Below are 57240 nucleotides of genomic sequence, written 5' to 3' on the forward strand. Positions count from 1 at the left end.
AGCGATGCCTGCTCGAAGTCGACGAAGTGGACGCCGGCGGCGGTGCGCAGGTCGTTGCCGGGGCAGGGGTCTCCGTGCAGCAGCGCATGGTGGGGCGCTGGGTCGAGCCGGTCGATCAGGGCGGCGAGTTCGTTCGGCACTCCAGGTGGGACGGGGACCTCAAGGGCCTTGGCGAGTGCGAGGAAGGACTCGGCGTCGGCGGCCGTCGGTCCGGACCAGGCGGGGAGCGTTCCCGTGTCGGCCGGCCCGGTGAGCGCGTGCAGCCGGGCGAGGGACTCGGCGTAGCCGGGCATCCAGTCGTCGGCCGCGCCGAGGTCGTCCAGGTGTTCCAGGACCATCACGCGTGATGCCGCGTCCGTTCCGAGCAGTGCGGGCGCGACGGTCGGCCGGGTCGCCCGCGCGGCGAGCCGCAACGCGGCCACCTCCCGCGCATAGCGCGCATCCCCGTCGGGCCCGGTTCCACCTCCGTCGGCGATCTGTTTGACGATCACCCGGCCACCACCACGCAGCTCGACCCGCCACACCCGGGAGCGCGGGCTGCTGTCCAGGAGCGTGGCCTCCGTGGGGGAGCCCAACGCGGAACGCAGTTCGTCGCTGATCGGCACCCGGTTCGACATGATGGTCAGCGTAGGGCCTTCCGCAGCGATCTACCGCCTGTCGGCCGTGCCCGGCGCCACAGCCGCCGTGTCTTGCTTCGCGCGCGGCGCAAGGCGACCGTGACCACGCGAAAGCGAGAAGGACCGTGAAGGCAGTGCGTTTCCACCAGTACGCCGACCCCGACGTCCTGCGTTACGAGGACGTGGAGCAGCCGAATCCAGGCGCCGGGCAGGTGCGGGTCCGTGTTGCGGCGACGTTGTTCAACCCGGTTGACGCCAATATCCGCGCCGGTTTCATGCAGGGACCGATCCCTGTGGCGCTGCCGCACACGCCCGGTATCGACGTCGCCGGTACGGTCGACGCGCTCGGCGAGGGCGTGACGGGTATCCAGGCCGGGGACCAGTCATCGGCTTCCTGCCGATGGCGGGCCCCGGCGCCGCCGCGGCGTATGTGCTGGCACCGGCCGAGGTCCTGACGCCGGCGCCCAAAAGCGTTGCGCTGTCCGACGCGGCAGCGCTGCCGCTGGTGGGCCTGGCCGCGTGGCAGGCGCTGTTCGAGCACGCCGAGCTGACCGCCGGGCAGCGCGTGCTGATCAACGGCGTGGGCGGAGCGGTCGGCGGCTACGTCGTGCAGGCCGGAGCTTCGCTCCACGGCAGCGGCTTCTGCGCGGGCGGCTGACCGAGCGGCGGCCCGCCGGCCGGTGTGCGCTCCCGGCCCGGCTCCGTGCCGGTTCACGGTGGCCCCACCGGCCGGGCGCCGTGCGCCGCGGGACGAGCGGAGGCACGGCCCCGTCGCGCGTACCGGTCACCGCCGTACCGCACACCGGTGCCGGATCCCTGCTCGGGCCGGCCGGTGCGGAGCGCGTCGCGTTTCCTTGGGGGCAGTGCCCGGTGCACAGAGGGAACAACGAACCGTTTCCCCCTGCCTATCGTGGCGGAGCAGCAACCGGGGCCCTCACCCGAAGGGCCCGCCCCGCTCGCAGAACGCGGCCGATGCCGGGGCGACGCGCGCGGCGCGAACGATGTGAAGACGCCGTCTCCCAGAGGAGATCCCTCGCTCATGCCCACGATGCCCGTAGGCGGGCTGGTTCCGCACGCCAGGGATGACGCGACCGCGGACCTCGGCGTCCGCAACGCCAGGATTCACACCGGGGACCCGTCCCGTCCACAGGCGGAGGCACTCGCCGTCCGGGACGGCGTCGTCACGGTCGTCGGCACGGACAAGGACGTCGCCTCCCCACGTCGGCCGGGGCACGAAGGTGGTCGACGCGCTCGGGCGGCGGGCGGTCCCCGGCCTCACCGACAACGACCCGCACATGATCCGCGGTGGTCTGGACTACGTGCTGAAGCTGCGCTGGGACGGTGTGCGCGGCCTGCGCCAAGGGCTGGCGATGCCGCGGGAGCAGGCCGCCCGCACGTCGAAGGGACAGTGGGTGCGGGTGGTCGGGTGGCTGGTCGGCCGTGCGCGACCGGACTCTTGAGCAGTTCCCTCTCGAGTACGGCGAACAGCTCGCCGCTCAGCAGCGGCAGCGACGTCGGGCCCTTGGAAACCGGAGCTCTCGGCCCGCCCTGTGACCAGGCTTCGCGTCAGCGCTGCACCGACCGGACGCTGACCCTCAGGTCGTGCGCGATGTCCGCGTTCTCGTCGCCGTGCCGGAACCGCTCGGCCGCCTCCATCCGCACCTTCCCACGAGGACTCGGCGTTCGCCGGCCAGGTCACCGCCCTGTGCCTACCTCATGTAGCCGGGATACCGCAGGGATCATGGACCGCCAGCCCTACCGACACCACGTTTTGAAGGTCAGTAACCCGCACTCTGACCGAGCGGGTACGCGGCCGGGCCCGTAGTCACTCCGGGAGCGATTACGGGTCCGGTGCGGGCGGTCGGGCAGGTGCCTACGTTCGGTAGCTGTCCGGAGCTGCGTGCAAGCGCCTGATGCTGGTGGCACCGGTCGGCGCGGTGAGAGGCATGAGGCGTGTGACCGTTATGGTCAGCAGAGGCGGAACTGCTGTTGAGCCGCGTCACCGCTTGGCCACTGGACCAGAGCGGTGCCGTTGTCGCTGTTCTCGCCATGCACGGACAGATACAGGCCGCTGTTGCGGTTCTGCACAGCGAAATAGCCGTTGTCCTTCTGCACCAGACGCCACTCCTGATGACCCATGCCTGAGGCGTAGTCCCACTGAACGACAGCCCTCCAGTTGGCGGGCCGCCCCCAGGCTCGCGCCTGTCACAGTGCCGCAGAGGTCATTCGCTGCGAAACCGCCCCCAGAGGCGAAGGGGGTGGCCGCCCATTCCGTGCTGCGCGGGCGCATGCCCGCGCGGCCAGGGAGACAGGTGGTCGGCACGCTGTACCAGATCACCGGCTATCGGGCTCACGCCGAGCGCTGTGGCGGGGAAGTCTTGGCCAGATGTCTTGAAGCTCGAAGGGGAGCACGGCCACCCGTCCGGGGTACGCCGGGCGCCATTCGACCAACAAGATCGTTAGCGGAGGTATCCAGTGATGGTCGGCCGCTCGGCTGTGGTCTTGGCTGGTCTGCCTCCGGGTCGGCGGTTGGGTTACGGTCGCGGCGTGGTGCGTGACGTGGATGTGCGGTGGCTGCTGGTGTCGGTGACGACGGCGGGGGCGTTGCCGTCGTTGCGGATGCAGGTGTGGCGGAAGCTGAAGGGGCTGGGGGCGCTGTATCTGCAGCAGTCGGTGTGTCTGCTGCCGGACCGGCCTGCGGTGGCGGCCGTGGTGGCGGAGCTCGGCGAGCGGGTGCGCGGTGACGGCGGGCGGATGCGGGTGGTGCACATCGAGGTCGCCGACGCCGATGAACGGCGGCGGCTGGCCGGGGAGATGACCGCCGCGGTCGACGGCGAGTACGCCGAAGTGCTGGAGCGGCTGCCGTCCTTCTTCGACGAACTGGAGTTGGAGAGGGAGCGGGGGCGGGCGATCTTCGCGGAGGTGGAGGAGTCGGAGGCGGACCTGGAGCGGTTCCGGTCCTGGGTGGCGAAGATCGCGGGTCGGGACTATTTCGGTGCACCGCTGGGTGAGCGGGTGCGTGCCGAGCTCGATCGGGCCGCCGAGGCGCTGGCCGCCTTTGCGGCGGCCGCGCTGGCGGGCGAGGACGGCACGGACACGTCCGGCTAGCGGGCGGCACGGCCAGAACCCGGCCAGGAACAGCAGCCCGGAGGGGACAGTCCGGTTTCGATGAGGCGGACGAAGACCCGTTCGCCGATCCGTTTGACGGTCTTCTTTCCGGCCCAGGTGGCGGGGGTCAGCGCGGCGCCGAGCATCAGCACCCGCGTGGAGAGCAGGTCGCCGCGCCGTAGGCGGTGGTCTTGGCCAGGTGCAGTGTCAGGGCCCTGGCGGCTTCGGTGCCGATGTAGGCGCCGTGGGTGAGGCCCTTGGCGAGGAAGAAGGGGGCCGTCATCGGGCCGACCGAGCCGAGGAGGGCGGAGCCCGGGCCGGAGGCGGCACCAACCGCGGTGAAGGCGGCGTCGGACGGCGGCTGAGGGTGCGGGCTGCGGCGCCGCCGGATCACGACAGCGGTCAGGAAGGTGCCCAGGAGTCGCTTGAACGGGGCCAGCGGGACGTGGGCGAGCAACACGCCCCGGCCGCTGCCAGGGGAACGGCGCCGAGGGCGAAGCGGCCGATCAGCGGCCAGTGCAGGCCGCGGTGATGGAGGGCGATGCGGCTGGCGTCGCTGGCGATCCACGCGAGGGCGAGCGCCGGGATCGCTACGCGCAGACCGAACAGGACGGTGCATGCGTGCGGGCAGGAGCAGGACGCCGCCATCGAACCCGGCCACGGCCGATACCAGGGCCAAGACGAACGCGGTGGCTGAGACGGCCGGCAGCGTGAGCGTCACAGGCGGCTACTCCTGCGGGGCGGCTGGGAGTCCGGCGAGGCGGCGTACGGCATCCAGTCCGTCGGTGGTGCCGGGCCAGTGCCGGGTGAGGGCGTCGGCTCCGGCCTGGCGGATGACGGTGCGCAGGACGAGGCCGACGGCGATGGCGTCGTCGGCGTAGCCGAGCACGGGGATGAAGTCGGGGACCAGGTCGATGGGCAGGGCCAGGTAGCCGGCCAGTGCCCAAAGCAGGGCGCGGGTGCGGCGGGGCAGGGTGCGGTCGCGGGCGAGGCGGGAGATCAGGCGGAACAGGTCGGGCAGGAGGCGCACGGCCTCGGTGAGCAGGTTGCCCTTGGGCCGGGCGAGGGCGAGGGCTGCCAGCAGGATCAGCCAGCACACCAGCAGGCCGACGGCGACGCCGGTCAGGATCTGCCATGTCTCGTTCACTGCCCACTCCACCGGTCGCCGATTGTTTCGGGCACCAGGCCCGCCCAGCGCCATGTTACGGGTGTAACATCCGGGTGGCCGCGGGGCTGCTCCCCCGTCGGTCCCGCGGCCACTTCCGTCCCGGGACGGAACAGCGCGATGACCGCACTGCGGGCGCATCGTGGAGCGGCCGGCCGAGGTGCCCGACCCACGAGACCCACGCGGCGTACGGCGCGCTCTGGTTGCCGTGCTCGCGCTGACCGCGTGCGCGGTTCTGGCGGGGGCGACCTCTCTGCTGGCGGTCAGCGAGTGGATCGCCGACGCCCCGCCGCACATCCTGGGGCATGAGGCGCGGGGCTGAACGGCAGAGGAGCTCGAGCACCACTCACCGCTGCACATCTCTCCTGCCGGTACCGTCACCGGCCAGGTGACAACACGCACCGACCGTTCACAGGAGCGGTGGGCGCCGCGGTAGCGGACGGTACGGGCACCCATCGCTGCCAGGACCTCCCGCAGCCACACCGCGGGATCGCAGCCGGCCCGCGGCAGGGGAGCGCCCAGCGCGATCGACCAGGCCTCGACGTACTGGTGGCCCTGCTTCTGGCGGCGGACCTTCCGCGCGGCCCGGTCGGTAGCGCGCGAGTGCCAGGAATCTGGGCGGCCCTTGGCCGCGAACCTGCGCACAAGTCGCGGCTTCGCTGTCCTGTCGGGACGGATTCCGGATCCTACGGATGCGCTTCGCGGCCGGCCTGGGCGTGGTCCGGCTGACGGCTCCTGCGGCCAACGGCCGGAGGAGTGCGCAGCCGTGGGCGCTCGCCCTGGGGTCCGAACATAATCAGGTACTCGACCGGTCCGCCGGAGCCGGCGTTCGCCACCCCGTGCGGGGTGCGGGTGCCGAACTCGGCGACGTCCCCGGCGGTCAGGACGAGATCCTGGTTGCCGAGCGCGAGCCACAGCCGCCCGTACAGAACGCACAGCCACGCGTAGCCCTCGTGGGAGACCTGCCGGGGTCGCGCGGGCGAATGCTCGACGGCGGGCAGTACGTGCTTGTGGGCGTGCAAGCCGTCGACGTACCGGGTGAGCGGCAGCACCGCCTTGTCGTCCCCGAAGCTGTGCAGCGCCGTGCTGCGGCGCGCGACCGCGGGGGCGGTGCCGGCCGGCTCGTCCAGGGAGACGCCGTACTCCTTCGCCAGTTGCAGCACGACCTCCAGGGTGGGCTTGCGCCGGCCGGTCTCGATCCGCGACAGCGTGCTCGGCGAGATGCCGGTCGCGCGGCTGATACCGACGAGCGTGGCGCCGTGCTGCTCGCGCGCGGCTCGCAGTCGGGGTCCCATCGCCGCCGGCGTGCTGTCCAGGTCGTCGCCCGCCACCGTTCCCGCTCCTCCCAGCCGCACCGCTCAACCCCCCTGTGCTGCGATCTTGCCAGGATGGCAACGCCGATGGCGGCGGGAGACCGCCGCGCCGCATGATCGACAGGTATCCGCGTCCGCCCGCGAACCGAGGAGAAGTCCATGCGGCCCGAGCCGACCGCCGAGTTCCGCCACCGCACCATCGAGGCCCCGGCCGGGCGCCTGCACCTCGTCGAACAGGGCACCGGCCCGCTGGTCCTGCTCGTGCACGGCTTCCCCGAGTCCTGGTACTCCTGGCGCCGCCAGCTCCCGGCCCTCGCCGCCGCCGGCTACCGGGCGGTGGCGATCGACGTGCGCGGCTACGGCCGCTCCTCCAAGCCCGCCGCGACCGACGCCTACCGGATGCTCGACCTGGTGCGGGACAACGTCGCCGTGGTGCGCGCCCTCGGCGAGGAGAACGCGGTGGTCATCGGGCACGACTGGGGATCCAGCATCGCTGTCTCCTCCGCCCTGCTCCACCCCGAAGTCTTCCGCGCTGTCGGCTTGCTGAGCGTCCCCTACGCGCCGCCGGGCGGTCCCCGACCCACCGACATCTTCGGCCGGATCGGCGGCCCTGAGCAGGAGTTCTACGTCTCCTACTTCCAAGAGCCCGGCCGCGCCGAGGCGGAGATCGAGCCCGACGTCCGGGGCTGGCTCGCCGGCTTCTACGCGGCACTGTCCGCCGACACCATGCCCGCCCGGGGCGAGCCCGACCCGCACTTCGTCACCCACGGCGGCCGGCTGCGCGACCGCTTCTCCGCAGGCAAGTTGCCCGCCTGGTTGAGCGAGGACGACCTCGACATCTACGCCGCCGAGTTCGAGCGCACCGGCCTGACCGGCGCTCTCAACCGCTACCGCACCATGGACCGCGACTGGGAAGACCTCGCCCCCCACCGCGGAGCCCCGATCAAGCAGCCGTCCCTGTTCATCGGCGGCACCCTGGACGCCTCCACCACCTGGATGGCCGACGCCATCGACGCCTACCCCACCACCCTCCCCGCCCTGTCCGCCTCCCACCTGCTGGAAGGCTGCGGCCACTGGATCCAGCAGGAACGCCCCACCGAGGTCAACCGCCTGCTGACCGACTGGCTCACCACCCTCCAGGGCTGAACCAGACACGCCCAGCACCCGCCCCCGGGCACCCCCTCACGAAGGCGACGGACTGCGCACCCTGCTCGTACGTACCACCACCGACACAGGCGGCGGACGGCTCGCACTGCTCGGCCCCTCGACGCAACACACCCTGACCACCGCCCTTACCGGCCCATCGCGCTTCGACGAGGAACTGCTCGCCGAACTGCACCGCGCCGTCAGCGAGGTGAACGGGCAGATCGGAACCCTGCCGTTCGTGCGAGTGCAGCTGTTGCTCGCCCCGAACGTCGAGTCGTGCCATCGGCTCCTCGCCAGCGCCGTACCCGAGCCGCTCCTGCCCGGCCTGCACACTTGCCCGGGTCGACAGGACTCGGACCCGTCAGGTCCTCCTTTCGTGGCCCGCGTGTTCACCGAGTCGATCGCGCACCTCGACCAGTCAAGATCACCGCGGACACCGAGTTCGTCGAGGACCAGGCGGTGGAGCTCGGCCCACACCCGGGCTTTCGTCCGCTCGGCGAACCGGCGGTGCGCCGTCGCACCGGACGGTCCGAACGACGCCGCGGGCAACTGCTGCCCCGTGCAGCCCGAGGCCGCCACGAACACGATCTTCGGTTCGATGCAGTGCGGCCCTGAGCGACCGGCCGTCCCCTCACATGAGGTCTCCGGGAGTTGCCGGCGGCCGGGGAGAGCTCGGGCGGCGCGGGTACGCCGGGCGGTGCGATACGCCCCGGTGGGCCGACGGTGCCGAGGATCCTCCATGGCCGTTGAGTGCCGGAGTCGTACGACGAGACGGCGGGGAGCCGGCTGCCGCGCGACTGCCGCGCGATCGGGCGTGTTCGCAACAGGAGCACAGGGAGCCCCGGCGGGACAGGGTGACCGAAGGGGTCCCCTGCCCCGACGGGGCTCGGTCGGCCGGGCGGCGGGTTACCGGCGCCCGGCCGAGGCTGGTGCTGTGTGCGGCGCTCTCCGGATCAGCCGAAGTTCACGTCGCTGCACCACATGTAGGCCTGGTCGAGGTGCGAGGCCTGCCAGATCACGAACAGGATGTGGTGTCCGGTGTAGCCGGAGGTGTTGACGTTGAACCTGATGTCCTGCGCCGGGGCGTAGCGGCCGGTCTGCGTGATGAAGTCGAGGTTGCCCCAACCCAGGGTCTGGGTCTTGGGGTTGAAGCCCTGCTTGCTCACGTAGACCCGGAAGTAGTCGGCACCGTGGGACGCCTGGTCGTGCAGCTGGACCGTGAAGTTGCTGCTGACGTTGGTCGTCTTCCACGGCCCGGGCTTGTCCAGGCTGGCGTTCCGCGAGAGGTTGTTGCTGCAGAGCGTCCCGTCAGGCGTCCGCGCCTGGAACTGGCCACCGAGGCCGTCGCGGAGCGCGCTCATCCAGTTCCACATGGTGTCGGAGTTGGCCTGGAACGCCTGGTAGCACATGGGGTCTTCGGTCTGCATGGCCGGGCTCGTGTGGTTGCTGCCCCACGTCTTCCAGCACTGGTAGGCGCGGGAGGCGGGGTTGACGATGGTGCCATGGGCCTGGGCGGGGGTCGACCAGGCCAGCGCGCCGACAACCACGGCGAACACCATGACGAGCGCCTGGAGGGGGCGGCGGAGGGACGACCGCGAACGCTCGGTTAACGGACTCTGTTTGCGCATGTGGGGGGGAACTCCTTCCAGTTGCAGGACTGTCATGGGAGCGCTCCCAACGGTACGACTTCCGAGTGAAATGTCAATGAAACAAACAAAGTCGATTACAGAGGCGGGTGGCGAGCAGGGGATCTGCCGTGATCCGGGAGTCAGGACCGTTCCCGGCGCGCTCCACCTCACCCGGGCCGCCGCCGCGGCCCCAAGACACTCGCGGACCAGGTGCCGGAACACTTCCCGGTGGACCGTCCGCCAGGTCATGGAGAAGAGACCTGGCTGATCACGCCCAGGTCCGTTCCCCGTTTGCCGACACGGCTGTTCCGGGCAGGGCTGCCCCGCGGCGAGCGGGCGGCATGGGCTGCGGCTCGGCCATCGGCTCTACGATCCGTCGGTGGTCCGACCGCGAACACCTCCACGGTCGCCGCCTCGTGCCGGTGCGACACGACAGACCCCGCGCCGAGGGCCCCTTCGACCACCGCCGACACCGCCCCGCGCACCCGCAGCGGGCACTCTCGTCATGCCCGGAGCGGTCAGGGCCTCGACGAGTTCCTCCCGGTCGATCACCCGACGCTCCGACACCGCTTCCGTCCCGGCGAATCCGACCACGCTTCGTTCCGCCTGAGGGCGAAGCTCCTCCGCCCGCACCCGGGCAGCCGCCTTCCGCTCCTCCGGCAATCCCAGCCATCGACCGCGTCGGCCAACTCACCTTCGCGGAGCCAGAATCGAGCTGGCGAACCCTGCCACGGCGACACCGGGAACATGCCTGACCGAAGAAGCACGACCATCCCGTCCGGAGGGACATGGGCTTACCATGACGCCGCGTCAATTCGCGGTCTTGCAGATCCGGACCGACGGGGGAGACTCCCTTTACGACCGGGTCCGCCCGGTCCCGGCAGCACCACGCCAAGCAGGTCGGTCCACATCACTCCACCGAGATGAGGTCTCATGAACCGAAACCGAGCCACCGCCGGCGCGGTCGCCGTGATCCTGTTCACCGCCGGCCTCGCCGTCGGCCCGGCAGCCGCCGCCACCGCCGCCGAGGCGAAGGCCCGCGTCGGAGCCGACTGGGCAACTCAGTCGATCGTCTTCACCGCCGCTGCAGGACAAGCCAACAACCTCAACATATTCTCCATGTACACCAGCGACGGGATCCGGCGGATCGGCTTCAGCGACGTGGTCCCGCTCGAACCGGGCGACCACTGTGCGTACTCCAGACCCGAGGACACCACCTCCGTCGTCTGCGAACTGCCCGCCGACAGCCCCCGGCCCGACAGGATCGACGCCTTACTCGGCGACGGCGACGACACGATCGCCGCCTTCACCCCCGGGATCGGCACCGTCAGCGGCGGCCCCGGCGACGACGAACTGCACGCCCACACCGCACGCACGGTGCTGGGCGACGCGGGGAACGACATGGTCATGGGACCCGCGGCCCTGCACGGCGGCGACGGCACGGACCACCTGATGGGTGACGGCGGCAACCAGCAGGTGTGGGGTGGCCGGGGCGACGACATGATCGAGGGCTACGGCGGTGACGACACCGTGCACGCCGGCCCCGGCGACGACCACGCCATGGGCGGGGACGGCCGCGACATCGTCCTCGGCGGCCCCGGCAACGACACACTGGACGGCGAAGGCGGCGACGACCTCGTCTGCGGTGGCACCGGAGAGGACGCCCTCGAAGGCGGCCCCGGCCGCAACATCGTCCTCCCGTAAGCGCGCCTCCATGCCCTGAAGGCCCCGGCCCGCGGCGCGAACAGCGTCGCGGGCGCCGAGCCGCCGCCGGCGACCCGCCACCCGGGCCGCGTCAACCGTGAACCGTGCACCAGGGTTCGTCTTCAAATGGGTCCTGCCTAGAGCAGGAACGATGTGAGGGTGACTGTTGCTTCGTCGGAAGGGGCGGTCTTCTCATGTCCGGTGGCGATCCTGCGGAAGCCCTTGGGTCGGTTGGAGCAGCGCTCAATCATGTTGCGCCGCGGGTAGGTCTCACGATCTGACCCTGGCGGTCGACCACCGTGGCAACCGGGCCTCAGTCGGTGCCGTCGATGGTCGGTCCTCTCGGGGACGGTGTGCGCGATGCCGCGTTTTCGCGGGTGGGCACGGAAGTCGCGAGGGCTGTGTGCCGTGTCGGTGATGACCTGGCCGGGCCTGCGCCGAGGTCGGCCCGGGCCGGTGCGGGGTATCAGCAGAGCGAGCAACTCCCGCTCCTGATGAGTGAGTTCATGACGACGTACCACGACGTCATGATCTACCCCGGATGATCTTTGAAGTCCGGTTGCGCGCCGCCCAGGCCACCTGTCACCCGCTACCTCGGCCGACCATCCGGGAGCGCCCCAGCCGGCCGAACCGTTCACCGCGTCGGTCCCCAGGTGGTGGTCGGCGGAGCGCTCCTCGACCGCGGCCGCCGCCCGTACAGGCGGTGAGGCCCTGACGTGGCGGGCGGACGTGGCGGGCGCTCGTCGATGCGCCAGCTGCGAGGACCTCCGCCCGGCCTGCCTGGGCTGGTCGCAGTGTCGCGCCTGCCCCGGCCCCACCTCCCGTCGTGCTCACCCCGAGAGTGACGGCCGCTGCACCACCTGCGCCACCGCATCGCCCCACCCCGTGCGGGCGAGCACCTGATGAACGGTGTGCTCCGCCCACCGCGCCGGCCGTTCCCGGGTGGTTCAAAAAGGGGTCCTGCGACCGAGGCAAGGGCCGTGCACGGCCGATGCTCGGGGACTCGAGAAGGGCCGGGGGTGCCCTCGTGTTCGGTCGTTGCGGGGCGGGAGCCGGTCGGGGGTCACGGGACCCGGCGGTCCGCGGCGGTGCCGTGCGGGCGCGCGTGACCGCCAAGAGCGGCATGCGGGCAGCGGGGGTCCGAGGACCCCGGCTGCGTGCCCGCCGGGGTGGTGCGTCAGATCATGGCGAGCCGGTCCACCAGCAGTTCCACCCTGTGCTCGGTGTGCTCCGGCGGGAGCCGTCGTGCCCGGGTCAGGGTGGCCAGTCCGTGCAGGGCCGCCCAGAACACCTCGGTGAACAGTCCCGGGTGGACGCCGTCCCCGGCGGCCTCCCCGAGGCTTTCCAGCAGGGCGGCGAAGGCGTCCTTGAGCGGTTCGGGGGTGTCCTCCCTCGCGAACGCCAGACCGCCGTCGAGCTGGAACATGGCGTCGTAGACCGCCGGGTTGCGTTCGGCGAAGTCGAGGTAGGCGCGGGCCAGGGCGACGACCCGGGCGCGCGGGCCGTCCGCGGCACGGGCCGCGGCCCGCAGCGCCGCGGCCATCTCGGTGGCGCCTTCGAGGGCCACGGCGCCGATGATCTCGCGCTTGCCGCGGAAGTGGCTGTAGAGGACGGGCTGGCTGTATTCGATGCGTTCGGCGAGCCGACGGGTGGTGACCGCGTCCCAGCCCTGCTGCTCGGCGAGTTCGCGGGCTGTCGCCACGATGAGGCGTTCGCGCTCCGCCCGTTCGCGCTGCTTGCGTTCCTGTACCGACATGACTCGATCCTAGCACCGCTAGACAAAAGAGCGACGGCAGGTCTAGCGTTGCCTTATCTGCTAGCAGCACTAGATTCCAGGAGGGGTCGTCATGCTCGACGTACTCGAGGCGTTCACCATCGTGGTCGTCGGCGTGATGGTGGGGGTGGAGTTCTCCGTCGCCTTCGTCATCAACCGGATCCTCGACGCACTCCCCGAGGACAGCGGCCAACTCGGCCGCGCCCACGGAGGCCGGATGCTCGGCGCCGTGATGCCGGTCTGGTACATCACCTCGCTCGTCCTCGTCGCCGCCTGGGCCGTCGCAGGATGGCACCACCACGGCACCGGCCTCGTCGTCACCGCCGGCGCGCTGCTGATCCTCAGCGTGATCATGTCGCTTCTGCTGCTCGTCCCGATCAACAACAGGGGCAAGACGTGGACTCCCGAGAACCGGCCCGAGGACTGGAAGGAGCAGATGAACCGCTGGGACCGCTTCCACTACGTCCGCGTCGCCGTCATCATCGCCGCCTTCGCCCTGCTGGCCGCCGCCCTCGCCTGAGCCCGCGGGCCCACGCCGCGCTGATGGCGCACGATTCCCACGGCCCGGGCGGCGGCGGACCGTCGACATCCCGACAGTCGACGGCGCGGCTGCCCCTGAGAGCCCGCACCCGGCGATCCCGGCGAGCTGCGCCCCTCGACGACCTGCGCGGCTCCCCCCTCTGATTCGCTTGCGCGGCGCCCGGCGAAGGGCGGTCGGCGGGCACGCGTCGGCCCGGACATCCCCGGGGTCGCCGGCCGGGCCGACCGGGCCGACCGGGCCGGCCGCCGCCGGCCGGGACGCGCCCGAGGCTGACTTCCGGCCGGACAAGTCCTAGCCGGTCGAGCCGGGCGAGCGCGCTGTTCGACCGCGCTCGTCCGCCGCGCCCCCCCGACGGCCGCTGCCCGGCCGCCTGCTCGCATCGGCGAAGAGAGAGGGGCCAGCGGCCGACATGCGGGAAGGCGGCGTCAGCCGGAGCGTGGGCGGCGGAGCGGTGCCATCCGGTGGGTCCGCGGCTGCTCCCACCAGGCGGGCGGCTGCCCGCCTGACCGGCGGCCGAGCCACCGGCCCCCGCCCCGGCGGGCCGCGCCGCTGCGGGGGCGGCGACCCGGGCGACCGAAGCGGCGGGGGACCGGGGGAGTGCTCCGGTCCTCCGCCGCCGCCCGAGGCGGGACGCGCGGCCGTGAAGATCCGGCTCCGGTTAGCCTGGGCGCATGCGTGTCACCAGGGATCTGCCGACGCTCGCCGCCGGTGAGGTGGACGTGCCCTTCGTGATCCAGGGGTACGAGGAGGTCGTCGACGCCGACACCGCGTGGAACGAGCACTCGCACCCGTGGCACGAACTCCTCTGGAACGAGCGCGGCACGTCCACCGCCGTGGTCGGCTCCCAGGTGTGGTGCATCACACCGACGCTGGGACTGTGGATGCCGGCCGGGCAGCTGCACTCCGCCTCCGCGGTCGCGGGCACCTCCTACCGCGCCCACTTCTTCCGGCACGGCACGGAGTCGGCGCTGCCCGACGAGCCGGTGGCCGTGGAGATCACCCCGCTGCTCCGGCTGCTCCTGGAGCGGCTCGAAGAGGCGGGACTGCCGCCGCGCTCCCGGGCCGTGACCGAGGCGATGGTGCTCGACGTCCTGCGGCCGTCGCCCCGGGCGCTGCTGGTGCAGCTGCCCACCTCCGCGTTGCTGCGGCCGATCGTGGACGGGGTGCGGGCCGACCCGGCCGACCAGCGGACACTGGCCGGCTGGGCCGCCGCCCTCGGCTGCAGCGCGCGCACACTGACCCGCGCCTTCCGTGCCGAGACGGGCACGAGTTTCGCCCGCTGGGTCGCCTCGGTCCGGGCCCAGCACGCCGTGCAGCTCCTCTCCCTCGGACACGAGGTCGACGTGGTGGCCGACGCGGTCGGCTACCGCTCGGCGAGCGCCTTCGGCGCGGCCTTCCGGCGGACGACCGGCATGACGCCCGGCAGGTTCCGGGCGCGCTGAGAACGCCTGGGCGGACGCCTCCCTGCGGCGGAGCCGCCCGCCCGCGTGTCCCGATCGCTACAAGGGCTGTCGAAAAAGCTCGATTGATCAGCGCGCCTTCGCTCCATACTCTGTGCAGGCAAGCCTTACCTAACTTGCCGTAGCAAGTCCGGTGCCCTGCTCCACGACCCACAGTCCGCGGTCCGGACGTGCGAGTCCCGGCACCCCCGACCGAAAGTGAAACCGGGTCGATGAGAACCCCACGCCTCCGTGCGCTCGCCCTCGCGGCGGCCCTCCTGTTCGGACTCACCGCCTGCGGCGGCGGATCCGGAGACCAGGACGACAGCAGTCCCGCCGGTGCCGACGGCGCCGGCCAGTTCCCCGTGACGATCAAGCACGCGCTCGGGACCACCGAGATCCCCTCCAAGCCCCAGCGCGTCGCCACCGTGAACTGGGCCAACGACGAGGTGCCGCTCGCCCTCGGCGTCGTCCCCGTCGGCATGGCCAAGGCCAACTTCGGCGACGACGACGGCGACGGCGTGCTGCCCTGGGTCGAGAAGCGGCTCAAGGAACTGAACGCCAAGACCCCGGTGCTGTTCGACGAGACCGACGGCATCGACTTCGAGGCCGTCGCCGACACCAAGCCCGACGTCATCCTCGCCTCGTACTCCGGACTGACGGAGCAGGACTACGAGACCCTCAGCCAGATCGCCCCCGTCGTGGCCTACCCGGAGGCCGCCTGGGCGACCCCGTGGCGCGACATCATCCGCCTCAACAGCAAGGCCATCGGACTGGCCGACGAGGGCGACGAACTGATCGCCGACCTCGAGGGGCAGATCGAGAAGACCGCCGCGAAGTACCCCCAGCTCAAGGGGAAGACGGCGATGTTCATGACGCACGTGTCGTCCAAGAACGTCAGCCAGGTCGGCTTCTACACCACCCACGACACCCGCACGCAGTTCTTCACCGACCTCGGCCTGAAGATCCCCGCCAGCGTCTCCGGACCGTCCGCGGCGACGAAGAAGTTCGTCCTCACCAAGAGCGCCGAGCACATCGACGACTTCAACGACGTCGACATCATCACCGGCTACGGGGACGACAAGGGCGAGCTGCTGAAGGCCCTCAAGAAGGACCCGCTCACCTCCAAGCTGGCCGCCGTCGAGCGGGACTCCGTCTACCTGCTGCCCGGCAGCACCCCGCTGGCCACCGCCGCCAACCCGACCCCGCTGTCCATCCCGTACGTCCTGGAGGACTACGTGAAGGCGCTCGCCGAGGCCGCGGACAAGGCAGCGTGACCGTCACCGAGACCCCACCCGCGCCGGACACCGCCCCGCTGCGCCGTCCGGCGCGCGTGCGCGTCACCTGGCTCCTCGTCGTCACCGCGGTCCTGCTCGCCGCCATGACGGCCTCCCTCGCCTTCGGCTCCCGCGACGTCGCCTGGGCCGACGTCTGGGCGGCGCTCGGCGGAGCGCAGGCCACCCTGGAGGAGGCGGCGGTCGCCAACCGCGTACCGCGCACCCTCCTCGCCGTCGTCGTGGGCGCCGCCCTGGGCCTGTCCGGCGCGGTCATGCAGGGCGTCACCCGCAACCCGCTGGCCGACCCCGGCATCCTCGGCGTCAACATGGGCGCCTCGCTCGCCGTGGTCACCGGCATCGCCCACTTCGGCCTGGCGTCGGTGTCCGGATACATCTGGGCGGCGATGACCGGAGCGGCCGTGACCGCGGGGTTCGTGTACGCCGTCGGCTCGCTGGGCCGGGGCGGCGCCACCCCGCTGAAGCTGGCCCTCGCCGGTGCCGCCATCTCGGCCGCGCTCGCCTCACTGGTCAGCGCCGTCGTCCTGCCGCGCAACGACGTCTCCGACACCTTCCGGCTGTGGCAGATCGGCGGCGTCGGCGGCGCCACCCACGCACAGCTCGGCAACGTCCTTCCGTTCCTCGCCGTCGGCTTCGTCGTCTGCCTGGCCTCCGCCCGCGCCCTCAACTCCCTCGCCCTGGGCGACGAGCTGGCCGCCGGACTCGGCGAGCGGGTGGCCCTGGTGCGGGCCGTCGCCGCGCTCGGCGCGGTCGTGCTGTGCGGCGCGTCCACCGCCGTCGCCGGCCCGATCGCCTTCGTCGGACTCGTCGTACCGCACGCCTGCCGGCTGCTGGTGGGCGTGGACCACCGCTGGCTGCTGCCGTTCTCCGCGCTGAGCGGCGCCGTCCTGCTGACGGTCGCCGACGTGGTGGGGCGGGTCGTGGCCCGGCCGTCCGAGATCGAGGTGGGCATCGTGACCGCGTTCGTCGGCGCCCCCTTCTTCATCCACATCGTCCGCCGGCAGAAGGTCAGATCACTGTGAGCGCCCCCGTCGTCACCGCCCCGACCGCACTGCGCACGGTCACCCGCACGCGGGTCCGCCGCGCGTACCGGCGACGGCTGATCGTCTGCGCCCTGCTGGTCCTCGTCGTCGCCGCGTTCGCCACCACGCTCATGGCCGGGCACACCTTCTACCCGGCCTCCGACGTGCTGCGCGTGATCACGGGCGAGCAGGTGCCGGGCGCCTCCTTCACCGTCGGCACGCTGCGGCTGCCGCGCGCGGTGCTCGCCCTGACCGCCGGGTTCAGCTTCGGCATGGCCGGCGTCACCTTCCAGACGATGCTCCGCAACCCGCTCGCCAGCCCCGACATCATCGGCATCAGCGCGGGGGCGAGCGCGGCGGCGGCCATCGCCATCGTCACCTTCTCGCTGAGCGAGACCCAGGTGTCCGCGCTGGCGATCGCCGCCGCGCTCGGGGTGGCGCTGCTGGTGTACGTCCTCGCGTTCCGCGACGGGGTCGCCGGCACCCGGCTCATCCTGATCGGCATCGGCATCGCCGCCCTGCTCGACAGCGTCACCTCCTACGTCCTGTCCCGGGCCGGTGAGTGGGACCTCCAGGCGGCGATGCGCTGGCTCACCGGCAGTCTCAACGGCACCACCTGGGAGGAGACCGTGCCCACCGTCCTGGCCGTGCTGGCGCTCGGCCCGGTGCTGCTGTTCCAGGGCCGCAACCTGAGCGCGCTGAGCCTGGGCGACGACACGGCCTCCGCGCTCGGCGTCCGCGTCGAACGCACCCGTGTCACCGTGATCGTCGCCGCCGTCGGGCTGATCGCGTTCGCCACGGCGGCGGCCGGGCCGATCGCCTTCGTCGCGTTCCTCTCCGGGCCGATCGCCGCCCGGCTCACCGGAACCGGCGGCTCCCTGCTGGTGCCGGCCGGCCTGGTCGGCTCCCTGCTCATCCTGGTCGCCGACTTCACCGGTCAGTACGCCTTCGACACCCGCTACCCCGTGGGCGTCGTCACCGGCGTCCTCGGCGCCCCCTACCTCGTCTACCTGATCGTCCGCACCAACCGGGCCGGAGGCTCACTGTGACCGCGTCCCACACCCTCGCCACCGAGGACCTCACGCTCGGCTACGGCGACCGCGCCGTCATCCAGGGCCTGGACCTGACCCTCGCGGCCGGGCGCATCACGGTCATCGTCGGCGCCAACGCCTGCGGCAAGTCGACGCTGCTGCGCTCGATGTCCCGGCTGCTCGTCCCGCGCACCGGCCGCGTCGTCCTGGACGGCAAGGAGGTCCACCGCACCCCGGCCAAGGAACTCGCCCGCACCCTCGGGTTGTTGCCGCAGTCACCGGTCACCCCCGAGGGCATCACCGTCCTCGACCTGGTCGGCCGGGGCCGCCACCCCCACCAGCGGGCCTTCTCCCGCTGGACGGCCCAGGACGACGCCGCGGTCGCCGCCGCGCTGGAGGCCACCCACACGACGGAACTGGTGGACCGGGCGGTCGACGAACTCTCCGGCGGCCAGCGCCAGCGCGTGTGGATCGCGATGGCGCTGGCCCAGCAGACCGACCTGCTGCTGCTCGACGAGCCCACCACGTTCCTCGACATCAGCCACCAGATCGAGGTCCTCGACCTGCTGACCGACCTGAACCGGACCCGCGGCACCACGATCGTCATGGTCCTGCACGACCTCAACCTGGCCGCCCGCTACGCGGACCGGCTCGTCGCCCTGGCCGCCGGACGGCTGCACGCCGCCGGAACGCCCGAGGAGGTGATGACCGAGGACACGGTCCGGGCCGTCTACGGCATGGACAGCCGCGTCATCGAGGACCCGGTCTCGGGCAAGCCCCTCGTCCTGCCGATCGGACGCCACCACGCGACGACCGGCGACACGGAAGCCGCCCCCGCGGCGGAGTCGGCCGGGAGCCGCTGACCATGCCCGCCAGACTCGCCGCCGTACTCCCCGACCTCTCGCCCTGGCGCTCCTCCCGCGACTTCCGCCTGCTCTGGACGCAGGGCGTCGTCACCCACGTCGGCAGCGTGATGGCGCTGATCGCGCTGCCGCTGCAGATCAAGGAACTGACCGGCTCACCGCTCGCGGTGGGCGCGATGGGCGCCGTCGAACTGGTGCCGCTGATGGTCTTCGGCCTGTACGGCGGGGCACTCGCCGACGCCGTGGACCGGCGCAAGGTCATCGTGCTGACCGAGGCGGGACTGGGACTGCTGGCCGCCGTCCTGCTGCTGAACGCGCTGCTGCCCAGCCCCATGCTGTGGCCGCTGTACGTGGTCGCGGCCGGTGTCGCGGCACTCGCCGGACTCCAGCGGCCCGCCCTGGACTCGCTGCTGGCCCGGATCGTCCCGCACGACCAGCTCGCCGCCGCGGCCGCGCTGAACTCGCTGCGCTGGCAGACCGGCGCGATCGCCGGACCGGCGCTGGCGGGCCTCGTCGTGGCGTACGCGGGCAACAGCACCGCGTACGCCGTCACGGTGGTGAGCTTCACGGTGTCGGTCCTGATGTGCCGCCGGCTGGCGCCGGCACCACCGCTCGAGCAGGCGGCCAGGCCGTCGCTGCGCGGCATCGCGGAGGGGGCCCGGTACGCCTGGTCCCGGCCGGTGCTGCTGGGCACCTACGCGGTCGACCTGGCGGCGATGTTCTTCGCCTTCCCCAACACCGTCTTCCCCTTCCTCGCCGACGAGCTCGACGCCGACTGGTCGCTGGGCCTGATGTACGCGGCGGGCTCCGTCGGGTCGCTGCTGGTCAGCCTGACCAGCGGCTGGGTGTCCCGGACGCGGCGGCACGGCCTGCTGGTGGTGTTCGGCGCGGCCGGCTGGGGCCTGGCGATGGCGGCGGCCGGCTGGACGTCGAACGTCTGGCTGGTGCTGCTGTGCCTCGGGCTGGCGGGAGCGGGGGACATGCTGAGCGGACTGGGCCGCTCCACCATCTGGAACCAGACCATCCCGGACCGGCTGCGCGGCCGGCTCGCCGGCATCGAGGTCCTCTCCTACAGCATCGGCCCGCAGCTGGGTCAGGTCCGCGCCGGGGCGATGGCCGGCTGGACCGGCGTCCGCCCCGCGATCTGGACGGGCGGACTCGCGTGCGTCGCGGCGGTGGGCCTGCTCGCCGCCGTGCTGCCGAAGCTCATCAGCTACGACGCCCGCACCGACGAGGACGCCCGCCGCCGCGCCGCCGAGGGCACCGGAACCGCACCGGGCCGTGGGGGAGTCGACGCCGACCGGTAGCCCACCGGCCCCTCACGGCCGAACGGCCGGCGACCTCCTCGGGTTCCTCGGGCAGGAGACCGCCGCCGGCCACGAGCGCGCCCTCGGCGGCGGACCGCAGCGCACCGTCCCGGCCCCGGCCGCGCGCCGTCCCGGAGGTCAGCGCCCCTTGCCCTCCAGCCGTTCCACGGCGTTCCCCCGCGAAGGGCGTCGGAGACGGACGTGACGCCGCCGCGCGCGGTCGGCCCGCCGTCGACCGGGATGCCGGCGCCGGTCATGAACGACGCGTCGTCGGACAGCAGGAACACCACTGGCGGTGCCACCTCGCTGACGGTGCCGGTACGGCCGAGCGGCGTCTCGCACACGTCGGCCTCGCGGAAGGCGGGCGCGGCGGAGGCGGTCATCCCGGTCTCGACGTGGCCGGGTGGATCGTGTCGACGCGGATGCCGCACGGGCCCAGCTCCAGGGCGGCGGCCCTCGAGAGGCCGCGCGGCGCCCACTTGCCCGCGGTGCGGGCGGCGGGCAACGCCACCGTCTGCGCCGCGGGCGTGGCGCGAGTTACCCGCGCCCCCGGTGGCTATCACCAGGGCGTGCACTTGACCGTGTCGCTGTAGACAGAGCTGCCGCACGCGCGGAACCGCCAGCTGTCAGCGGAGTTGGTCTCCTTGGCGGCCGTGGTGTGCGGGCCGCTGTCGGGCGAGACGAACGGTCCGCACTGGACCCAGGAGGAGGCGTTGCCGTTGGAGTAGTTCGTCGTCCAGTCCAGCCAGAACTCGTCCCCGCTCTGGCCGGCCACCAGCTTCGCGAACCCCCTCTGCCTGCCCTGGATGTTCGCCACGTCCAGGGTCAGAGTCCCGGGCCTGAGTGCCCCCGGACGCAACTCGAGCCGGTGCTTCTCGGCGCCCTCCTGGTATTCCGCGATGTCGACGAAACCGTTGGCGCCGCTCTCACAGTCCGCTCTGCTCGCCTGCGCGGTACCCGGAACGGCGAGCGTGAGACCCCCGGCGACGACGGCTGCGGCGGCCACCGTGCACAGGGCCGCTGCCCATGCATATGTGGTCATGGGCACAGACCAGCACGCGGGCCTCCGCCGCGGTCCTGACATGTGTCAGGGGGCCGCACCGATCGGCCCACCGTGGTGACGGGTGAAGCCCTCGAGGACGCCCGACCGTGGCGGTCCTGCACACGGGCGGCCCGTGCGGGCCACCTCTGGGCTTGCTCAAGTCGGCCGTCACACGGTGACCTTCAGGGGACGCTGACCTCATGGACCAGGACGTGAGTCTGCGGTCGTCCGCAGGACTCACACCGAGGCGAGGGGGACATCAGTGGAGATGTGGGTGGTGATCGGCGGTTTCACGGCGGTCGTCGTGCTGTACGCGGCGATCCAGTGGGCCGTCGACGTACGGCGCGAGCGTGACCACGGCGGCAACAGTCACTGGATGACTCCCGTCGACCCCGCCGACCACGGCGGCGGCGCATCCGGCCAGACCTCCTTCATGGACGCGGGAGGCGGCGGCTGCTCGGGGGGCGGAGGGGGCACGTCCTGAGGCGGACAGGTCAGGAGCCTTCAAGACCATCCGGGCAGGGGACCGGTGGACGACGAGGAGGACTTCGTCCCGATGAGCGTTCTTGCCGACGCTGACGAAAAGCCGTTCCGGAAAGACCGGGACTGATCTGTGAATCGGATCTGTGAATCGGACACACCGGGCATGACTGCGAAGCCATGTCCGCGACCTTGCCGACGGCATGGGTGCCGGAGCCGTACAGCCGGTGACCGGGCATGCGGAACAGAACCCGCCGCGCCTGCCGCCCGGAGCTGTCCACCGGCTCCGGCCGAACGGCTGCGCCTCGAACATCCCCGACCGTACCGCCGAGGGCGCGGTGCACGATGATGTGCTGGTGGCAGCACAGGCGGAGTCGTGGCGGTGACGGACCGCCGCAGGTCATGGCGGTGGGCCGTGGCAGTGTGGCTGGTGCTCGTGGCCGCCGCGGGCGGGCTGACCCTGTGGTGGCAGGACCCGCCGCAGCCGCAGCGGCATGGCGGGGAGCACCCCGGCCCGATGCCGTCGCCTTCCGCGGGGTGGGAGTCGGCGTGTGCGGGCGCCACGCTCGACGAGAGGGACCAGGGGCTCTGCTTCGTCATGACTCGTCAGCCGGACCGCGGCAACCCCGGGCATGGCTGGCCGGGCAGGGTGGAGCGTGCGGGTGGTTGCGACCGGGCCGGTGGCTCCCTCCCTGGGCGGAGTCATCCGCGTCGTGACACAGTCCGGCTACCGAAAGCCCTCACAGCGAAGGCTGCCCATGAGGTTCAGCCGGCGGCCAGTGCGGCGTTCCACACGGGGCTGTCGACGTAGTGGTTGTCGAAGCGGTCGGATGACGCCTTGATCTCTTCGAAGTCGGCTTCGCCGCGCATCACCCGGCCCAGGAGCCGCAGGTAGTCGAAGCGCGCCATCCCCGGAGTGAAGGTGAACAGCACATCCGCCGTGCACCCGGGGGCGGCGGCGAAGGCGTGTGGGGTGTGCGACGGCACGAGCAGGAAGTCACCCGCGCTCAGTACGGTGATCGCCTCTCCCAAGAGGACGCGCAGGGATCCGTCGATGACGTAGAACATCTCCGCGGCCCGGGTGTGGAAGTGTGCCGGCGCTCCCACCGCTCCCTCTGCGAAGGTCGAGCGGTAGCTGGTCAGCAGTCCGCCTGTCGCCTCGGAGTCCGCCAGCAGCGTCATCGTGCTGCCGGGGTCGCTCGTCGTCTCCGCCTCGGCGGCCCGAGTCACGGTCGGCGCAAAGTTGGTACGGATGCTGCTCATCGGGTGCGCTCCTTGGTGGCCGAGGTCTTCATCGCCCTTGTCCTCACCATTCTGGGCGGCGAGTTGACTGGATGCGTGGGGCAATCCGCCCGCGGATTTCCAGGTCAATCTCACGACACCCGTTCCCGTGGGGCGGTCATGTGTCCGTCGGTCGCTCTCCTCCGTCCGCCGGTCACGGCGCTGGCTGATACCGACTCAGGTGGTGCGGCCCGGCGCGTGCGGGCAGGGCGCGGCGTTGTGCCGGCGCAGGAGCAGCGCTCCCACGAACATCAGGGCCAAGGCGACGGAAACCCAGCATGTTCCGAGCCACCGGCACCGCCCACGCGCCCTGGACGGTGGTGAAGAACGACGACAGGCGGCGCGGCCGGCCGGGGGCGATGCGCAGCCTGCTGGACCGCTGCGGCTGCCCGGCGTAGGACGACGCCGCTGCCGGGACGCCCGGTCCGCCGATCGTGGGCGCCGCGGACACCCCGGGGGAGACGGGCGGCGAACCGGTCGACCTCTTGTCCGGGCCGCTGACCGGTCAGCACCACGGTCCGGGAACCCCTCCCGGTCGGCCCGGCGGACGGCCTCGCCGGCAAAGGGGCCGCGGTGACCGCCCTGCCGCGGTCAGCTCCGCGCGGAGTGCGCCGTGCTCTCGCGCAGCACCAGCCGGTGCGCCACCACGAGATCCTGAGGTGACCGGACACCGTCCGGCACGGTGTCCGCGGTGGAGGACCCCGCGGCCTCGTCCATCCGGCGCTGCAGCAGTTCGACGGCGATCCTGGCCACCGCCGCCTTGTCGGGAGCCACGGTGCTCAGCGTGGGGACGCTGAAGCGGCCGGCCTCCACGTCGTCGAAGCCGATGACGGCGACGTCCTCGGGCACCCGCAGGCCGTGCTCGTGCAGCGCGCGCAGCGCACCCAGCGCCAACTGGTCGTTGAGGCACAGCAGTGCGTCCGGCCGGGCGCCGCCGCTCAGGGCGCGGGCCACGGCCTCGGCGCCGTCGGGCATCCGGAAGGACGTCACGGGCAGCAGGGCGGCCGGGTCGTGGGCGATGCCCGCCTCGGCCAGGGCGGCGCGGTAGCCGCGGGTGCGGGCCTCGGCCGTGCCCAGGCCCGTGTCGTCGCGTCCGCCGATGACCAGGATGGTGCGGCGGCCGAGGCCGAGCAGATGCTCGGTCGCTTCCCGCGCCGCCTTCTCGTTGTCGATGGCGACATGGTCGGCGCCTTCCTCCAGCAGCTCGCCGAGCAGCACGGTCGGCGGCGCCCCGGCCCGGTCGCGCAGATCGTCGGCGGTGAGGGCGAGCGGACTGAGGATGACACCGTCGACGAAGGTGGAGCCGAACCCGGCCAGCGCCGCCAGTTCGTGGTCCCGGTCGGCTCCGGTCTGGTGGATCAGCACGGTCAGGGAGCGCCGTTCGGCCTCGCGGATGACGTGCCGGGCGAGCTCGGCGAAGTACGGCACGTCCAGTTCGGGCACGACGAGGGCGATGATGCCGGTGCGCCCCTTGCGCAGATGACGCCCGGCCAGGTTCACCTTGTAGCCGAGCTCTTCGATGGCTTCGCGGACCGCGTTCCTGGTGCGGTCGGAGACGTGGGTGTAGTCGTTGATGACGTTGGAGACGGTCTTCTCCGACACCCCCGCGAGCCGCGCGACGTCCTTGATCCTGGGTCGTACCACCGGAACCTCCCTGCCCTCGGCGCTGCCGAGTTTATGTCCCGGCAGGGCGCAGGCCGCACAGCAGGCCGCCGTGCCGGACGGTGCCCGCTTCCCGGCTGCTCGTACCGAACTCTTTACAGCCAATGTACATCGATGTAAAAACGAGCCACCGCACCGGCCCCACCGGTGCGCCTCACCGCCTGGCCCGCGCGGTGGGCCGCTCCCGCAGCGGTCCACCGCCGGTCCGGCATGCGTGTCCGGCCGTCGAAAGGTCCGCGATGTCTGCCCGCTCTCCCGTTCCCGCAGCACCCTCGTCCGATTCGGCCCGCGGCCTCACCCGCCGCACACTGCTGCGCCACGGTGCTGCCACCGCGGGCGCGCTGCTCGCCGCGGGCCCGCTGTCCGGCTGCGCCTCACCGGCCTCGGCCTCCGACGCCTCCGCACTGAGCGTCTGGGACTTGTTCCAGGGCGGCGACGGCATGCTGATGGACGACATGATCGAGGCCGTCTCCGGCGGATCGCGGGGCTTCGAGGTGGAGCGGACGATCCTGGACTGGGGTCCGTCGTACTACACCAAGCTGGCCATGTCGGCAGCCGGCGGCCGCGCCTCCGACGTGGCGGTCCTGCACCTGTCCCGGCTCGCCGGCTTCGCGCCCGGCGGCCTCCTGGACCCCTTCGACCTGGACCTGCTCGCCGAATTCGGCGTCACCCGACGGGACTTCACGCCGGCGGTCTGGGCGCGCACCCAGCACGCCGGCACCGTCTACGCCATCCCCCTGGACGTGCACCCCTTCATCGTCTTCTACGACAAGGAGGCCGCCGACACCGCCGGACTGCTCGACTCCTCCGGAGAGCTCGCCCCGATGGGCTCACCGCAGGCCCTGCTCGACGCCTCCAAGGCGCTCGCCGAGGCGACCGGGCAGTCGGGCATCCTGTTCGGCCACGTCACCGACACCGCGCAGAGCTGGCGGCAGTTCGCCGCCCTCTACGCACAGACCGGTGCCGCCTTCGACCTGCCGGACGGCGGCCCGGCACGGATCGACACCGACGCCGCGGTGCGCGTCGTGAGCTTCATGCAGCGGCTCTTCGACGGCCGCACCAACCCCAACAACCTGGACTACAACGGCGCGATGGCCGGCTTCCTCGGCGGTCGCGGCGGCATGGCCATGCTCGGGGAGTGGGAACTGCCGACGCTGAAGAAGTCCGGCATCCCGCTCGGCGCCGCACCCTTCCCGCAGGTCTTCGACAAGCCGGCCGTCTACACCGACAGCCACAGTTTCGTCCTCCCGCACCAGGCGGACCCCGACCCGCAGCGGCGGCGCGAAGCCCACCGGTACGTCGCGGAGATGGTCAAGCAGAGCCTGACCTGGGCGAGCGCCGGTCACATCCCCGCCTACCAGCCCGTGCTGGCGGAACCGCGGTACGCCGCTCTCGACCCGCAGTCCTCGTACGCGGACGCCGGAGAGGTCGCCGTGCTCGACCCGCCGAACTGGTTCGCCGGGGCCGGCTCCAACTTCCAGAACCGGATGTGCCAGCCGCTGCAGTCGGCGCTGCTGGGCAACACCTCCGCCGAGAAGGCGGTGCGCCAGATGGTCCGCGAGGCGGACACGCTGCTGCGGCAGCCCAACCCGGTCGCCTGACCGGCAGAAGGAGTGAGCCACGTGACCATCACCGCACCTCCCGGCGCCGACGCGCGGACCGGACCGCGCATCCGCCGGACCGGGGGCCGTCTGCGCACCGGCCCGCGCGGCGCCCGCAGGGCCCCGCACTCGGGCCTCGTCTTCGTCCTGCCGTTCCTGCTCGTCTTCGGTCTCTTCCTCGTCTGGCCGATCGTGCAAGGACTGTGGATGAGCTTCACCGACAGCTCCCTGGCACTGCGCGACACGAGCTTCGTCGGCTTCGACAACTACGCCGAGGCGTTCGGCGACCCGGACGTCTGGAGCAGCCTCGGCAACACGGTCGTCTTCACCGCCGTCTCCAGCGTCCCGCTGGTGTTGATCGCGCTGGTGATGGCGCTCCTGGTGCACGGCGGACTCGCCGGGCAGTGGGCGTGGCGCCTGGCCTTCTTCGCGCCCTACCTGCTCCCGGTGACCGTGGTGACGCTCATCTGGACCTGGCTGTACCAACCGGACCTGGGCCTGGGCAACCAGCTCCTGAACACCCTGGGCTTCGACTCCGTCGGCTGGCTCTCCGACGAGTCCGTCGCCATGTGGTCGATCGCCGCCCTCACCGTCTGGTGGACGGTCGGCTTCAACTTCCTGCTCTACCTCGCCGCGCTCCAGTCCCTGCCGTCCACCTACGACGAGGCCGCGGCCCTGGACGGCGCCGGCGCGTGGCGCCGCCTGTGGTCCATCACCCTGCCGCAACTGCGCAGGACCACCGCGCTGGTGGCGATGCTCCAGGTCCTCGCCTCGCTGAAGGTGTTCGACCAGATCTACATCCTCACCAAGGGCGGCCCCAACGGCTCCACCCGCCCGATCCTGGAGTACGTCTACGACGTCGGCTTCACGGGCTACCGGCTCGGCTACGCCTCGGCCGTCTCCTACCTCTTCTTCGCGCTCGTCATCGTCGTCTCGCTCGTGCAGCTGCGCCTGTTCCGCCAGGAGGACTGACCGTGTCCGCTACCGCAACGCCCCTCCGCCCGCAGCGCGGCTCCGCAGCGGAAGCGGCCGGCTCGCCGCTGCTGCTGGGCCACGGCCGGATGCCGCGCGTCCTGGCCGGCACCGCGCTGGCCGTACTGGCGGCCGTCTGGCTGCTGCCGTTCGTCTGGGCGGTCGCCACCTCCCTGCAGAGCGAGCAGGACGTGGCGACACCCGGTCTGTCTCCGCTCAAGGGCGCCCTCACCACGGATGCCTACCGGCAGATCCTGGAACGCGGGAACGTCACCGTCTGGGCCTTCAACAGCCTGCTCGTCGCCGGACTGGTCACGCTGATCACGGTGGCCGTCTCCACCCTCGCCGCGTACGGCTTCTCACGCGGCACGTTCCGCGGCCGCCGGACGCTGCTCGCCGTCACCGTCGCCGCCATCATGGTCCCGCCGCAGCTCCTGGTCGTGCCGCTGTTCGAGCAGATGCTCCTGTTCGACCTGGTGGACACCTATGCGGCCGTCATCCTGCCGCAGGTCGTCGCCCCCATGACGGTCTTCGTCCTCAAGCGCTTCTTCGACGGCGTCCCCCGGGAACTGGAGGACGCGGCCCGGACGGACGGCGCCTCGGAGTTCCGGGTCTTCCTGTCGATCGTGCTGCCGCTGTCGCGGCCGATCGTCGCCGCGGTGGCGATCTTCGTCTTCATCGGCGCCTGGAACAACTTCATGTGGCCGTTCATCGTCACCAACGACCCCGACCTGATGACCCTGCCGGTGGGCCTGGCCACCGTCAAGGACGCCTACGGCGTCCAGTACGCGCAGTCCATGGCGTCCGCGCTGCTCGCGGCGCTGCCGCTGCTCGTGGTGTTCCTCCTCTTCCAGCGCCGCATCGTCAGCTCCGTCGCCACCACCGGCCTCGGCGGTTCCTGACACCACACCCCCTCACACACAGGACCGGCACCCCCGCCGGCCGACCGATCGACTGGAGCATGTGTGCCCACTCACTCCGTACCGCGCCCGGAGTACCCGCGACCGCAGTTCGCGCGCCGCGACTGGCTCAACCTGAACGGCGCCTGGCAGTTCGAGACCGACCGAGGGGACAGCGGCCTCGAACGCGGCCTCCTCGGCCGCGAGCTGCGCGACGAGATCCTCGTCCCCTTCCCTCCCGAGTCCGAACTGTCCGGCATCGGCGACACCGACTTCCTGGAGGCCGTCTGGTACCGGCGCGCCCTCACCCTGCCCGCCGAGTGGGCCGGACGCCGCGTGCTGCTGCACTTCGGCGCGGTCGACTACGACACCACCGTCTGGGCCGACGGCAGGGAGGTCGCCCGGCACCGCGGCGGTTTCACGCCCTTCACCGCCGACCTCGGGGACATCGCCGGGACGGGGGAGGAGCTGGTGATCACCGTTCGGGCCCGCGATCCCAAGTCCGGTCCGCAGGCCCGCGGCAAGCAGGCCGTCCGCTACGCCAACCACGACTGCAACTACACCCGCGTCACCGGCATCTGGCAGACCGTCTGGCTGGAGCCCGTCCCCGACGTGCACCTGAGGCGTCCCCGGATCACCCCGGACCTCGCCGGCTCCGCCTTCCACCTCGAACTGCCGCTGTCCGGCAACCGGCCCGGCCACCGGGTGCGCGCGGTCCTCAGCGACGACGACGGCGAGGTGAGCCGCGCCGAGGCACGCGCCGACCTCGACCTGGCCCCGCGCCTCCACCTGCCCGTACCCGACGACCGGCGCCGGGAGTGGAGCACCGAGGACCCGCACCTGTACGACCTGCGGCTCGAACTCCTCGACGCCGCCGGCACGGTGGTCGACAGCGCCGAGAGCTACGCGGGCCTGCGCGCCGTGGCACTGCGCGGCAAGGCCGTCCTCCTCAACGGCCGACCGGTCTTCCAGCGCCTGGTCCTCGACCAGGGCTGGTATCCGGACGGGCTGATGACCGCGCCGACCGACGAGGCACTGGTACGGGACATCGAACTGGCCAGGGAGGCCGGCTTCAACGGCGCCCGGCTGCACCAGAAGGTCTTCGAGGAGCGCTTCCTCTTCCACGCCGACCGCCTCGGCTACCTGGTCTGGGGCGAGTTCGGCGACTGGGGCTGCGAGGTCGGCGGTTCCTCGGGCGACAACCAGCAGCCCGACGCCTCCTACGTCGGCCAGTGGCTGGAAGCCCTGGAGCGCGACTACTCCCACCCGTCGATCATCGGCTGGTGCCCGCTCAACGAGACCTACCAGAAGCTCCACGACCGCATCACCCAGCTCGACGCCGTGACCCGCGCGATGTTCCTGGCCACCAAGGCGATGGACACCACCCGGCCGGTCATCGACGCCTCCGGCTACGCCCACCGGGTCGCCGAGACCGACATCTACGACGCCCACACCTACGAGCAGGACCCGGAGGCGTTCCGGCGGCTGATGTCGGGACTCGCCGAGGACGAGCCGTTCGTCAACAGCTACGAGAACGGCGCGGCCTACTCGCTGCCGTACCGGGGACAGCCGTACTTCGTCAGCGAGTTCGGCGGCATCTGGTGGGACCCGGAGGCGGCCGCCGCCCAGTCCGGCGAGGACCGCACCACCTCCTGGGGTTACGGCGAACGCGTCCGCGACGAGGACGAGTTCCACGCGCGGTTCGCCGGACTCACCGAAGTGCTGCTGAACGACCGGGACATGTTCGGCTACTGCTACACCCAGCTGACCGACGTCTTCCAGGAGCAGAACGGCATCTACCGCTTCGACCGGAGCCTCAAGCTCGACGTCGGCCGCATCCGCGCCGCGCAGACGCGCCCGGCCGCCATCGAGGAGCGGGACCGGGCATAGCCCGGCGGCGGAACACCGTCCCGGCCATTACGGTGGCCGGGACGGCGTTCCGCCTCGGTGCCGGCACCATCTGACCCCTGCTGTCGGGCCAGGACTGTCCGGTCAGAGGCGTTCCGGCCACCGGATCTGCGGCAGAAGACCGTTGCAGGACCACTGCCGGACATCGGCACCCGGCGCGGTGGACCCGTTCTCCACGCCCAGGTCCGGCAGCGCCCGCTGTTGTGGCCGGTGAGAGTGGAGTGCCCTCCTGAGCCCCTGTCCCGGACTCCGTTCACCGGGGACAGGGACATCGCCGCTGCCGGCCGGCGCGGGCATGACCCCAATGGACCAGCCGGAGTGCGCGGCACGGGTGATCTTCGCAGCATGGCGTCTGACGACCTCAACCGCGTGGTAACGAGTTCGACCGGTGCCGATGGGCTGCCACGAGCACCGGTTCGGAAGGACGACATGCCCATACGCAACCGCGGCACAGCTGCCGCAGCCGCCATGTTCCTGACCGGCCTGACGGTGCTGTGCGCGGCGCCGGCCCACGGCACGTCCGGCGTGGCCGTCACCCGCCAGAAGCCCGCGGCGGGGGAGGGCGCCCTCCCGTCCGCCGGCCGCCTCCGGCCCGGCCCGGCACCGGGGTGGACGGCCGCTGGGTCCGCGCCCGCCCGCTCGAAGGCCGCCACGCACACCGTCGCCTCCGGAAACACGTTGTGGGACATCGCCCGGCAGACCCTCGGCGACGCACTGCGGTGGGAAAGCCTCTACACCCTCAACAGGCAGACCATCGAGGACGCGGCCCGTCGGCACGGACATGCCTCCAGCGACCGGGGCCACTGGATCTTCGCCGGAACCGTCCTGGCCTTGCCCCGGCCCTCGGCGGCGCAGACGCGGTCTTCGTCGCGGTTCGTGCCCGCTGCGTGCCCGACCACGTACGGAGACCTGAGGAACACCCGCTGCGGCTTCCTCGTCGTACCGGAGAACCGGGCCCACCCGTCCGCGCGAACCCTTCGCCTGGGCGTCGCGCTGGTCCCCTCGGCATCGCCGAAGCCGCACCCCGATCCGATCGTGTTCCTCACCGGCGGGCCCGGCGCGGACGCCATCGGGAACATACCGGAACTCACCGAGGCCGGGCTGAACCGTGACCGCGACCTGATCGTCCTCTCCCAGCGCGGGACGCTCTCGTCCCAGCGGGCGCTGACGTGTCCCGAGATCGACCGGTTCTACCAGGAGCGTGTCCACCTCCTCTACGACGCGCGCTCCACCGGGGACAGGTACGCCCAGGCGGTGGCCCGGTGCCGCGACCGCCTGACGGACCAGGGAGTCGATCCCGCTGCCTACAACACGAGCGAGATCGCCGCCGACGTGGCGGACCTGCGCAAGGCACTGGGGATCCGGCAGTGGAACGTCCTCTCGCACTCCTACGGGACGCAACTGGCGCTGACCTACATGCGCATGTTCCCCGAGGGGATCCGCTCCGTGACCCTGGACGGCGTCGTACCGCCGCCCGTGGCAACGCCCGGGTGGACGTGGAGCAGTGTGAAGGAGTCGTTCGACAACATCGTGAGCGCCTGCGCGGCCCAGCCCTCCTGCCGGCAGCGCTACCCGGACGTCGCTGCCACCTTCCTGCGCATGGTGCGTCGGCTGGAGGCCCGTCCGGTCACCACGCACGTGGATGTGCCGCAGGCCGGGAGGGTGAAGGTGGTGCTCGACGGCGGGACGCTGCTGAACTGGATGGTCGGTGCCAGCCACGATGCCGCCGGCTTCCCGCTGGCCGTCGACGATCTGGCCCGCGGCAACCCCGAGCGCATCGCCGAGCAGTGGGCGGCCGCCCAGCTCCGCGGCGAGGAAGGCATGTTCGCCCACGGGTTGTCGCTGAGCGTGTGGTGCAGCGAATGGGTTCCGTTCGAGACCCCCGACCAGCAGCTCGCCCAGGGGCTGCGGGCCTTCCCCGACCTGCCCCGCTCGGTCCTGGCCCAGGCGCCCCAGCTGGCGTTCCTGCGGCAGGCGTGCCAGGTCTGGGACGTTCCGAAGGCGCCCGACTCGGTCCGTGCCGTCACTCGGAGCAGCATCCCCACCCTGGCCGTCTCCGGAAGTTTCGACGCCCAGACCGGGGCTCAGTGGGGGCGCTACGTGGCCCGGACGCTGTCCCGCTCCACGGTGGTGACCCTGGCCGGTCTCGCCCACGGGACGTTCATCCATCCGTGCGGGGCCGAGGTGATGACCTCCTTCTTCGACGACCCCGAGAACCCGGACACCGGGTGCGTGAGCTCCGTGGATCCGGCGCCGTTCGTCATCGGCCGTGACGGAGCCGCCACCCGCGAATGAGGGTGCGCTGCCGGCCGGCCGATTCCGGCACCGTGCGCTCTGCGGAGTCGTCGGCGGGCTCGACGAGGACCGGGCCGTGCAGCACGTTCCTGCCGCAAGCGAAGCCGAAGGAGCCGGGCCGGGCCGGGCCGGCGACGCGACCCGGCCCCGACCTCGAGGTAGGAGGAAGACCGGGCGGGAGGTGCACCCGCCTGCCTCCTGCCGGTCGAGGACCAGCTCCACCGGCAAGCCCGCAAGGACTTCGATCACGTCGGGGCGGTGGCTCCCCGCACCGTCCTCCCTCGGCAGCTCCCTCTCCACCCCACCCTGCCCTCAGGCAGCGGCCGGCCGCCAACAAGCCGAAGCAGGCGAGTGGCGATGACATTCCGGTACGGCCACGATGCCGGAGGGTGGGGCCGGTTCGGGATGCCGATCGGCATGATCGCGTTCTGGGCCCTGATCATCACGGCCCTCGTGCTGGTCCTCCGCGCCGCCAACCGGCCCCGCGAACGGACGCACACCCCCGCCGCATCCGCGCCACAGCAGATCCTCGTGAGCGGTTCGCCCGCGGAGAGACCGCTCGTGCGCGATGCGGGTCTGGACCGCCGACCGACGGGGCACTGACCGCCGCTGCCCGTAAGGAGGGGGCGACCCTGGTCGTGGGCCGGTGGCCATAGGTCATGCCGTGACCGGCGGTCGCCGTGACTTCCCCTACCGCAGTCAGGGGGTGCCGCCCGAAACGCGTCGCCTGCGCGGCCGAGATCCGGTAGGACGCGGAGAACCCGCTCATCACCACCGCCCGGCGCGAGGGCAAGAGATCACTCGTCCCGAGCCGGGGACCGACGCCGACGGGCGATGGGCGCACTGATGCCGCCGGCATGAGGACGAGTACCCCGCCCAGGGCACGGACGAGGGGGAGTGGCCGGCCGCCGGCGGCGCCTGGCGGCGGCAGCATCGGCCGGACACCGGGCGCACCGCCGGGCGGGCCGGTCCCTCCCACGATCGATTCGGCCCGGAGGACATGCGGTGCCCCCTATCCGAGCGCGAGCATCGCCTCGGCGACCTCTCCGATGGCCGCATCGGGGATCGCTCCGGCGGCCGTCTCGAGGACGAGCAGCCGTGCCCGGGGGATCTCGCGTGCGAGCACCTCGCCGTTGCCGACGGGGAAGAACCGGTCGCGGCGGCCGTGGACGACGAGCGTGGGGACCTCGATCTCGTGCAGGCGCTCGCGCCAGCGGGGTGTGCAGTCGAGCCTGGAGAACACCATGCCCATCTGGTCGGCCAGGTGGAGCGCGGGTGCGGTGCCGGACGTGCGGTCCCAGACGCGCGCGGCGATGGCGCGGGCGGCGACGGGGTCGTCGCCGAGGATTTCCGCGCCGGCGGCGGAGAACTCCGCTACCGCCTCGCGTTCGGTCCAGTCGGGCATCGGACGCGCGAACAGCCGGCGCATCGTCGCCCGGTCGTGGTCGGGGAGGTCATCGTCAGGTGGGCCAGGGGCGACCGCGCGGGTGCCGACCAGGGTGAGCGCCGAGAACGCGCCCGGACGGTCGAGCACGGCCACCTGGGCGACCATCCCGCCGACGCCGATCCCCGCGAGGTGCGCAGGTCCGCCGCCGAGTGCGTCCGCAAGGGCAGCCGCGTCGGCGGCGAGGTCGCGCAGGGTGTAGGCGGGCGCCTCCGGGTCCGTCGTCGTCGACTCCCCGCTGTCGCGCAGGTCGTAGCGCACCACGCGGCGCCCGCCGGCGGCGAGGCGCTCGCACAGCGCGTCGGGCCAGGACAGCATCGTCGTCCCGCCCGCGAGCAGGACGAGTGGTGCGTCGTCGTCACCGAACGACTCGATGCCCAAGGCGACGCCATTGACGTCGACGGTGGTCATCGGACCGCCCCCAGGACGTCGTAGGCCAGGTGCGTCGTAGGCGACGCGGAGATCGTCCTTCGCTGCTGCAGGGCCTTGCCGTCGGGGCTCGGGCCGTTGTCCGGGCTGGAGAGGGCCTCGGTGACGAAGCCGTCGAGAGGGACCGAGATGTCGGTGATGATTCGCGTCATGCCGGGGCAGACACGATCCGCCGCCCGAACTCATCGCTCACGCCGAAGCGTGTGACGGACGCGGATGCGATGACACAACGCGCAGGGCGGCACGCCGGACGTACCGGCCCCGATCGCGCCTTGAGTACCTCAGGGACGCATACCCGCAGGTGAACAGAGACCGGGCCGGTGCCGCCGCCCGGGGGAGGCCAGGTGAACCGTCGCACCGTGGCCCGCCGGCCCGTCCGGTGATCTGACCTGACGGCTTGCCAACTCTCCTCGGGTGCCGATCCGGACTCCGCCGTCAGCCGCAGTCGTCGGTGATCAGCCCATGCATAACCCGCCATGCCGGAAGCACACGGTGCGCTGGTGCGTCTTTCCCCGCGCGTTGGTCCTGCGGTTTCGGCAATCGGCCTCCGAGCGGCGCACCGGGCGGGTATTTTCAGTCCGGGCTCTCTCTCAAGCTTCACCAGTTGAGAGGGGACATTCCATGCACAACCGCAAGCCCAGCAAGTGGCAGCGACTCCTCGAGTTCGCGGCCGCCGTCGCAGTCCAGACGACGGGCACCGTTCTCGGCGGCCTGATTCTTCACGTCTGGCTCGGCCAGCAGTAACGGAGAGAGGGCCAAGTCCCCGCACCGGCCATCCCCTGGCCCATGCGGGGGCGGGACCGGTCCGCCGGTCCCGGCAGCCGCCAACCAGCTCTCGGCGGGCGCGCGGTCGGTGAGAAGGAACGGCACGTCCCACGCCCCGCACCGAGAACCCGAGCAGGAACCGCCGCCGATCTCGAGCAGACCCGCTACCGGTTCCGTCGTCTGCTCCTGGAACCGTGCCGCCGTGCGAGGCCTCCCGGAGCCCGACGCGCCGGACCGTAGCCGTCCTGCCCTCCGGTGTGCGCGGGCGCACCCCCGTCGGCGCCGCAGCAGACCGGCGCTGCACGATGGCTGCATGTGGGTTCAACTTTCGGCTTTTCGGGATCGCGCAGTACGACCTCGGCACGACGTTCGAGCCCGGCTCCGGCGGCGATGCCTGACGAGGGGTCGCATCTGGAACTGAGCCGGGACCACCCGTCTTGCGCTGTGACCGGGACGGTTCGCCGTGGTCGTAGGACGGCCCGTGAGCGAGCTCGTTCCCGAGGGCGTCTCCGACGACATCTGAACCGGGGCGAGATGAGGGTGGTAAGCCGCATGCGAGTGGTCGGCGGGGAAAGACGCGACTGTTGCGGCACCGCTCCCACGACGTGGCAGGACCCGGCGTTTCCCGGACACGGCCACTGGCCGGCACTCGCCGCCGACGACTACGGGGCCGACGACTACGGGGCCGACGACTACGAGGCCGAGGCAGGGCACATGAAAGCCACGCCCGTGCGCTTCGATGTGCCGATACCCGGCGACGTTCTGGGACGACTCACTGGGCGCAACCGCTGAGGACAGACCCGTGACCTTCCTCCGATGCGATGGACGGATCGTCGCGGGGCGGCCGGTGCGCCGCGGTCGCTGACGCCGGACGACCGTGGCGGAGGTCGTCGCTGTGGGGACTCCGAGAAAGGCCTCGGCGGGCGGCACGTTCTCGACGTGTTCCAAGATCGCGAAGTGGGTCGGCGGCGCGTCTTCGATCGAGATCGCTTGCGGCGGGCTCTGCCCGCCCTACGCCCTCGCCCGCTCGCCCGCGGACGCCTGGCCCACCAATTGGCACTTAATCAAAGCCGAAAGAAAAGACGTGTCCGAAACCTTGACCGTGACTGGTGCGGCGGGCATGGTTCCGGAGAGCGCTCTCCCAGCCATTCGTGTCAAGGAGTCTCCCCATGCCCACTGTCGGCATATCTCCGGCTGCGCCGGTGCCGCGCAGACCCGGTCGCCGCGGCCTCGTCGGCGTCCTGGTCACAGCCCTGGCCGCCGCCCTGCTCGCCGTCGTCCCCGCCACTCAGGCCCAGGCCGCGCCCGTGCTCCTGTCGCAGGGCAAACCGGTCACCGCCTCCAGCCAGGAGCACTACGGCACCCCGGCGACCGCCGCGGTCGACGGTGACAACGGCACCCGCTGGTCCAGTGCCGCCTCCGACCCGCAGTGGATCCGCGTCGACCTCGGCGCCCCCGCCTCCCTCAGCCAGGTCGAGCTGCGCTGGGAGGCCGCCTACGCCAAGGCCTACCGCATCGAGACGTCCCAGAACGGCACGGACTGGTCGACGGCCTACTCCACCACCACCGGCGCCGGCGGCACGGAAACCCTCGACGTCTCCGGCACCGCCCGCTACGTCCGCATGCTCGGCACCGCCCGCGCCACCGGATACGGCTACTCGCTCTGGGAGTTCAAGGTATACGGCACCACCGGCGACGACCCGGGCCCGGTCATCCCGGGCGGCGGCGACCTCGGCCCGAACGTGCACGTCTTCGACCCGTCCACGCCCGGCATCCAGGCCAAACTGGACCAGGTCTTCAAGGAGCAGGAGTCGGCACAGTTCGGCTCCGGGCGGCACGCCTTCCTCTTCAAGCCGGGCACCTACAACAACCTCAACGCCCAGATCGGCTTCTATACCCAGATCGCCGGCCTCGGCCTGCGCCCCGACGACACGACGATCGACGGTGACATCACCGTCGACGCGGGCTGGTTCAACGGCAACGCCACCCAGAACTTCTGGCGCGGCGCGGAGAACCTCGCCGTGAAACCGGTCAACGGCACCAACCGGTGGGCGGTCTCGCAGGCCGCCTCGTTCCGCCGGATGCACGTCAAGGGCGGCCTCAACCTCGCGCCCAACGGCTACGGCTGGGCCAGCGGCGGCTACATCGCCGACAGCAAGATCGACGGGCAGATCGGCAACTACTCGCAGCAGCAGTGGTACACCCGCGACAGCTCCATCGGCGGCTGGTCCAACAGCGTGTGGAACCAGGTCTTCTCGGGCGTCGAGGGCGCTCCCGCCACCAGCTTCCCCGAGCCCCGCTACACCACGCTCGACACGACGCCGATCTCCCGCGAGAAGCCCTTCCTCTACCTGGACGGCAACGAGTACAAGGTGTTCGCGCCCGCCAAGCGGACCAACGCGCGCGGCACCACCTGGGCCAACGGCACCCCGCAGGGCGAGTCGATCCCGCTGGGCAAGTTCTACGTCGTCAAGCCCGGCGCCACGGCCGCCACCATCAACGCCGCGCTCGCCCAGGGCCTGCACCTGCTCTTCACCCCCGGCGTCTACCACGTCGACCGGACGATCAACGTCAACCGGGCCGGCACCATCGTGCTGGGCCTCGGCCTCGCCACGATCATCCCGGACAACGGGGTGACCGCCATGAGGGTCGCCGACGTCGACGGTGTGAGGCTCGCCGGCTTCCTCATCGACGCCGGACCGGTCAACTCGCCGACGCTGCTGGAGATCGGCCCGCAGGGCGCGTCCGCCGACCACGCGGCCGACCCCACCACCGTGCAGGACGTCTACATCCGCATCGGCGGCGCGGGCGCCGGAAAGGCGACCACCAGCATGGTGGTCAACAGCCACGACACGATCGTCGACCACACCTGGGTGTGGCGCGCCGACCACGGCGAGGGGGTCGGCTGGGAGACCAACCGGGCCGACTACGGCGTCCGCGTCAACGGCGACGACGTCCTGGCCACCGGCCTGTTCGTCGAGCACTTCAACAAGTACGACGTCGAGTGGTACGGCGAACGCGGCCGGACGATCTTCTACCAGAACGAGAAGGCCTACGACGCCCCGAACCAGGCCGCCATCCAGAACGGCACGACGAAGGGGTACGCCGCCTACCGGGTCGACGACTCGGTCGACACCCACGAGGCATGGGGCCTGGGCAGCTACTGCAACTACAACGTCGACCCGAACATCCGCCAGGACCACGGCTTCAAGACCCCCGTCAAGCCGGGAGTGAAGTTCCACAGCCTCCTGGTGGTCTCCCTCGGCGGCATGGGCCACTACAACCACGTCATCAACGACACCGGCGCCTCCACGGTGCCCGCCGGCACCTCGACCGTGCCGTCCACCGTCGTGTCCTACCCCTGATCGAACCGCCCGTCGGCCACGACTCCCCTCCGGGCCGGACGACATCCCCGCGACCCGGCCCGGAGGGGCCATCACACGGCGCTCCCGCAGCCCGCCCCGCCGGCTCTCCCCAACCCGCCAGGAGCAGATGTGTCCACAGCCCCCTCGTACCGCAGACCAGCCGGCCGCCGCGCCGTGCCTCTGCTCGCGCTCGGCGCACTGGTGGCGTCGTCGCTCGCCCTCGCCGCCCCGCCCGCCCAGGCTGCGGAGACCCTGCTCTCCCAGGGCAGACCCGCCACCGCCTCGTCCCAGGAAGGCGACGGGTACGCCCCCTCAGCGGCCGTCGACGGCAACCTCACCGGCACCCGCTGGGCCAGCCGGTGGAGCGACCCGCAGTGGATCCAGGTCGACCTCGGGCAGCGGGCCGACCTCAGCCGTGCCGTACTGACCTGGGAGGGCGCGTACGGCAAGAGCTACCAGATCCAGGCCTCCGACAACGGCACCGACTGGCGGACCCTGAAGACCGTGACCGGCGGCGACGGCGGCACGGACGAACTCGCCGTCTCCGGCTCCGGCCGCTACGTCCGCATGCTGGGCACCGAACGCTCCGGCGGCTACGGCTACTCCCTGTGGGAGTTCCAGGTGTACGGGACCACGGACGGCACACCGCCCGCCGGAGGAGCGGTCAAGGTCACCGGCTCACAGGGGAACTGGCACCTGACCGTCGGCGGGCAGCCGTACACCGTCAAGGGCCTGACCTGGGGTCCCGCCATCGCGGACGCCCCGAAGTACCTGCCCGACGTCAAGTCCATGGGCGTCAACACGGTCCGCACCTGGGGCACCGACGGCGGCACCAAGCCGCTGCTGGACAGCGCCGCCGCGCACGGCATCAAGGTCGTCAACGGCTTCTGGCTGCAGCCCGGCGGCGGACCCGGCTCCGGCGGCTGCGTCAACTACGTCACCGACACCACGTACAAGAACACCATGCTCACCGAGTTCGCCAAGTGGGTCGAGGCGTACAAGAGCCACCCCGCGACCCTCATGTGGAACGTCGGCAACGAATCGGTCCTCAGCCTGCAGAACTGCTACAGCGGGACGGAGTTGGAGGCGCAGCGCAACGCCTACACCGGCTTCGTCAACGACGTCGCCAAGAAGATCCACAGCATCGACCCCGACCACCCCGTCACCTCCACCGACGCCTGGACCGGCGCCTGGCCCTACTACAAGCGCAACGCCCCCGACCTCGACCTGTACTCGATGAACTCCTACGGCGACATCTGCGGCGTCCAGGAGGACTGGGAGCAGGGCGGCTACACCAAGCCGTACATCATCACCGAGGGCGGACCGGCCGGCGAGTGGGAGGTGCCCGACGACGCCAACGGCATCCCGGACGAGCCGACCGACGTGCAGAAGGCCGAGGGCTACACCAAGGCCTGGAACTGCGTCACCGGCCACCGGGGCGTCGCCCTCGGCGCCACCCTCTTCCACTACGGCATCGAGCACGACTTCGGCGGCATCTGGTTCAACCTCGTGCCCGACGGGCTGAAGAGGCTCTCCTACTACGCCGTCAAGAGGGCCTACACCGGCACGGCCGGCAACGACAACACCCCGCCCGTCATCTCGAACATGACCGTCAGTCCCGCCTCGTCCGCCCCGGCGGGCGGCGAGTTCACCGTCCGCGCGGACGTGCGCGACCCCGACGGCGACCCGATCACCTACAAGGTCTTCCTCAGCGGCAACTACGCCAACGGCGACAAGAGTCTGGTCGAGGCCCGGTGGCGGTCCACCGGCAACGGGACCTTCGCCGTGACGGCCCCGGAGAAGCTCGGCGTGTGGAAGGTGTACATCCAGGCCGAGGACGGCCGCGGCAACGCCGGCATCGAGACGAAGTCGGTCAAGGTCGTCGCCCCGCCGGTCACCGGCACGAACGTGGCGCTGAACAAGCCCACCACCGCGTCCTCCTTCCAGGCCTCGTACGGCGACTGCCCGTGCGAGCCCGCCAAGGCGACGGACGGCCGGAGCGACACGCGCTGGGCCAGCGACTGGAGCGACCCGCAGTGGATCCAGGTCGACCTCGGCTCCGCCACGCCCGTCCGCAAGCTCCAGCTCGTGTGGGACCCCGCCTACGCCAAGTCCTACGAGGTCCAGGTCTCGGACAACGGCACCACTTGGCGCACGGTCCACACCACGAGCACCGGCAACGGCGACATCGACACCATCGACGTCGCGGTGACCGCACGGCACGTACGGCTGCACCTGACGGCGCGTGGCACCGGCTGGGGCTACTCGCTGCACGAGTTCGGCATCTACGGCTGACCACGGCGAGGGGCGTCCGGCGGCGCCCTTCGCACCCCCACCTGGCACCTCAGCGGGCAAGGAGGCCCCATGAGACCGCGTTCGAAGCTCCCCGCACTGCTGCTCGGCAGCGCACTCCTCGCCGGCGTGCTCGGCGTCGGCACCGTCGCCACGGCGGCCGGCCCCGGCGACGCCCCGGCCGCCCCGGCCGTCGGGCACACCGGGCACACGACGGCGGTGTCGACCCGGGCGTCCGCCGACGACCCCGACGGCGACGGCTACGTACCGGCCGTGCCCCAGGTCACCGGCGTGACACCGTCCACCGCGACCCCGCCGCCGCGCTACCACAAGGAGTTCCAGGCCAACTGTTCCGTCACCCACACCGCGCCGGACGACCCGATCATGTACCCGGGACAGCCCGGCAAGTCGCACGACCACACCTTCATGGGCAACAGGACGACGCACGCCGGCAGCACCACGGCGAGCCTCTACGGAGGGAACACCACCTGCAACGCACCGGCCGACGCGTCCGCCTACTGGATGCCGTCCCTGTACAAGGGGGACAGGAAGATCCTTCCCGTCGGCCCGCAGGTCATCTACTACAAGGCCGGTGTCACCGACTACACCAGCGTGCGGCCCTTCCCCAGGGGACTGCGGTACGTCGTCGGCGACCCCCTGCAGAGCGCCCAGGAGTTCCGCAGCCACAAGGGCTTCGTCGAGGGCTGGGAGTGCGGTGACAGCTTCTTCAACGTCGACTTCCCGGCGAGCTGCCCGAGCCGGCCCGACGTCCAGCTCAACATCCGCTTCCAGGCGCCCAGTTGCTGGGACGGCAAGTACCTCGACACCCCCGACCACAAGAGCCACATGGCCTACCCGGTGGTCAAGCCCGGCACCAACGACAACATGTGCCCGGCCTCCCACCCGGTCGCCCTGCCGATGATCGAGTTCAAGATGGCCTTCCCGGTCAACGGCGACATGAGCGGCGTCCGCCTGGCCAGTGGGCGCGGCTACTCCTTCCACTACGACTTCTTCAACGCCTGGGAGGAGCGCACCCTCAAGGCGCTGGTCGACCACTGCATCGTGGGCGGCCTCCAGTGCGACACACGCGGCTACGACCAGAACCACCCGGAGCGCGGCGCGGTGCTGAACGCGGACCACCGGCTGCCCTGACCCGGCCGGTTCCCGGGGCCCGACCGCCCGCTCGGCACGAGGGCCGTCGGGCCCCTTCCGCTGCCCGCGCGCCTGCGTCCGCCGGCGGGCCGGGGCCTTGACGAGGAGAGGAAGCCCGCCGAAGGGTGGGAGAGCGCTCTCCCAGCGGTGGGGGGCAGGAAGCGGGGCGGGAATGGACGACGAGACACTCGATCGGCTCATCGGCGAGCTGAGCCTGGAACAGAAGGTGCGCCTGCTCACCGGTGCGACGACCTGGCGCACCGCCGGCGAGCCCGGGATCGGGCTGCGGGAGATGGTGACCTCGGACGGGCCCGCCGGAGTGCGTGGTGAGGCATGGGACGAGCGGCGCACTTCGGCCCTCCTGCCCTCCGCCTCCGCCCTGGGAGCGACGTGGGACGAGGAACTGGTCGAACGGCTCGGTGGCCTGCTCGCCCTAGAGGCCGCCCGCAAGGGCGTCGACGTGGTACTGGCCCCCACGCTCAACCTCCACCGCAGCCCGCTGGGCGGCCGGCACTTCGAGTGTTTCTCCGAGGACCCGGAACTGACCGGCCGTACCGGAGCCGCGCTGATCCGGGGGATCCAGGCCCTCGGGGTGGCGGCCACCGCCAAGCACTACGTCGGCAACGACTCCGAGACCGACCGGCTGACCGTCGACGTCCGGGTGTCCGAACGCGCCCTGCGAGAGGTGTACCTCGCACCCTTCGAGGCGGCCGTCGAAGCCGGGGTGTGGCTGGTCATGGCGGGCTACAACGCGGTCGGCGGCACGACGATGACGGCCAGCCCGCTGCTGGCGGAACCCCTCAAGGGGGAGTGGGGGTTCGACGGGGTCGCCGTCTCCGACTGGGCGGCCGTGCGCACCACGGAGGAAACCGGTCGCGCCGCCCTCGACCTGGCGATGCCGGGCCCGGACAGTCCGTGGGGAGCTTCGCTGGTGCGGGCGGTGAAGGACGGCCTGGTCGCCGAGGAGGCGGTCGACGGGAAGGTGCGACGGCTGCTCCGGCTCGCCCGCCGCGTGGGCGCGCTGGAACCGCACCGCCCGCGCCGGATGCCGGTGACGGCGTCGCGCGACACCCGGGCGCTGCTGCGCCGTGCTGTCAGCGCCGGTTCGGTCCTGCTGAGCAACGACGCCGTCCTGCCGCTCGATCCCGCCGGGCTGTCCACCGTCGCGGTCGTCGGCGTGCACGCCGCGTCCCCGCGCCTCCAGGGCGGCGGCAGCGCGGGCGTCTTCTGCTCCGACGTGGTCACTCCGCTGGCCGGCGTCCGAGCCCGGCTGCGGGGGCGGGCCCGGGTGGTGTACGAGCCCGGCCCGGCACCGGGGTCCCCTCCCGCCCCCCTCGGCACCGACCGGTGCACCGACCCGGAGTCGGGTTCCCCCGGCGTACGCCTGCGGGTGCTGGACGCGGCGGGCCGGGAGCTGCACGCGGAGCACCGGCTCTCGGGCCGGCAGCTGGAGCCGGACCTGCCCCCCGGCGCGCACACGGTGGAAATCCGCGCGGTGCTGCATCCCCGCCGGTCGGGGGAGTGGACGTTCGGCGTCGGGGGCTTCGGACGCATGACGCTCACCGTCGACGGCCGGACGCTCCTGGACGGTGAGTTCCCCGGGGACACGGACGACCCGGCCGTCGTCCACGTCAACCCGCCCGTGCACACGGCGCGGACGGTCCTGACCGCCGAGCGGCCCGTGCGCGTGGTGGCACGGCGTGAACTGGTGCCCGGCCGCGGACGCGCCACCGTCGTCGCCGCGGCGCCGCCGGAACCGGACCCGGCGACCGCGCTGGAGGACGCGGTGCGGGCGGCCCGGGACGCCGATGCCGCGATCGTGGTCGTCGGCACCACCGAGCACAGCGAGACCGAGGGGTACGACCGCGCCGGGCTGTCGCTCGGGGGGCACCAGGACGAGCTGGTCCGCGCGGTGGCCGCCGCGAATCCGCGCACGGTCGTGGTCGTCAACAGCGGTGGCCCGGTCGAGCTGCCCTGGCGCCGGGAAGCGGGCGCCGTGCTGCTCACCTGGTTCCCGGGGCAGGAGGCCGGTGCGGGGCTGGCCGACGTCCTGTTCGGCCTCGCCGAACCCGGCGGCCGGCTCCCCACCACCTGGGCGGCGTCCCTGGCGGACGTGCCCGTCCTGCGTACCCGGCCGGTCGGGGGCCGGCTCCCCTACGCCGAGGGGCTGCACATCGGCCACCGGGCGTGGCTGCGGGCCGGACGCGAGCCCGCCTACTGGTTCGGCCACGGACTGGGCTACACGACGTGGGAGTACGCGGCCGTGGAGGCTCCCGCGCGCGTCGCGGCGGGCGAGCCGTTCACCGTCCGGGTGACGGTGCGCAACACCGGCACCCGCGCCGGGCGCGAGGTCGTACAGGTCTACCTGGCCCGCCCCGATTCGGCGGTGGAGCGTCCGGTGCGCTGGTTCGCCGGATACGCGGCTGTCCGGGCGCAAGCGGGCCGGACGGCGAGTGCCGAGGTGGTGGTGGCCCCGCGCGCCCTGCGGCACTGGTCGGAGGCGGACCACGGCTGGACCACGGAGCCCGGCCCCTACCGGCTCATGGTGGGCAGGTCGGCGGGGGACATGCGGTGGGAGGGGAAGGTCACGGTCAGCGGCCCCTGAGGGGGAGGGGCGGTCCGGGTGGCACGTTCGCCGGACCGCGGCGCCGGGCCGGGTTCCGCGTGGTGCCGTGGGCAACTCCCCGGGCACCGCGCCTTCGGCCGATGCCTGGAGATCGCCCCGCGGTGGGGACTGCGCCGGGTCCGCGGCACGGGACCCGGATCCTGTACGCGCGCGGGATCCTCTCCACGGCGGCGGGAGCCATAGGCCGCGGCAGGGCCGGCCGCCCCTGGAGGACGCCGCCGGGGTGGCAGGCGCCGCTCACTGCACCGAGCGCTCCCGCACGACGGTCCGCCACGCCGGGGCCGGCTCCACCGGTTCGGCCTCCTCCGGCCGGCCGCCACGAGCGAAGAAGTCGACGAGCGGCAGGATCGCGGCGCCCACGGTGACGGCGTCCGGTCCCAGGGTGCCGAGGTCGATGCGGACACGGGCGGCGGGATAGGCCAGAGCGTACGAGGTGGCGTGGGCCGTCACCGAGTCCAGGAAGCGCCGGCCGAGCTGCAGTCCGGCCCAGCCGCCCACCAGAATGCGCTCGGGCTGGAAGAGGTTGATCAGATCGGAGAACCCCGCGCCGAGGTACTCGGCGGTCTCCTCGAGGACGGCCAGGGCCGTGGCATCGGGTTCCGGGCCGGTCCCCGTTCCGTCCGGTTCCGGGTAGGCGGCCGCGAGCATCGCGGTGAGCGCGGTCTCCTCGTCCACGCCCGCGGGCGGCCGGCCGCCCGCCTCCGCCCAGCGCTGGAGCAGTGCCTCCGCGCCCGCGTACGCCTCCAGGCAGCCCCGGGCGCCGCAGCGGCACCGGCGCCCGCGCACCCGCACCGTCAGATGCCCCCACTCCACGGCCCGGCCCGGCCGCATGTCGTCGCCGACGACGCAGGCGCCGACGCCGGAACCGAAGAGCACCACTGCCGCGCTCTGCGCGCCCCGGCCGGCGCCGAACCACATCTCCGCCTGGCCCAGTGTCTTGGCGCCGTTGTCGATGCGGTACGGCACGTTCGCGGGCAGGATCCGGGCCTCGCGCAGGAGCCGCTCCAGGGGGACGGCGTCCCAGCCGATCGTCTGGCCGTGCACGACGGCGCCGTCCTCCAGGGTTCCGGCGACGATGCCCGGCACCCCGATCCCGACGCCGAGCAGCCGCTCCGCCGCGATGCCGGCCTCGTCCAGCACCTGGGGAATGCCCTCGCGCAGATGCATCACGACGGTGCCGACGTCGTAGCGGTCGAGGCGGTGCGGGCCGTCGGTCTCCAGCGGTCTCTCGACCCGGGCCAGCTCGGTGAGGGCCAGGTCGAAGAGCTCGATCCGCACCCTGGTCTCGCCGATGTCGACGCCGATCAGGTAACCGCTCCGCGCGCTGACGCGCAGCAGTGTGCGAGGACGGCCGCCGGCCGAGTCGACGTTGCCGGCCTCCTCCACCAGCCCTTCAGCGACCAGCTCGGACACCACGTTGCTCACCGAGCCCGAGCTCAGCCCGGTGGCGGGCCCCAGGGAGAACCGACTGAGCGGCCCGTCGAAATACAACCGTTGCAATACCGCGGCACGGTTCTCCCGCCGCAGGTCACGCACCGTACGACCACTGCGCACTGTCACCCTGTCCCCTCATGCCGAAGTCATCGTCGCAACTCACCTGTGACAGATCTCTTGACGCGCTCTTCACTTGAAGCTTAACTCACGCCGTAAATTAAGCCGTGGAGGGGTTCGGGGGCGCGGGCGCTGCCCCGGTCCGCCTCCGCGGGCGACCCCGTCACTTCCCGGAAGGTCTCTGGAGCCATGCGCAGAATCAGAGCCGCAGCCGTCGGCGCCGTCACCCTCTCGTTCGCCCTCACCGTGGCGGCCTGCGGCGGGGGGACGTCCGGTACGGAAGGTTCCAACGAACAGCCGAAGACCCTCACCTACTGGGCCTCCAACCAAGGCGCGAACCTGGAGGTGGACAAGAAGGTCCTCCAGCCGGAACTCGACAAGTTCGAGAAGCAGACGGGCATCAAGGTGAAGCTGGAGGTGGTGCCCTGGGGTGACCTCCTCAACCGCATCCTCACCGCCACCACCTCCGGTCAGGGCCCGGACGTCCTGAACATCGGCAACACCTGGAGCGCCTCGCTCCAGGCCAGTGGTGCCCTGCTTCCCTGGGACGCGAAGAACTTCGAGGCGATCGGCGGCAAGGACCGCTTCGTGGAGTCCGCACTCGGCTCCACCGGCGTCCAGGGCCAGGACCCGGCCGCCGTGCCGCTGTACTCCATGGCCTACGCGCTCTACTACAACAAGAAGATGTTCGCCGACGCCGGCATCGAGAAGCCGCCGGCGACCTGGGAGGAGCTGGCCGAGACCGGCAAGAAGCTCTCCAAGGGCGGCAAGTGGGCGCTCGGCGCCGAGGGCTCCAACCTGTCGAACAACATCCACCAGGTCTTCGTCCTGGCCAAGCAGCACGGCGCGGACTTCTTCACCCCCGACGGCAAGGCCGACTTCACCTCCGACGGCGCCGTGGCGGCGGTGAAGCAGTACGTCGACCTGATGGCCAAGGACAAGATCGTCGCGCCGAGCAACGCCGAGTACGCGCAGAACCAGTCCCTGAGCGACTTCGCCAAGGACAAGACGGCCATGGTGCTGTGGCAGACCGCGTCGGCCACCTTCAAGGCGCAGGGCATGGACGAGGACGAGTGGGGTGTCGCGCCCGCCCCCGTGCAGTCCGGCAAGCCCGGCCCGGGCAGGGCCACCAACTCCATGGTCGCCGGCATCAACATGGCCGTCTTCAAGAACACCAAGAACATCGACGGCGCGAAGAAGTTCGTGAAGTTCATGACCAGTGACGAGGAGCAGATCACGCTGAACAAGGCGTACGGCTCCATCCCGCCGGTCAAGGCGGCCCAGCAGGACCCGGCCTTCAGCGCCCCGGCGCTCGCCGTGCTCAGGGACACCCTCGCCACCAGTGCCACCGCGCTTCCGCAGGTCCCCGAGGAGTCGCAGTTCGAGACCGTCGTCGGCACCGCCGTCAAGGAACTCTTCGCCGACGCCGCCGCCGGCCGCGCGGTGACCACCGAGTCAGTGCGGGCCAAGCTCGAGAAGGCCCAGCAGCAGATGCCCGAGAAGTGAGTACGGACACCGCCATGACCACCACCGCTGCCCCCAGCGCAGGCGAGCGGACGGCACGGAAGGACGACCCCGGAGCGGCGCCGCGCAGGCACCGCCCCGGGCGGCTGCGCCGTATCGGACTGCCGTATCTGCTGCTGCTCCCCGCCCTCCTGCTGGAACTGCTGGTCCACCTGGTGCCGATGGTGATCGGCGTCGTCGTCAGCTTCAAGGAGCTGACCCAGTTCTACATCCGCGACTGGGGCACCGCGCCCTGGGCCGGCCTCGACAACTACTCGCTGGCGGTCGACTTCGACGCCCCCGTCGGCGAGGCACTGCTGAAGTCCTTTGCCGTCACTTGCCTGTTCACCGTCCTCTCGGTCGGCCTGTGCTGGCTGCTCGGAGCGGCCGCGGCGATCTTCATGCAGGAGACCTTCCGCGGCAGGGGCATCCTGCGCACGCTCTTCCTGGTGCCGTACGCACTGCCCGTCTACGCCGCCGTCATCACCTGGGCGTTCATGTTCCAACGGGACAACGGCCTGGTGAACCACGTGCTGCACGACCAGCTCGGCCTCACCGACAGCCCTCCGTTCTGGCTGATCGGCGACAACAGCTTCGTCGCCCTGCTCGTCGTCTCGGTGTGGAAGGGCTGGCCCTTCGCCTTCCTCATCATCATGGCCGGGCTCCAGAACATCCCGAAGGACATCTACGAGGCCGCCGCCCTGGACGGCGCGGGTGTCTGGCAGCAGATCCGCCGCATCACCCTGCCGTCGCTGCGCCCCGTCAACCAGGTCCTCGTCCTGGTGCTGTTCCTGTGGACCTTCAACGACTTCAACACCCCCTTCGTCCTGTTCGGCAAGGCGGCGCCGGAAGCCGCGGACCTGATCTCCATCCACATCTACCAGTCCTCGTTCCAGACCTGGAACTTCGGGACGGGCTCCGCGATGTCGGTGCTGCTGCTCCTGTTCCTGCTCGTGGTGACGGGTGTCTACCTCTGGCTCACCTCCCGAGGAAGGAAGGCCACCGATGCCTAGCCCAGCCGCCCGGCAGCCCCGCTCCCCGATGGCCGCCCCGCAGTCCTTCCTGTGGAGCCGCCGGATCTTCCTCACCCTCCTCACCGTCTTCGTGCTGCTGCCGGTGTACGTGATGATCTCCAGCTCCCTGAAGCCGCTGGCGGACGTGTCGGGGAAGTTCACGTGGATCCCCTCGGGCCTCACCGTCCGCCCGTACTTCGACATCTGGGAAACGGTCCCGCTGGCCGACTACTTCATGAACTCGCTGATCGTGGCCGGCGCGGCGACCGTCTGCTCCGTCACCATCGCCGTGTTCGCGGCCTACGCGGTCAGCCGCTACTCCTTCCGCGGCAAGCGCGTCTTCACGGTGACGGTGCTGTCGACCCAGATGTTCCCCGGCATCCTCTTCCTGCTGCCGCTGTTCCTCATCTACGTCAACATCGGAAACGCCACCGGCATCGCCCTGTTCGGCTCCCGCGGCGGCCTGATCCTCACCTACCTCACCTTCTCGCTGCCCTTCTCCATCTGGATGCTGATCGGATACTTCGACTCGGTGCCCAGGGACCTCGACGAAGCGGCCAAGGTGGACGGCTGCGGACCGCTCGGCGCCCTGTTCCGGGTCATCGTGCCCGCCGCGGTCCCCGGCATCGTCGCCGTCGCCGTCTACGCGTTCATGACCGCCTGGGGCGAGGTCCTCTTCGCCTCCGTCATGACCAACGACACCACCCGCACCCTCGCCGTCGGCCTGCAGGGCTACTCCACCCAGAACGACGTGTACTGGAACCAGATCATGGCCGCCTCACTCGTCGTCAGCCTGCCCGTCGTCGCCGGCTTCCTGCTCCTGCAGCGCTACCTCGTCACCGGCCTCACCGCCGGCGCCGTCAAGTAGCCGCCGGGGCACCACCGGTGCCCCGCTCCCGCCCACCCCAGAGAGGCTCTCCGTGACCGAATCGCTCGACCTCGCCGCCTTCCCCGCCGACTTCACCTGGGGCACGGCCACCTCCGCCTACCAGATCGAGGGCGCCGTCGCCGAGGACGGCCGGGCACCGTCGATCTGGGACACCTTCTCCCACACCCCGGGCAAGGTCGACAACGACGACCACGGCGACGTGGCCTGCGACCACTACCACCGGTGGCCCGAGGACATCGGCCTGATGAAGCGGCTCGGCACCGACGCCTACCGCATGTCCATCGCCTGGCCCCGCGTGCTGCCCGCCGGTGACGGACCGGTCAACGCGGCCGGCCTCGACTTCTACGACCGTCTCGTCGACGCCCTCCTCGACGCCGGCATCACCCCCAACATCACCCTCTACCACTGGGACCTTCCCCAGGCCCTCCAGGACCGCGGCGGCTGGACCGTACGCGACACCGCCGAACACCTCGCCGACTACGCCTCCGTCGTCGCCGCCCGGCTCGGCGACCGCGTCACCCGGTGGGTCACCCTCAACGAGCCGCTGTGCTCGGCCTGGATCGGCCACCTGGAGGGGAAGATGGCGCCCGGCTGGACGGACCTGACGGCCGCCGTCCGCGCCTCCTACCACCTGCTGCTCGGACACGGCCTGGCCACCGGGGCGATCCGCGCGGCGGCCCCGGCGGCACAGGTCGGCCTCGTCACCAACCACTCCACCGTCGAGGCCGCCTCGACCCGCCCGGAGGACATCGCGGCGGCCCGCCGCATGGACGGCCACACCAACCGCTGGTGGCTCGACCCCGTCTACGGCCGCGGCTTCCCCGCCGACATGCGCGAGCTGTACGGCGTGGAGCTGCCGGAGCGCCCCGGCGACCTGGACACGATCGCCGCGCCGCTCGACTGGCACGGCCTCAACTACTACTTCCCGGTGACCGTCGCCGACGACCCCCAGGGCCCCGTCCCGTACGCCCGTGAGGTCCGGCTGCCCGACGTACCGCGCACCGGCATGGACTGGCAGATCGACGCCGGCGGTCTGGAGGCCCTGCTGCTGCGCCTCACCGACGACTACGGGGTCCGCGAGCTGTACGTCACCGAGAACGGCTCCGCGTTCCCGGACACCGTCTCGCCCGACGGCGCCGTCCACGACCCCGACCGGGCCCGCTACCTGGAGCAGCACGTGAACGCCTGCGCCCGGGCGGTCCGCAAGGGCGCGCCGCTGGCCGGCTACTACGCCTGGTCCCTGCTCGACAACTTCGAGTGGGCCTACGGCTACGACAAGCGCTTCGGCCTCGTCCACGTCGACTACGCGACACAGGCCCGGACCGTCAAGACGAGCGGCCTGCGGTACGCGGAGATCATCCGCGCCCACCGGGAGTCCCACGCCTGACCGCGCCGATGACCGGCGCCCCGCCGCTGGCTGCCGCGCGGGCACGCCCGGCGGCAGCCGGCGGCGGGGCCGGGGCGTCCGCCCGGCGGAAGGCGCGCCGGATCAGGCGGACTCGCGTACGACCAGTTCCGGTGCGAAGACGAGGGTGCGAGGTTCGGTACGGGTGCCCTGGACCTGCTCGCCCAGCATCCTGGCCATGGCCGCCGCCATGTCCTCCACCGGCTGGCGCACGGTGGTCAGCGGCGGCCGGCACGTCACGGCGACGCTCGAGTCGTCGAACCCGACGACGGCGACGTCCTGCGGTATGCGCCTGCCCAGTTCCCGCAGGACTTGGCAGGCGCCCTGGGCCATCAGGTCGTTGGCCGCGAAAACGCCGTCCACGGCGGGGTGCTCCCGCAGCAGCGCGGCCATGGCCGTCGCACCGCTGTCCAGCGTGAAGACGCCCTCGGCGGCCGGGGGACTGTCGTGCCCGGCGCGAGCCAGGGCGTCGCGGAATCCGGCGAGGCGCTCCCGGCCGGCCCTGAGATCCGGCGGAGCGCTGATCACCGCGACACGGCGGCAGCCGCGAGCCAGGAGGTGCTCCGCGGCCAGGCGTCCCCCCGCATAGTGGTCCAGATCGACGCAGCTGACCGGTGTCGCCCGGGGGGGACGTGCGAACAGCACCGTGGGGACGTGGGCGGAGAGGAGCATGTCCGGCAGGGGGTCGTCCGGCTGCACGGAGACCACCAGCGCGCCGTCCGCGCTGCCCTGCCGCACGTAGTCGACCACCTGTTTCCTGGCCGCCTCCGACTCGGCGAACAGCAGCACCGGTTGCATCGTGCGTGCCCGCAGGTACCCCACGACACCGTTGACGACGCGACCGAAGAACGGGTCGGCGAACACGCGGCCGGCGAAGGTGTCGCCCGCGCCGGAGACGATGAGGGCCACGGCCCCGGTGCGTCGGGTGACCAACGCCCTCGCCGCGCGGTTCGGCGTGTAGCCCGTCCGCTCGATCGCGCTGCGGACCAGTTCCTGGATGCTGGGATCGACGTTGCGCACGCCGTTCACGACCCGCGACACGGTGGCGCGGGAGACCCCCGCCTCGCGCGCGACATCCTCCAGCGTCGGGGCCTGCCTGTTCATAGGGGGAACTCTAACTGGGCACTTCCGCGGGCACAGGACGGCAGACCGTCGTCCGGTTCCCGCTCCCCGCCCTCGGGCGCCCCGTACCGGTGCCCGGGCGACGGGCCTGCCGTCCCGGCCGCGCCCCCGGACGAGTGGCCAGGACGCATGCGGGCCGGTGTCCCGTGCGGCCCGCGGAGAAGGCCGGACCATGAGCCTTACGGGGACGCCTCGCGCGCCGGAGGCGGCGGGTCGCCCGTCGTTCCGGCGGGACCGGCGGGCGGTGCGGCGCCGGCCGCCCTGTCCCGGCCCGGCTTGCCGCCGTTCGGCCCCTGGCAGGTCGCGCCGGACGAGTCCGGCGACCCCGACGACCTCGAACAGCGCCGCACCGTCCATGGCGAGGGGATGCAGAAGGGGCGCACCCGCGGCCTCGTCCTCCCGGTACTCGCGCTGATCGCCGGGCTGTCCGCGGTTGCTGTCCCGGCTGCCCGGAGACCTCCTCTTCACGGGTATGCCGAGCGGCGTCGGCCTCGGCCACGACCCCCGGGGCTTCCCGACCACCGGTGGCGAACTCATGAGCCGCGTCGAGGACATCGGGATGCTGCTATTGACATGTGCGCGACCGCTCAGGATGCTCGAAAGCGCTCTTCTATCGATGTAAAGCGTCGCATCACCCCCAGGGAGCGGGACGTGAATCCTCTTCGCCGCCTTTCCGGCGCCGTGGCCGTGGTGCTGTCCGGCGTCCTGGCCGTGGCGCTGTCACTGACGTCGGCACCGACGGCCCGAGCCGGCCAGACGGGTCTGCGCGCGGCGGACCCGAGCGTGCTCCGGGTCGGCGGGACGTACATTTCGGTGCAGTCGACCGGTGGCGGCATCGCCGTGCGGCAGGCCCCGTCGACCGAGGCCCTGGCCTCCGCGCCCGCGCGGCAGGTCTGGTCGGACACCCGCAACCTCGGCGAGGTCTGGGCCCCCGAGATCGTGCGGGACGGCGGACGGTACTACATCTACTTCTCGGCGGGCCGGGGACCGGCCCACCGGATGTACGTGATCAGTTCCACCGGCCCGGACAGCGGATACACCGCCGAGACGAAGCTGGCCCTGCCGGACGACAAGTGGGCCATCGACGGGACCCTGTTCACGTACAACGGACAGCGCTGGTTCGTGTGGTCGGGCTGGGCCGGTGACACCAACGTCGAGCAGAACCTGTACATCGCCCGCATGAGCAGCCCGACCACGCCCTCAGGCGCGAGGTACGTGATCTCGCAGCCGAGGGAGAGCTGGGAACGGATCGTCGGCAACCCGTTCATCAACGAGGCACCGGAGGCGGTCAAGGACCCGAACGGGCAACTGCACATCGTGTACTCGGCCAACGGCAGCTGGAGCGACCAGTACTGCCTGGCCGACCTGAGGCTGCGGGCCGGCGGCGATCCGACGTACGTGTGGGACTGGTACAAGTCGAACGGCTGCCTGTTCGGCTCCCACCGCGCCACCATGATGTCCGGCTGGGACCCCACCCTGCATGTCGACGGGCCCGGCCACCACAGCTTCGTCCTGCTCGACGGCGACATCGGCACGAGCCCGCCCGCCGGTCCCAGGTTCCCTCTGATGTTCCACGCGGTCCCGAAGGGCACCCCGTACGCGTGGGAGAACCGGTACTGGTACACGGGCACGTTCTGCTGGTGGGGCGACACCACCTACAGGCGCGCCAACGTTCCCGGCGCGCCCACGAACACCGGGTGGAGCCTCAAGTTCTTCGAATAGGCGCAGCGTTCTCAGCCCGAGGGCAGGAGCAGGAGCCGTCTCCGGGTGATCTCGTCCCCCGGGACGGACTCCAGCAGTCGCCCGGCCGGTTGCCGGTCGGGTCGCTCCCTGCGGGGACAGCCCTTCCTCGCCGGTCCGACTCACCGGCTCGTCGATGAGCCGGTCGGCCACGGCCTCCGTCGACACGGTCGCCGCTTCGGCCACCTGTTCCGCACGCCCGGATGTTCGCGCCTGCCGGTACGCGGTGCTGCCCGGTCGGCGCGTCGCCCCGGGCCGTCGGTGACCCGCACGGGCGGCGGCCCCGCCTTGCCCGCGACGGGCGGGGCCGACCTCGCCCGATGACCGTGCAGGCAGCGGCGCAACGAGGGTCAGCCCTCCACGATCGCCTGGACGGCGGGGCCGTAACAGCGGACCACCGTCTCGGTGTCGGCCGAAGCGAGGGGTTCTAGGAGTGCGATGTAACGCATGAGAGCGAGCCCGATGAGCTGGGTGGCGACCAGGCTGGATCGCAGCATGACGTCCTCACCGGTCACGACCCCGCTGAGCGCGCGAGTCAAAATCGTCGTCGCGGTCTCCCGCAGCCGGGCGGCGGCGGCACGGTGAATGGCGGCCGAGCGCACCATGGTCATGAGCGCCGGTCGCGCCGACAGGTCGTCCCATACGGTGAGATGGGCGCGCACCATGCGCTCCCCGACTCCCTCGCGTTCGCCTCGAGCGGCGTCGGCGAGGGCTTCCTGGATCCTTCCGGGCAACTCCAGCGCCTGCAGGAACAGGTTCTCCTTCGAGCCGTAGAAGTGGTGCACCAGAGCCTGGTCCACCTCCGCCGCTTCCGCGATGCGGCGCATGCTCGTCGCGTCGAAACCACGCTCGGCGAAACAGGTCCGGGCGGCGTCCAGGATCGCCTCCCGGGTCCGGTTCCCGCCGGGCCGGCGGCCCCCGGCGTGTTTGCCCGCCGCCCTCGATGCCGTGGCGGCCCGTGCCTTCGCTCCGGCCTGCTCACGGGCGGCACCGCTCTCCTCACGCATGTCTCCGACGCTCTGCATGGCCCTATGATGCACCGCCCCAATAAATCATCACGTGATGAACTCATCGCTCGATGAGTTGTATAGTCGTAGCACCGGCCGCCGCCGAAAAGCGTCCGGCCTCCTTGCGTCCGTCCCGCTCGCCCCGCCCCGTGCGGCCGGGCCGGATCCGTGTTCCCCCTCCACACGCCCGCCGTCCCGCCCTCGTGCACCAGGGGCCGGGACCGTACGACGCGAAACGGTTGCCATGACTGCGAATCCCGCACGAACCGCCCCGGAACCGGGTGACGCCACCTCCTCCACGCCACCGCCCGAGGGCCGCAGGACCGCGATACGGCTCGCCGGCGTCGTCGTCGGACTCACCGCCGCCGTCACCCTCATGCTGTGCACCTTCGGCCTGCCGTCCGCCGCCGGCGGCCCGCACCACGCCCCGCTGGGCGTCACCGGCCCGGCGTCCGCGGTGGCCGCCGTCCAGCAGCAACTGCCCGACGACGACTGGGAGGTCACCGTCTACGACGACCCCCGGGCCCTCACCCACGCCGTCGAGAACCGCGACGCCGTCGGCGGCCTCGCCCTCGTCGACGACGGCGTGACCGTCTACACCGCGACGGCGGGCGGTCCGCAGATCAGCGCCGCGATCAGCGGACTCGGCACCGCGCTCGCCGAGCGGCGGCACGTATCCGCCACGGTCCACGACCTGGTGCCCTTCCCCGAGGACGACCCCCGGGGTACGGGCCTCGCCTCCGCGGCGCTGCCCATGGTCCTCGGCGGCATGCTCCCCGTCATCGTCCTGCTCCGGCTCTTCCCCGGCCGCGTCGGGCGGCGCACCCGGTTCGTCGGGGTCGTCGCCTTCGCACTCGCGGCGGGAGCCGCCGTGGCCGCCGTCCTCCAGTTCGGGATCGGCACTCTGGACGGCAACTACGGGATCGCCTCCCTCGGCCTCGCGCTGGGCATGGCCGCGCTCGCCATCCCGCTCCTCGGACTGGATGCGCTGTTCGGGAACGCCGGGTTCGGCGCGGGCTCCTTGGTGATGATGTTCCTCGGCAACCCGCTCTCCGGGCTCGCCACCGGCCCGTACTGGCTGCCCGACGGCTGGTCCGCCCTCGGCCAGTTCCTGCCGCCCGGCGCCTCGGGCAGCCTGCTGCGCGCCAACGCCTTCTACGACGGCACCGGCGCCGGGGGCCCGGCGTTCGTCCTGACCGCCTGGGTCCTCGCCGGCCTCACCCTCGTGTTCGTCGCCGATCGCCGCCACCGCAGGAAGGCCGGCACCTCGCCGGTGGCATGAGGACGCACCACCTCATCCACGTCGAGGTCGGGCAGGAACGGGCATGACCGCATACGGCGCACAGACCGTCCGGCTGCACGGCACGGAGGACCTGCCCGACGATCGGGGCCGGTGGGGTCCTGACGACCTGCCCGGCACGCTCGACCTCGTCACCGAAGAGGTGAGGGCCGGGGCGCCGAGGCGCGCACGGGGCGTGCGTGCGGTGTCCCCGGCCCTGCCGGTCCGGCTCGTCAGCGGCCCGACTCGCCCGAGCCGTGGTTGCTGACGTACGGCGGTTCTCCGGCGATGACGCCGTGGACGTCATGACGGTCACCGGCCACCACTCCTGATCGACCCACGTCGACGCGCCGGTGCACGTACCGCACGACGGCACGGTCCGGTGGGGACGCAAGGCCACCGGTGCCCGCTCCCTCGGCGACGGCCGGCACGACGTCTTCTCGACGGCGCGACCTCGGGAGACCGCGAGCTCGGCCCAGACGGTCCTCCCGGACGAGGCGCACCGCGTGCCCCAGCGCTGGGACGTCTGGGCGACGGGGAACGGGCCGCGGCCTCCCTCGTCGTCCCGGCGCGCCCGGCGCGGGTGGCGCGGGTGGGGTGCGGTGTGCGCGTTCTCGGAGACCTCGCACAGCAGGGAGCGGTCCTTGTCGACGGCCGGGGCATCCCGCTCGCGGTGTCGCTGACCGGCGGTAACCGTAACGATGTCACCGAGTTGCCGCACTTGCTCGACAAGGTGCCCTCGGTAGCCGGCGTCGCCGCCTGCCTCATCACACACCGCCACGTCCCATGCCTTTGTCAGGACCTCCAAGACGGTGGGCCGGGGCAACCGGTCCGAGGTGCGTGGGTGGTCGTCGGGCATGGGGGCACGGAGACGGCGGGCGCCGGGTCGCAGCCCGGTGCCCGCCGTCAGTGTGCTGGGGCGCTCGCGTGCGTCACTCGTAGGGAATGACCACCACGGACGTGTCCGTGCCGGTGCGCAGCTGCGCGTCCGCGTTGCCGATCGCGCTCCAGACCTCCAGTCGCACGGTGCCCCCGCGCAGATTGCCGAGGGTGCCGGTGGCGGACTTCAGGCCGTGGGCCTGGCTGTACTGCTCCCAGCCCGTGACCGGGTCGGTGGCGAAGTAGCGGTACGTCTCGACCCGGTCGAAGGTGCCGTCGCCGGTGAGGTCGTAGCTGATGCGGGCCTGCTGGCCGAGGCCGACCGCGGTGCCGGCGTCCACCGGGAGGCGGAACGTGGTGGACGCGCCTGCCTTGAGCGTGCCGTCGACGCCCTTGGCCTCGTAGACGAGCGGCTTGTTGGGGGTTCCGTCGTAGGTGCGGCCGCCGGCGGAGGGGATGGTGTCGCTGCCGGCCGTGCCGTCGGTGGCCGTGGTGAGGGTGCCGCCGGAGCGGAGCTGGAAGGTGTTGCCGGTGGACGGCTGGGGGTTCTCGCCCCCGGAGTCGGCGCCGGTCCCGGTCGCGGTGGACCGTGCCGGCACGGTGAGCGTCTTGCCGTCGGAGAAGGTGACCGTGCGGGCCGTGGAGCCGTGGTTGTGGGCGGCGTAGGTGCGGGTGCCGTTCTTGGT

General features: G+C 71.9%; 46 protein-coding genes and 6 pseudogenes (1 of these 52 only partly in view). 33 read left to right on the forward strand and 19 right to left on the reverse strand.

The genetic code is table 11. The annotated features are described in order from the left end of the window. Window positions 1-617, reverse strand: a 617-nt coding sequence (locus ACIF8T_RS36490; protein ID WP_400041279.1) for a phosphotransferase, incomplete at its 3' end; no start/stop codon positions are given. 125 nt (window positions 618-742) lie between these two features. On the opposite strand from ACIF8T_RS36490, the pseudogene ACIF8T_RS36495 reads away from it, so the two are divergent. Together ACIF8T_RS36495 and ACIF8T_RS36500 are read left to right on the forward strand one after the other, a co-directional pair. After that, a pseudogene (locus ACIF8T_RS36495) lies at window positions 743-1230 on the forward strand (alcohol dehydrogenase catalytic domain-containing protein); the annotation flags it as partial. Between the two features lie 625 nt (window positions 1231-1855). After that, a complete protein-coding gene (locus tag ACIF8T_RS36500; protein WP_400041281.1) occupies window positions 1856-2077 on the forward strand; it encodes an amidohydrolase family protein in 222 nt (73 codons plus the stop codon). Window positions 2078-2585: 508 nt separating this feature from the next. Here ACIF8T_RS36500 and ACIF8T_RS36505 read toward each other — a convergent pair. Next, window positions 2586-2789 (reverse strand): annotated as a pseudogene (locus ACIF8T_RS36505) (RICIN domain-containing protein); the annotation flags it as partial. A 375-nt stretch (window positions 2790-3164) separates the two neighbouring features. Between ACIF8T_RS36505 and ACIF8T_RS36510 the strand changes: the two are divergent. Beyond that, window positions 3165-3725, forward strand: a complete 561-nt coding sequence (locus ACIF8T_RS36510; RefSeq protein ID WP_400041283.1) for a Chromate resistance protein ChrB — start codon at window positions 3165-3167, stop codon at window positions 3723-3725. A gap of 145 nt (window positions 3726-3870) precedes the next feature. Here the strand turns inward: ACIF8T_RS36510 and ACIF8T_RS36515 are convergent, their stop codons facing one another. Further along, complete coding sequence (locus ACIF8T_RS36515; protein WP_400041285.1) at window positions 3871-4185, reverse strand: hypothetical protein; 315 nt, start codon at window positions 4183-4185, stop codon at window positions 3871-3873. 267 nt (window positions 4186-4452) lie between these two features. Continuing rightward, window positions 4453-4872 carry a YkvA family protein gene (locus tag ACIF8T_RS36520; RefSeq protein ID WP_400041287.1) on the reverse strand — a complete coding sequence of 140 codons (420 nt, stop codon included), beginning with the start codon at window positions 4870-4872 and terminating at the stop codon, window positions 4453-4455. A 178-nt stretch (window positions 4873-5050) separates the two neighbouring features. On the opposite strand from ACIF8T_RS36520, the gene ACIF8T_RS36525 reads away from it, so the two are divergent. After that, window positions 5051-5212, forward strand: coding sequence for a transposase family protein (locus ACIF8T_RS36525; protein ID WP_400041288.1), 162 nt, complete (start codon window positions 5051-5053; stop codon window positions 5210-5212). Between the two features lie 364 nt (window positions 5213-5576). Here the strand turns inward: ACIF8T_RS36525 and ACIF8T_RS36530 are convergent, their stop codons facing one another. Continuing rightward, on the reverse strand, window positions 5577-6221 hold the full coding sequence (locus ACIF8T_RS36530; protein WP_400041290.1) for a helix-turn-helix domain-containing protein: 645 nt from the start codon (window positions 6219-6221) through the stop codon (window positions 5577-5579). A 141-nt stretch (window positions 6222-6362) separates the two neighbouring features. Here ACIF8T_RS36530 and ACIF8T_RS36535 point away from each other — a divergent pair, with 141 nt between their 5' ends. Continuing rightward, entirely contained in the window at window positions 6363-7349 is a 987-nt protein-coding gene (locus ACIF8T_RS36535; RefSeq protein WP_400041292.1) for an alpha/beta fold hydrolase, read from the forward strand. A gap of 331 nt (window positions 7350-7680) precedes the next feature. On the opposite strand, the pseudogene ACIF8T_RS36540 reads toward ACIF8T_RS36535, so the two are convergent. Both ACIF8T_RS36540 and ACIF8T_RS36545 read right to left on the reverse strand, forming a co-directional pair. Beyond that, window positions 7681-7937 (reverse strand): annotated as a pseudogene (locus tag ACIF8T_RS36540) (IS5/IS1182 family transposase); the annotation flags it as partial. Between the two features lie 365 nt (window positions 7938-8302). After that, window positions 8303-8908: a lytic polysaccharide monooxygenase gene (locus ACIF8T_RS36545; protein ID WP_400041351.1), complete on the reverse strand. Its 606-nt coding sequence runs from the start codon at window positions 8906-8908 to the stop codon at window positions 8303-8305. A gap of 1002 nt (window positions 8909-9910) precedes the next feature. On the opposite strand from ACIF8T_RS36545, the gene ACIF8T_RS36550 reads away from it, so the two are divergent. Continuing rightward, window positions 9911-10681: a calcium-binding protein gene (locus ACIF8T_RS36550; protein WP_400041294.1), complete on the forward strand. Its 771-nt coding sequence runs from the start codon at window positions 9911-9913 to the stop codon at window positions 10679-10681. A 1177-nt stretch (window positions 10682-11858) separates the two neighbouring features. On the opposite strand, the gene ACIF8T_RS36555 is transcribed toward ACIF8T_RS36550, so the two are convergent. After that, window positions 11859-12437, reverse strand: coding sequence for a TetR/AcrR family transcriptional regulator (locus ACIF8T_RS36555; RefSeq protein ID WP_400041295.1), 579 nt, complete (start codon window positions 12435-12437; stop codon window positions 11859-11861). 91 nt (window positions 12438-12528) lie between these two features. Here ACIF8T_RS36555 and ACIF8T_RS36560 point away from each other — a divergent pair, with 91 nt between their 5' ends. The 7 genes from ACIF8T_RS36560 to ACIF8T_RS36590 all read left to right on the forward strand — a co-directional run bounded on the left by ACIF8T_RS36560 (window position 12529) and on the right by ACIF8T_RS36590 (window position 19953). Then, window positions 12529-12975, forward strand: a complete 447-nt coding sequence (locus tag ACIF8T_RS36560) for an anthrone oxygenase family protein (protein ID WP_400041297.1) — start codon at window positions 12529-12531, stop codon at window positions 12973-12975. A gap of 692 nt (window positions 12976-13667) precedes the next feature. Then, on the forward strand, window positions 13668-14438 hold the full coding sequence (locus ACIF8T_RS36565) for an AraC family transcriptional regulator (RefSeq protein WP_400041299.1): 771 nt from the start codon (window positions 13668-13670) through the stop codon (window positions 14436-14438). A 230-nt stretch (window positions 14439-14668) separates the two neighbouring features. Further along, window positions 14669-15712 (forward strand): iron-siderophore ABC transporter substrate-binding protein, encoded by a 1044-nt coding sequence (locus ACIF8T_RS36570; protein ID WP_400041300.1) that lies wholly within the window; start codon window positions 14669-14671, stop codon window positions 15710-15712. Next, window positions 15709-16752, forward strand: a complete 1044-nt coding sequence (locus tag ACIF8T_RS36575; RefSeq protein ID WP_400041302.1) for a FecCD family ABC transporter permease — start codon at window positions 15709-15711, stop codon at window positions 16750-16752. Before ACIF8T_RS36570 ends, ACIF8T_RS36575 begins: the two co-directional genes overlap by 4 nt. Further along, window positions 16749-17801, forward strand: a complete 1053-nt coding sequence (locus ACIF8T_RS36580; protein WP_400041304.1) for a FecCD family ABC transporter permease — start codon at window positions 16749-16751, stop codon at window positions 17799-17801. Before ACIF8T_RS36575 ends, ACIF8T_RS36580 begins: the two co-directional genes overlap by 4 nt. Beyond that, on the forward strand, window positions 17798-18646 hold the full coding sequence (locus ACIF8T_RS36585; RefSeq protein ID WP_400041305.1) for an ABC transporter ATP-binding protein: 849 nt from the start codon (window positions 17798-17800) through the stop codon (window positions 18644-18646). The genes ACIF8T_RS36580 and ACIF8T_RS36585 overlap by 4 nt, the downstream gene beginning before the upstream one ends. A 2-nt stretch (window positions 18647-18648) precedes the next feature. Continuing rightward, window positions 18649-19953 (forward strand): MFS transporter, encoded by a 1305-nt coding sequence (locus ACIF8T_RS36590; protein ID WP_400041307.1) that lies wholly within the window; start codon window positions 18649-18651, stop codon window positions 19951-19953. A gap of 179 nt (window positions 19954-20132) precedes the next feature. Here ACIF8T_RS36590 and ACIF8T_RS36595 read toward each other — a convergent pair. Next, a pseudogene (locus tag ACIF8T_RS36595) lies at window positions 20133-20509 on the reverse strand (SDR family NAD(P)-dependent oxidoreductase); the annotation flags it as partial. 3 nt (window positions 20510-20512) lie between these two features. After that, entirely contained in the window at window positions 20513-20995 is a 483-nt protein-coding gene (locus ACIF8T_RS36600) for a hypothetical protein (RefSeq protein WP_400041309.1), read from the reverse strand. Between the two features lie 262 nt (window positions 20996-21257). Between ACIF8T_RS36600 and ACIF8T_RS36605 the strand changes: the two genes are divergently transcribed. After that, window positions 21258-21479: a hypothetical protein gene (locus tag ACIF8T_RS36605; RefSeq protein ID WP_400041311.1), complete on the forward strand. Its 222-nt coding sequence runs from the start codon at window positions 21258-21260 to the stop codon at window positions 21477-21479. 761 nt (window positions 21480-22240) lie between these two features. Here ACIF8T_RS36605 and ACIF8T_RS36610 read toward each other — a convergent pair. Both ACIF8T_RS36610 and ACIF8T_RS36615 read right to left on the reverse strand, forming a co-directional pair. Further along, a complete protein-coding gene (locus ACIF8T_RS36610; RefSeq protein WP_400041312.1) occupies window positions 22241-22738 on the reverse strand; it encodes a cupin domain-containing protein in 498 nt (165 codons plus the stop codon). Between the two features lie 609 nt (window positions 22739-23347). Then, the gene (locus ACIF8T_RS36615; protein ID WP_400041314.1) at window positions 23348-24400 is read right to left on the reverse strand and encodes a LacI family DNA-binding transcriptional regulator; all 1053 of its coding nucleotides are present in this window, start codon (window positions 24398-24400) and stop codon (window positions 23348-23350) included. Window positions 24401-24657: 257 nt separating this feature from the next. Here ACIF8T_RS36615 and ACIF8T_RS36620 point away from each other — a divergent pair, with 257 nt between their 5' ends. The 6 genes from ACIF8T_RS36620 (at window position 24658) to ACIF8T_RS36645 (ending at window position 32696) form a co-directional block, all read left to right on the forward strand. Next, complete coding sequence (locus ACIF8T_RS36620; protein WP_400041316.1) at window positions 24658-26019, forward strand: extracellular solute-binding protein; 1362 nt, start codon at window positions 24658-24660, stop codon at window positions 26017-26019. A gap of 21 nt (window positions 26020-26040) precedes the next feature. Then, window positions 26041-26991: a carbohydrate ABC transporter permease gene (locus ACIF8T_RS36625; protein ID WP_400041318.1), complete on the forward strand. Its 951-nt coding sequence runs from the start codon at window positions 26041-26043 to the stop codon at window positions 26989-26991. Window positions 26992-26993: 2 nt separating this feature from the next. Beyond that, a complete protein-coding gene (locus ACIF8T_RS36630) occupies window positions 26994-27893 on the forward strand; it encodes a carbohydrate ABC transporter permease (protein ID WP_400041319.1) in 900 nt (299 codons plus the stop codon). A gap of 63 nt (window positions 27894-27956) precedes the next feature. Beyond that, window positions 27957-29780, forward strand: a complete 1824-nt coding sequence (locus ACIF8T_RS36635) for a glycoside hydrolase family 2 protein (protein WP_400041320.1) — start codon at window positions 27957-27959, stop codon at window positions 29778-29780. Between the two features lie 447 nt (window positions 29781-30227). Continuing rightward, on the forward strand, window positions 30228-32093 hold the full coding sequence (locus tag ACIF8T_RS36640; RefSeq protein ID WP_400041321.1) for an alpha/beta fold hydrolase: 1866 nt from the start codon (window positions 30228-30230) through the stop codon (window positions 32091-32093). Between the two features lie 405 nt (window positions 32094-32498). Next, window positions 32499-32696: a hypothetical protein gene (locus ACIF8T_RS36645; protein WP_400041322.1), complete on the forward strand. Its 198-nt coding sequence runs from the start codon at window positions 32499-32501 to the stop codon at window positions 32694-32696. Window positions 32697-33105: 409 nt separating this feature from the next. Here ACIF8T_RS36645 and ACIF8T_RS36650 read toward each other — a convergent pair whose 3' ends face one another. Beyond that, window positions 33106-33948: an alpha/beta fold hydrolase gene (locus ACIF8T_RS36650; protein WP_400041324.1), complete on the reverse strand. Its 843-nt coding sequence runs from the start codon at window positions 33946-33948 to the stop codon at window positions 33106-33108. Beyond that, window positions 33945-34118 carry a hypothetical protein gene (locus tag ACIF8T_RS36655; protein ID WP_400041325.1) on the reverse strand — a complete coding sequence of 58 codons (174 nt, stop codon included), beginning with the start codon at window positions 34116-34118 and terminating at the stop codon, window positions 33945-33947. The genes ACIF8T_RS36650 and ACIF8T_RS36655 overlap by 4 nt, the downstream gene beginning before the upstream one ends. Before the next feature lie 469 nt (window positions 34119-34587). On the opposite strand from ACIF8T_RS36655, the gene ACIF8T_RS36660 reads away from it, so the two are divergent. The 5 genes from ACIF8T_RS36660 (at window position 34588) to ACIF8T_RS36680 (ending at window position 44145) form a co-directional block, all read left to right on the forward strand. Beyond that, complete coding sequence (locus ACIF8T_RS36660) at window positions 34588-34710, forward strand: hypothetical protein (RefSeq protein WP_400041327.1); 123 nt, start codon at window positions 34588-34590, stop codon at window positions 34708-34710. 1190 nt (window positions 34711-35900) lie between these two features. Further along, entirely contained in the window at window positions 35901-38096 is a 2196-nt protein-coding gene (locus ACIF8T_RS36665; protein ID WP_400041329.1) for a discoidin domain-containing protein, read from the forward strand. A 129-nt stretch (window positions 38097-38225) separates the two neighbouring features. Continuing rightward, on the forward strand, window positions 38226-40391 hold the full coding sequence (locus ACIF8T_RS36670; protein WP_400041331.1) for a discoidin domain-containing protein: 2166 nt from the start codon (window positions 38226-38228) through the stop codon (window positions 40389-40391). 69 nt (window positions 40392-40460) lie between these two features. Then, on the forward strand, window positions 40461-41540 hold the full coding sequence (locus tag ACIF8T_RS36675) for a DUF1996 domain-containing protein (RefSeq protein WP_400041332.1): 1080 nt from the start codon (window positions 40461-40463) through the stop codon (window positions 41538-41540). Between the two features lie 172 nt (window positions 41541-41712). Beyond that, window positions 41713-44145 (forward strand): glycoside hydrolase family 3 protein, encoded by a 2433-nt coding sequence (locus ACIF8T_RS36680; protein ID WP_400041334.1) that lies wholly within the window; start codon window positions 41713-41715, stop codon window positions 44143-44145. 258 nt (window positions 44146-44403) lie between these two features. Here the strand turns inward: ACIF8T_RS36680 and ACIF8T_RS36685 are convergent, their stop codons facing one another. After that, the gene (locus tag ACIF8T_RS36685; protein WP_400041336.1) at window positions 44404-45726 is read right to left on the reverse strand and encodes an ROK family protein; all 1323 of its coding nucleotides are present in this window, start codon (window positions 45724-45726) and stop codon (window positions 44404-44406) included. Window positions 45727-45906: 180 nt separating this feature from the next. On the opposite strand from ACIF8T_RS36685, the gene ACIF8T_RS36690 reads away from it, so the two are divergent. The 4 genes from ACIF8T_RS36690 to ACIF8T_RS36705 are packed head-to-tail and all read left to right on the forward strand — an operon-like array spanning window position 45907 to window position 50509. After that, on the forward strand, window positions 45907-47223 hold the full coding sequence (locus ACIF8T_RS36690; RefSeq protein WP_400041337.1) for an ABC transporter substrate-binding protein: 1317 nt from the start codon (window positions 45907-45909) through the stop codon (window positions 47221-47223). 14 nt (window positions 47224-47237) lie between these two features. Then, complete coding sequence (locus ACIF8T_RS36695) at window positions 47238-48233, forward strand: carbohydrate ABC transporter permease (RefSeq protein WP_400041338.1); 996 nt, start codon at window positions 47238-47240, stop codon at window positions 48231-48233. Window positions 48234-48261: 28 nt separating this feature from the next. Beyond that, on the forward strand, window positions 48262-49101 hold the full coding sequence (locus tag ACIF8T_RS36700) for a carbohydrate ABC transporter permease (RefSeq protein ID WP_400041353.1): 840 nt from the start codon (window positions 48262-48264) through the stop codon (window positions 49099-49101). Window positions 49102-49153: 52 nt separating this feature from the next. Then, the gene (locus ACIF8T_RS36705) at window positions 49154-50509 is read left to right on the forward strand and encodes a GH1 family beta-glucosidase (RefSeq protein WP_400041340.1); all 1356 of its coding nucleotides are present in this window, start codon (window positions 49154-49156) and stop codon (window positions 50507-50509) included. 102 nt (window positions 50510-50611) lie between these two features. Here ACIF8T_RS36705 and ACIF8T_RS36710 read toward each other — a convergent pair whose 3' ends face one another. Further along, window positions 50612-51631 (reverse strand): LacI family DNA-binding transcriptional regulator, encoded by a 1020-nt coding sequence (locus ACIF8T_RS36710; RefSeq protein ID WP_400041341.1) that lies wholly within the window; start codon window positions 51629-51631, stop codon window positions 50612-50614. Between the two features lie 147 nt (window positions 51632-51778). On the opposite strand from ACIF8T_RS36710, the pseudogene ACIF8T_RS36715 reads away from it, so the two are divergent. Further along, a pseudogene (locus ACIF8T_RS36715) lies at window positions 51779-52072 on the forward strand (fumarylacetoacetate hydrolase family protein); the annotation flags it as partial. A gap of 228 nt (window positions 52073-52300) precedes the next feature. Next, complete coding sequence (locus ACIF8T_RS36720) at window positions 52301-53371, forward strand: glycoside hydrolase family 43 protein (protein ID WP_400041354.1); 1071 nt, start codon at window positions 52301-52303, stop codon at window positions 53369-53371. A 368-nt stretch (window positions 53372-53739) separates the two neighbouring features. Here the strand turns inward: ACIF8T_RS36720 and ACIF8T_RS36725 are convergent, their stop codons facing one another. Next, window positions 53740-54414, reverse strand: coding sequence for a TetR family transcriptional regulator (locus ACIF8T_RS36725; protein ID WP_400041343.1), 675 nt, complete (start codon window positions 54412-54414; stop codon window positions 53740-53742). 226 nt (window positions 54415-54640) lie between these two features. On the opposite strand from ACIF8T_RS36725, the gene ACIF8T_RS36730 reads away from it, so the two are divergent. Then, window positions 54641-55678 (forward strand): hypothetical protein, encoded by a 1038-nt coding sequence (locus tag ACIF8T_RS36730; RefSeq protein WP_400041345.1) that lies wholly within the window; start codon window positions 54641-54643, stop codon window positions 55676-55678. A gap of 230 nt (window positions 55679-55908) precedes the next feature. Here the strand turns inward: ACIF8T_RS36730 and ACIF8T_RS36735 are convergent, their stop codons facing one another. Continuing rightward, entirely contained in the window at window positions 55909-56043 is a 135-nt protein-coding gene (locus ACIF8T_RS36735) for a hypothetical protein (RefSeq protein WP_400041347.1), read from the reverse strand. 281 nt (window positions 56044-56324) lie between these two features. Between ACIF8T_RS36735 and ACIF8T_RS36740 the strand changes: the two are divergent. Next, window positions 56325-56426: pseudogene (locus ACIF8T_RS36740) on the forward strand (IS5/IS1182 family transposase); the annotation flags it as partial. Window positions 56427-56607: 181 nt separating this feature from the next. Here ACIF8T_RS36740 and ACIF8T_RS36745 read toward each other — a convergent pair. Further along, window positions 56608-57240, reverse strand: partial view of a glycosyl hydrolase gene (locus tag ACIF8T_RS36745; RefSeq protein WP_400041349.1) — the final stretch only. 2142 nt of this gene lie beyond the right edge of the window; only the last 633 of its 2775 coding nucleotides appear in the window; the start codon falls outside the window, past its right edge; its stop codon occupies window positions 56608-56610.

The organism is Streptomyces sp. NPDC085946 (assembly GCF_044540485.1).
GTDB lineage: Bacteria > Actinomycetota > Actinomycetes > Streptomycetales > Streptomycetaceae > Streptomyces.

Excerpts from the sequence above, each read along its gene's own strand:
- ACIF8T_RS36535 (WP_400041292.1), top strand. The coding sequence starts at position 6,363 with ATGCGGCCCGAGCCGACCGCCGAGTTCCGCCACCGCACCATCGAGGCC.
- ACIF8T_RS36545 (WP_400041351.1), bottom strand. The coding sequence starts at position 8,908 with ATGGTGTTCGCCGTGGTTGTCGGCGCGCTGGCCTGGTCGACCCCCGCC.
- ACIF8T_RS36550 (WP_400041294.1), top strand. The coding sequence starts at position 9,911 with ATGAACCGAAACCGAGCCACCGCCGGCGCGGTCGCCGTGATCCTGTTC.
- ACIF8T_RS36555 (WP_400041295.1), bottom strand. The coding sequence starts at position 12,437 with ATGTCGGTACAGGAACGCAAGCAGCGCGAACGGGCGGAGCGCGAACGC.
- ACIF8T_RS36560 (WP_400041297.1), top strand. The coding sequence starts at position 12,529 with ATGCTCGACGTACTCGAGGCGTTCACCATCGTGGTCGTCGGCGTGATG.
- ACIF8T_RS36565 (WP_400041299.1), top strand. The coding sequence starts at position 13,668 with ATGCGTGTCACCAGGGATCTGCCGACGCTCGCCGCCGGTGAGGTGGAC.
- ACIF8T_RS36570 (WP_400041300.1), top strand. The coding sequence starts at position 14,669 with ATGAGAACCCCACGCCTCCGTGCGCTCGCCCTCGCGGCGGCCCTCCTG.
- ACIF8T_RS36590 (WP_400041307.1), top strand. The coding sequence starts at position 18,649 with ATGCCCGCCAGACTCGCCGCCGTACTCCCCGACCTCTCGCCCTGGCGC.
- ACIF8T_RS36600 (WP_400041309.1), bottom strand. The coding sequence starts at position 20,995 with ATGACCACATATGCATGGGCAGCGGCCCTGTGCACGGTGGCCGCCGCA.
- ACIF8T_RS36610 (WP_400041312.1), bottom strand. The coding sequence starts at position 22,738 with ATGAGCAGCATCCGTACCAACTTTGCGCCGACCGTGACTCGGGCCGCC.
- ACIF8T_RS36620 (WP_400041316.1), top strand. The coding sequence starts at position 24,658 with ATGTCTGCCCGCTCTCCCGTTCCCGCAGCACCCTCGTCCGATTCGGCC.
- ACIF8T_RS36640 (WP_400041321.1), top strand. The coding sequence starts at position 30,228 with ATGCCCATACGCAACCGCGGCACAGCTGCCGCAGCCGCCATGTTCCTG.
- ACIF8T_RS36645 (WP_400041322.1), top strand. The coding sequence starts at position 32,499 with ATGCCGATCGGCATGATCGCGTTCTGGGCCCTGATCATCACGGCCCTC.
- ACIF8T_RS36650 (WP_400041324.1), bottom strand. The coding sequence starts at position 33,948 with ATGACCACCGTCGACGTCAATGGCGTCGCCTTGGGCATCGAGTCGTTC.
- ACIF8T_RS36655 (WP_400041325.1), bottom strand. The coding sequence starts at position 34,118 with ATGACGCGAATCATCACCGACATCTCGGTCCCTCTCGACGGCTTCGTC.
- ACIF8T_RS36660 (WP_400041327.1), top strand. The coding sequence starts at position 34,588 with ATGCACAACCGCAAGCCCAGCAAGTGGCAGCGACTCCTCGAGTTCGCG.
- ACIF8T_RS36665 (WP_400041329.1), top strand. The coding sequence starts at position 35,901 with ATGCCCACTGTCGGCATATCTCCGGCTGCGCCGGTGCCGCGCAGACCC.
- ACIF8T_RS36675 (WP_400041332.1), top strand. The coding sequence starts at position 40,461 with ATGAGACCGCGTTCGAAGCTCCCCGCACTGCTGCTCGGCAGCGCACTC.
- ACIF8T_RS36680 (WP_400041334.1), top strand. The coding sequence starts at position 41,713 with ATGGACGACGAGACACTCGATCGGCTCATCGGCGAGCTGAGCCTGGAA.
- ACIF8T_RS36690 (WP_400041337.1), top strand. The coding sequence starts at position 45,907 with ATGCGCAGAATCAGAGCCGCAGCCGTCGGCGCCGTCACCCTCTCGTTC.
- ACIF8T_RS36695 (WP_400041338.1), top strand. The coding sequence starts at position 47,238 with ATGACCACCACCGCTGCCCCCAGCGCAGGCGAGCGGACGGCACGGAAG.
- ACIF8T_RS36700 (WP_400041353.1), top strand. The coding sequence starts at position 48,262 with ATGGCCGCCCCGCAGTCCTTCCTGTGGAGCCGCCGGATCTTCCTCACC.
- ACIF8T_RS36710 (WP_400041341.1), bottom strand. The coding sequence starts at position 51,631 with ATGAACAGGCAGGCCCCGACGCTGGAGGATGTCGCGCGCGAGGCGGGG.
- ACIF8T_RS36725 (WP_400041343.1), bottom strand. The coding sequence starts at position 54,414 with ATGCAGAGCGTCGGAGACATGCGTGAGGAGAGCGGTGCCGCCCGTGAG.
- ACIF8T_RS36730 (WP_400041345.1), top strand. The coding sequence starts at position 54,641 with ATGACTGCGAATCCCGCACGAACCGCCCCGGAACCGGGTGACGCCACC.